The 55,690-nt window shown below is 61.6% G+C and carries 39 protein-coding genes and 1 riboswitch; of the genes, 20 read left to right on the top strand and 19 right to left on the bottom strand.

The genetic code is table 11. From position 1 onward, the window contains the following. Positions 1-152 precede the first annotated feature (152 nt). The 4 genes from metA to aceK all read left to right on the top strand — a co-directional run bounded on the left by metA (position 153) and on the right by aceK (position 6,228). Complete coding sequence (gene metA, locus AC6BYQ_RS18170; RefSeq protein ID WP_025160144.1) at positions 153-1,082, top strand: homoserine O-acetyltransferase MetA; 930 nt, start codon at positions 153-155, stop codon at positions 1,080-1,082. Positions 1,083-1,456: 374 nt separating this feature from the next. After that, positions 1,457-3,055 (top strand): malate synthase A, encoded by a 1,599-nt coding sequence (gene aceB / locus AC6BYQ_RS18165; protein ID WP_498057310.1) that lies wholly within the window; start codon positions 1,457-1,459, stop codon positions 3,053-3,055. A gap of 41 nt (positions 3,056-3,096) precedes the next feature. Then, on the top strand, positions 3,097-4,404 hold the full coding sequence (aceA, locus tag AC6BYQ_RS18160; protein WP_019453253.1) for an isocitrate lyase: 1,308 nt from the start codon (positions 3,097-3,099) through the stop codon (positions 4,402-4,404). 69 nt (positions 4,405-4,473) lie between these two features. Further along, complete coding sequence (gene aceK, locus AC6BYQ_RS18155) at positions 4,474-6,228, top strand: bifunctional isocitrate dehydrogenase kinase/phosphatase (RefSeq protein ID WP_498057309.1); 1,755 nt, start codon at positions 4,474-4,476, stop codon at positions 6,226-6,228. A gap of 1 nt (position 6,229) precedes the next feature. Here aceK and AC6BYQ_RS18150 read toward each other — a convergent pair whose 3' ends face one another. The 5 genes from AC6BYQ_RS18150 to iclR form a co-directional block, all read right to left on the bottom strand. Then, positions 6,230-6,871 (bottom strand): bifunctional 4-hydroxy-2-oxoglutarate aldolase/2-dehydro-3-deoxy-phosphogluconate aldolase, encoded by a 642-nt coding sequence (locus AC6BYQ_RS18150; RefSeq protein ID WP_498057308.1) that lies wholly within the window; start codon positions 6,869-6,871, stop codon positions 6,230-6,232. A gap of 54 nt (positions 6,872-6,925) precedes the next feature. Then, complete coding sequence (edd, locus tag AC6BYQ_RS18145; protein WP_498057307.1) at positions 6,926-8,740, bottom strand: phosphogluconate dehydratase; 1,815 nt, start codon at positions 8,738-8,740, stop codon at positions 6,926-6,928. 98 nt (positions 8,741-8,838) lie between these two features. Continuing rightward, positions 8,839-10,176: a gluconate transporter gene (gene gntU, locus AC6BYQ_RS18140; RefSeq protein ID WP_025160143.1), complete on the bottom strand. Its 1,338-nt coding sequence runs from the start codon at positions 10,174-10,176 to the stop codon at positions 8,839-8,841. Next, entirely contained in the window at positions 10,173-10,712 is a 540-nt protein-coding gene (gntK, locus tag AC6BYQ_RS18135) for a gluconokinase (RefSeq protein ID WP_015379252.1), read from the bottom strand. Before gntK ends, gntU begins: the two co-directional genes overlap by 4 nt. 252 nt (positions 10,713-10,964) lie before the next feature. Then, entirely contained in the window at positions 10,965-11,795 is an 831-nt protein-coding gene (iclR, locus tag AC6BYQ_RS18130) for a glyoxylate bypass operon transcriptional repressor IclR (protein ID WP_004936648.1), read from the bottom strand. A gap of 196 nt (positions 11,796-11,991) precedes the next feature. Between iclR and metH the strand changes: the two genes are divergently transcribed. Then, entirely contained in the window at positions 11,992-15,687 is a 3,696-nt protein-coding gene (metH, locus tag AC6BYQ_RS18125; RefSeq protein WP_498057306.1) for a methionine synthase, read from the top strand. A 38-nt stretch (positions 15,688-15,725) separates the two neighbouring features. On the opposite strand, the gene AC6BYQ_RS18120 is transcribed toward metH, so the two are convergent. After that, on the bottom strand, positions 15,726-16,436 hold the full coding sequence (locus tag AC6BYQ_RS18120) for a UTRA domain-containing protein (RefSeq protein WP_498057305.1): 711 nt from the start codon (positions 16,434-16,436) through the stop codon (positions 15,726-15,728). Positions 16,437-16,626: 190 nt separating this feature from the next. Here AC6BYQ_RS18120 and AC6BYQ_RS18115 point away from each other — a divergent pair, with 190 nt between their 5' ends. The 6 genes from AC6BYQ_RS18115 (at position 16,627) to AC6BYQ_RS18090 (ending at position 23,039) form a co-directional block, all read left to right on the top strand. Continuing rightward, positions 16,627-17,688, top strand: a complete 1,062-nt coding sequence (locus tag AC6BYQ_RS18115; protein WP_498057304.1) for an ABC transporter substrate-binding protein — start codon at positions 16,627-16,629, stop codon at positions 17,686-17,688. An 11-nt stretch (positions 17,689-17,699) separates the two neighbouring features. Beyond that, positions 17,700-18,509 carry an alkaline phosphatase family protein gene (locus AC6BYQ_RS18110; protein ID WP_498057303.1) on the top strand — a complete coding sequence of 270 codons (810 nt, stop codon included), beginning with the start codon at positions 17,700-17,702 and terminating at the stop codon, positions 18,507-18,509. Beyond that, on the top strand, positions 18,506-19,351 hold the full coding sequence (locus AC6BYQ_RS18105; RefSeq protein WP_015379247.1) for an ABC transporter permease: 846 nt from the start codon (positions 18,506-18,508) through the stop codon (positions 19,349-19,351). The genes AC6BYQ_RS18110 and AC6BYQ_RS18105 overlap by 4 nt, the downstream gene beginning before the upstream one ends. 17 nt (positions 19,352-19,368) lie before the next feature. After that, positions 19,369-20,154, top strand: a complete 786-nt coding sequence (locus AC6BYQ_RS18100; RefSeq protein WP_309530690.1) for an ABC transporter permease — start codon at positions 19,369-19,371, stop codon at positions 20,152-20,154. 4 nt (positions 20,155-20,158) lie between these two features. After that, positions 20,159-21,151: an ABC transporter ATP-binding protein gene (locus tag AC6BYQ_RS18095; RefSeq protein WP_033631956.1), complete on the top strand. Its 993-nt coding sequence runs from the start codon at positions 20,159-20,161 to the stop codon at positions 21,149-21,151. Positions 21,152-21,389: 238 nt separating this feature from the next. Next, entirely contained in the window at positions 21,390-23,039 is a 1,650-nt protein-coding gene (locus AC6BYQ_RS18090) for a Na/Pi cotransporter family protein (protein ID WP_004936675.1), read from the top strand. A gap of 45 nt (positions 23,040-23,084) precedes the next feature. On the opposite strand, the gene AC6BYQ_RS18085 is transcribed toward AC6BYQ_RS18090, so the two are convergent. From AC6BYQ_RS18085 to AC6BYQ_RS18065, 5 genes are all read right to left on the bottom strand, one after another. Beyond that, on the bottom strand, positions 23,085-27,926 hold the full coding sequence (locus tag AC6BYQ_RS18085; protein WP_498057302.1) for a hemagglutinin repeat-containing protein: 4,842 nt from the start codon (positions 27,924-27,926) through the stop codon (positions 23,085-23,087). 45 nt (positions 27,927-27,971) lie between these two features. After that, complete coding sequence (locus tag AC6BYQ_RS18080) at positions 27,972-29,651, bottom strand: ShlB/FhaC/HecB family hemolysin secretion/activation protein (RefSeq protein WP_498057301.1); 1,680 nt, start codon at positions 29,649-29,651, stop codon at positions 27,972-27,974. A 386-nt stretch (positions 29,652-30,037) separates the two neighbouring features. After that, complete coding sequence (panS, locus tag AC6BYQ_RS18075; protein ID WP_019453239.1) at positions 30,038-30,955, bottom strand: ketopantoate/pantoate/pantothenate transporter PanS; 918 nt, start codon at positions 30,953-30,955, stop codon at positions 30,038-30,040. 146 nt (positions 30,956-31,101) lie between these two features. After that, complete coding sequence (gene lysC, locus AC6BYQ_RS18070; protein WP_025160141.1) at positions 31,102-32,469, bottom strand: lysine-sensitive aspartokinase 3; 1,368 nt, start codon at positions 32,467-32,469, stop codon at positions 31,102-31,104. Positions 32,470-32,577: 108 nt separating this feature from the next. Next, positions 32,578-32,772, bottom strand: a riboswitch (Lysine riboswitch). 52 nt (positions 32,773-32,824) lie between these two features. Next, positions 32,825-34,633 carry a cation:proton antiporter gene (locus tag AC6BYQ_RS18065; protein WP_063918660.1) on the bottom strand — a complete coding sequence of 603 codons (1,809 nt, stop codon included), beginning with the start codon at positions 34,631-34,633 and terminating at the stop codon, positions 32,825-32,827. Positions 34,634-34,862: 229 nt separating this feature from the next. On the opposite strand from AC6BYQ_RS18065, the gene pgi reads away from it, so the two are divergent. After that, positions 34,863-36,509 (top strand): glucose-6-phosphate isomerase, encoded by a 1,647-nt coding sequence (gene pgi, locus AC6BYQ_RS18060; protein ID WP_025160140.1) that lies wholly within the window; start codon positions 34,863-34,865, stop codon positions 36,507-36,509. A gap of 61 nt (positions 36,510-36,570) precedes the next feature. On the opposite strand, the gene AC6BYQ_RS18055 is transcribed toward pgi, so the two are convergent. Next, entirely contained in the window at positions 36,571-38,004 is a 1,434-nt protein-coding gene (locus tag AC6BYQ_RS18055; protein ID WP_498057300.1) for a capsule assembly Wzi family protein, read from the bottom strand. Positions 38,005-38,229: 225 nt separating this feature from the next. Here AC6BYQ_RS18055 and psiE point away from each other — a divergent pair, with 225 nt between their 5' ends. Further along, positions 38,230-38,637: a phosphate-starvation-inducible protein PsiE gene (gene psiE, locus AC6BYQ_RS18050; RefSeq protein WP_015379238.1), complete on the top strand. Its 408-nt coding sequence runs from the start codon at positions 38,230-38,232 to the stop codon at positions 38,635-38,637. Between the two features lie 159 nt (positions 38,638-38,796). Here the strand turns inward: psiE and malG are convergent, their stop codons facing one another. The 3 genes from malG to malE are packed head-to-tail and all read right to left on the bottom strand — an operon-like array spanning position 38,797 to position 42,527. Beyond that, positions 38,797-39,687, bottom strand: coding sequence for a maltose ABC transporter permease MalG (gene malG / locus AC6BYQ_RS18045; protein WP_004936696.1), 891 nt, complete (start codon positions 39,685-39,687; stop codon positions 38,797-38,799). A gap of 11 nt (positions 39,688-39,698) precedes the next feature. Beyond that, positions 39,699-41,276 carry a maltose ABC transporter permease MalF gene (malF, locus tag AC6BYQ_RS18040; protein WP_498057299.1) on the bottom strand — a complete coding sequence of 526 codons (1,578 nt, stop codon included), beginning with the start codon at positions 41,274-41,276 and terminating at the stop codon, positions 39,699-39,701. A 57-nt stretch (positions 41,277-41,333) separates the two neighbouring features. Continuing rightward, complete coding sequence (malE, locus tag AC6BYQ_RS18035) at positions 41,334-42,527, bottom strand: maltose/maltodextrin ABC transporter substrate-binding protein MalE (RefSeq protein ID WP_019453233.1); 1,194 nt, start codon at positions 42,525-42,527, stop codon at positions 41,334-41,336. A 359-nt stretch (positions 42,528-42,886) separates the two neighbouring features. Between malE and AC6BYQ_RS18030 the strand changes: the two genes are divergently transcribed. The 4 genes from AC6BYQ_RS18030 (at position 42,887) to malM (ending at position 47,279) form a co-directional block, all read left to right on the top strand. Next, complete coding sequence (locus AC6BYQ_RS18030; protein WP_197667945.1) at positions 42,887-43,858, top strand: alpha-amylase family glycosyl hydrolase; 972 nt, start codon at positions 42,887-42,889, stop codon at positions 43,856-43,858. After that, positions 43,851-44,960 (top strand): maltose/maltodextrin ABC transporter ATP-binding protein MalK, encoded by a 1,110-nt coding sequence (gene malK / locus AC6BYQ_RS18025; RefSeq protein ID WP_498057298.1) that lies wholly within the window; start codon positions 43,851-43,853, stop codon positions 44,958-44,960. Before AC6BYQ_RS18030 ends, malK begins: the two co-directional genes overlap by 8 nt. Before the next feature lie 29 nt (positions 44,961-44,989). Continuing rightward, positions 44,990-46,282 (top strand): maltoporin, encoded by a 1,293-nt coding sequence (locus AC6BYQ_RS18020; RefSeq protein WP_498057297.1) that lies wholly within the window; start codon positions 44,990-44,992, stop codon positions 46,280-46,282. A 97-nt stretch (positions 46,283-46,379) separates the two neighbouring features. Next, positions 46,380-47,279 carry a maltose operon protein MalM gene (malM, locus tag AC6BYQ_RS18015; protein WP_063918664.1) on the top strand — a complete coding sequence of 300 codons (900 nt, stop codon included), beginning with the start codon at positions 46,380-46,382 and terminating at the stop codon, positions 47,277-47,279. Between the two features lie 55 nt (positions 47,280-47,334). Here malM and AC6BYQ_RS18010 read toward each other — a convergent pair whose 3' ends face one another. From AC6BYQ_RS18010 to AC6BYQ_RS18000, 3 genes are read right to left on the bottom strand one after another with little or no spacing between them, the layout of a single operon-like run. Continuing rightward, entirely contained in the window at positions 47,335-48,318 is a 984-nt protein-coding gene (locus AC6BYQ_RS18010) for a nucleoside hydrolase (protein WP_498057296.1), read from the bottom strand. Between the two features lie 21 nt (positions 48,319-48,339). Then, a complete protein-coding gene (locus AC6BYQ_RS18005; RefSeq protein WP_019453227.1) occupies positions 48,340-49,341 on the bottom strand; it encodes a LacI family DNA-binding transcriptional regulator in 1,002 nt (333 codons plus the stop codon). Positions 49,342-49,365: 24 nt separating this feature from the next. Continuing rightward, on the bottom strand, positions 49,366-50,748 hold the full coding sequence (locus AC6BYQ_RS18000; RefSeq protein WP_019453226.1) for an MFS transporter: 1,383 nt from the start codon (positions 50,746-50,748) through the stop codon (positions 49,366-49,368). 392 nt (positions 50,749-51,140) lie between these two features. Here AC6BYQ_RS18000 and ubiC point away from each other — a divergent pair, with 392 nt between their 5' ends. Next, positions 51,141-51,656 (top strand): chorismate lyase, encoded by a 516-nt coding sequence (gene ubiC / locus AC6BYQ_RS17995; protein ID WP_498057295.1) that lies wholly within the window; start codon positions 51,141-51,143, stop codon positions 51,654-51,656. 17 nt (positions 51,657-51,673) lie between these two features. Beyond that, a complete protein-coding gene (ubiA, locus tag AC6BYQ_RS17990) occupies positions 51,674-52,546 on the top strand; it encodes a 4-hydroxybenzoate octaprenyltransferase (RefSeq protein ID WP_139285558.1) in 873 nt (290 codons plus the stop codon). Between the two features lie 66 nt (positions 52,547-52,612). Here the strand turns inward: ubiA and plsB are convergent, their stop codons facing one another. Next, entirely contained in the window at positions 52,613-55,078 is a 2,466-nt protein-coding gene (gene plsB / locus AC6BYQ_RS17985) for a glycerol-3-phosphate 1-O-acyltransferase PlsB (protein ID WP_025160137.1), read from the bottom strand. Between the two features lie 148 nt (positions 55,079-55,226). On the opposite strand from plsB, the gene AC6BYQ_RS17980 reads away from it, so the two are divergent. Beyond that, the gene (locus AC6BYQ_RS17980) at positions 55,227-55,595 is read left to right on the top strand and encodes a diacylglycerol kinase (RefSeq protein WP_019453222.1); all 369 of its coding nucleotides are present in this window, start codon (positions 55,227-55,229) and stop codon (positions 55,593-55,595) included. The last annotated feature ends 95 nt before the right edge of the window (positions 55,596-55,690 follow it).

The raw sequence follows: 55,690 nt of genomic DNA, 5'->3' as shown, positions 1-55,690 counted from the left end.
ATCCGCTTTACTCCCTCTGCTCATATCCTGGCGCAGGCCGCGCAATGAAACATTTTCACCTTTCCGCTGAATGCTCGACATCGACCGAAAAAAACGCTATCTTCGGGCATCTAGAAGTCTAAACGTATAAATGGATGTGTGAGGATTAAGCAATGCCGATTCGTGTTCCTGATGAGTTACCTGCGGTCAGCTTCTTGCGTGATGAGAATGTCTTCGTAATGACATCCTCACGGGCAAAAACACAGGAAATCAGGCCATTGAAAGTGCTGATCCTCAATCTGATGCCAAAGAAGATCGAAACGGAAAACCAGTTTCTGCGCCTGCTCTCCAACTCGCCGCTGCAGATTGATATCCAGCTGCTGCGTATCGATAGCCGCGAGTCGAAGAACACGCCGGCTGAGCATCTGAACAATTTCTACTGCGACTTTGAGGACATCCAGAATGAGAACTTCGATGGTTTGATCGTCACCGGTGCGCCGCTGGGGCTGGTCGACTTCTGCGATGTCGCCTACTGGCCGCAGATCGAACGGGTGATCGACTGGGCCAAGAACCACGTCACCTCCACGCTGTTCGTGTGCTGGGCGGTACAAGCGGCGTTGAACATCCTGTACGGTATTCCCAAGATGACGCGCGAGGTGAAGCTCTCTGGCGTTTATCCGCACCAAACGCTGCAGCAACATGCATTGCTGACGCGCGGCTTCGACGAAAGCTTCCTGGCGCCGCACTCACGCTATGCCGATTTCCCGACCGAGGTGATTCGCCAGTATACCGATCTGGATATCCTGGCCGAATCCGAGCAGGCCGGCGCCTATCTGTTCGCCAGCAGAGATAAGCGCCTGGCGTTTGTCACCGGCCATCCGGAATATGATGCCCTGACTCTGGCCGGGGAGTATTGTCGCGACAACGATGCCGGCCTCGATCCCACCGTTCCGCTCAACTACTTTCCCGATGACAACCCTGCACTGACACCGAAAGCCACCTGGCGCAGCCATGGCCACCTGCTGTTTTCCAACTGGCTCAACTATTACGTCTACCAGATTACGCCTTACGATCTGCGCCATATGAACCCGACGCTCGACTGAATTTTTCTGCCTGCCGGCGGCTGAATCGAGGCCGCTGCGTTGACGATCCCTCGTTCGATCCTCTTTTTCTCCCCCATCTCTTCCTGAAATACCTTGTTCGACAAGGCGTTATCATGTTCCTGCATGCCTATTGGAACCGATTTCCTTACTTGGTGTTGTTGTTATTTTTCATAACTAATTGATAATAAAGTGTTAATAAAATATTTAATAATAAAATGGAAATGGTTTTTGATTTTTATTTTTTGTTGAGTATTCTTAGAGCTATCGGGATGAGATCTGACCAGTTTAGGATCGTTTCATCCGCCCTGATCCACAGTGATTTCTGATGAAAATGCGCCGGTCGCTCAGGCGCGACGATGGGAAGGAGCAAGGTCATGACGCAACAGATAGCAGGCACGGAGTTAAGGTTTACGCAGGGTTTCGCCGCTGCGGAGCGCCAGGTGTTGACAGATGAAGCGGTTGAGTTCCTGGCGGAACTGGTGGCGAAATTCACACCGCGGCGCAATGAGCTGCTGGCGGCGCGTGTCCGCTGGCAGCAAAATATCGATCGCGGCGAATTGCCTGGCTTTATTTCGGAAACCAATTCCATTCGTGGGGGCGACTGGCAGATCCGCGGCATTCCGCAAGACCTGCGCGATCGCCGGGTTGAGATCACCGGGCCGGTCGAGCGCAAAATGGTGATCAATGCGCTGAACGCCAACGTAAAAGTATTTATGGCGGACTTTGAAGACTCGCTGGCGCCAAGCTGGGACAAAGTCATCGACGGTCAAATCAACCTGCACGATGCGGTTAACGGCACCATTTCCTACACCAATGAAGCCGGCAAGATTTACCAGCTGAAACCGAACCCGGCGGTGTTGATCGCTCGCGTGCGCGGCCTGCATTTGCCGGAGAAGCACGTGCTGTGGCGCGACGAGGCCATCCCAGGCGGCCTGTTCGATTTCGCGCTGTACTTCTACCACAACTATCGCCAGCTGTTGGCCAAGGGCAGCGGCCCGTATTTCTATCTGCCGAAAACCCAGTCCTGGGAAGAAGCAGCCTGGTGGAGCGATGTCTTCAGCTTTACCGAGGATCGTTTCGATCTGCCGCGCGGCACCATCAAGGCGACGGTGCTGATCGAAACCCTGCCGGCGGTGTTCCAGATGGACGAGATCCTCTATCACCTGCGCGATCACATCGTTGGCCTGAACTGCGGCCGCTGGGATTACATCTTCAGCTACATCAAGACGCTGAAAAATCACGGCGATCGCGTGCTGCCGGATCGTCAGTCGGTGACCATGGAGAAACCCTTCCTCAGCGCCTATTCGCGTCTGTTGATCAAAACCTGTCATAAGCGCGGTGCGTTCGCCATGGGCGGCATGGCGGCGTTTATCCCGAGCAAAGACGCCGAGAAAAACGCCTGGGTGCTGAACAAGGTACGGGCGGACAAAGAGCTGGAGGCCAATAACGGCCACGACGGCACCTGGGTGGCACACCCGGGGCTGGCGGACACGGTGATGGAGGTGTTCGACAAGGCATTGGGCGATCGCCAAAACCAGCTGGACGTGCTGCGTGAGCAGGATGCGCCGATCAGCGCCGCGCAGCTGCTGGAACCTTGTGACGGCGAACGCACGGAAGCGGGAATGCGTGCCAACATTCGCGTGGCGGTGCAGTACATCGAAGCCTGGATCTCCGGCAACGGCTGCGTGCCGATCTATGGGTTGATGGAAGATGCCGCGACGGCGGAGATCTCCCGTACCTCTATCTGGCAGTGGATCCACCACGAGAAGAGCCTGAATGATGGGCGTCCGGTGACCAAGGCGCTGTTCCGCCAGATGTTGCAAGAAGAGATGTTGGTGGTGCGTGAAGAAGTGGGGGAGGCACGCTTTAACGCCGGCCGGTTCGAAGAGGCGGCGCGCCTGATGGAGCGCATCACCACGCAAGATGAATTAATCGATTTCCTGACGCTGCCCGGCTATGCGCTGCTGGCCTGAATTTTCCCAATCAACCCTACATGACTGAAAGGATAAAAATTATGTCTACCTCTCGCTCTCAACAGATCCAGCAGCTGGAACAGGAATGGAAATCGGCCCGTTGGGAAGGCATTACCCGCCCTTATAGCGCCGAAGACGTGATCAACCTGCGCGGTTCGGTCAACCCGGAATGCACCCTGGCGCAAAACGGCGCCGCTAAACTGTGGTCCTTGCTGAACGGCAAGGCGCGTAAAGGCTACGTGAACTGCCTGGGCGCGCTGACCGGCGGCCAGGCGCTGCAGCAGGCCAAAGCCGGCGTCGAGGCCATCTACCTGTCCGGTTGGCAGGTGGCGGCGGACGCCAACAGTGCGGCGGCGATGTATCCAGACCAGTCGTTGTATCCGGTGGACTCGGTGCCAAAGGTGGTCGAGCGCATCAACAACACCTTCCGCCGCGCCGATCAGATCCAATGGGCGAACCGGATTGAACCGGGCAGCAAAGGCTACACCGACTATTTCCTGCCGATCGTCGCCGATGCTGAAGCCGGCTTCGGCGGCGTGTTGAACGCCTTTGAGCTGATGAAAGCGATGATCACCGCCGGTGCTGCCGGGGTACACTTTGAAGATCAGCTGGCGGCGGTGAAGAAATGCGGCCATATGGGCGGCAAAGTGCTGGTGCCGACGCAAGAAGCGATCCAGAAGCTGGTTGCCGCACGCCTGGCGGCTGACGTGCTCGGCGTGCCGACGCTGGTGATCGCCCGCACCGACGCCGACGCGGCCGACCTGCTGACCTCTGACTGCGATCCGTATGACAGCGCCTTCGTCACCGGCGAGCGCACGGCGGAAGGTTTCTTCCGCACCCATGCCGGCGTCGAGCAGGCGATCAGCCGCGGCCTGGCTTATGCCCCTTACGCCGATATGGTGTGGTGCGAAACCTCGACGCCGGATCTGGATGCTGCCCAGCGCTTCGCCGACGCCATCCACGCCAAATACCCGGGCAAGTTGCTGGCCTACAACTGCTCGCCGTCGTTCAACTGGAAGAAGAACCTCGACGACCAGACCATCGCCCGCTTCCAGCAGGCGCTGTCGGACATGGGCTACAAGTATCAGTTCATCACGCTGGCGGGCATCCACAGCATGTGGTTCAACATGTTCGATCTGGCGCACGCCTATGCGCAGGGCGAAGGGATGAAACACTACGTCGAGAAGGTGCAGCAGGCGGAGTTCGCCGCAGTGGATCGCGGCTACACCTTTGCCTCGCACCAGCAAGAGGTGGGCACCGGCTACTTCGACAAGGTCACCACCATCATTCAGGGCGGCGCCTCTTCGGTGACCGCACTGACCGGTTCGACGGAAGAACAGCAGTTCTGACGCGGCAAGCTTGAAGACGTTTCACCCGGAGCCTGCATGCGCAGGCTCCTTTTTCTGGCGGGGGTAAGGATGGCGGCAAAACTGGAGTTGTTGATCGCACAGACGATCCTGCAAGGCTTCGATGCGCAGTATGGCCGCTTTCTGGAGGTGACCGCCGGCGCGCAGCAGCGCTTCGAGCAGGCGGACTGGCCGGCGGTACAGCAGGCGATGAAAAAGCGCATCCATCTGTACGACCATCATGTCGGCCTGGTGGTGGAGCAGCTCAAATGCATCACCGGGCAGAAATACTTCGACGCCGACTTCCCCAGCCGGGTCAAAGCGGTCTATATCGATCTGCTGCCGGACTATCCGCGTTTCGAGATAGCCGAAAGCTTTTTTAACTCGGTCTACTGCCGGCTGTTCAAGCATCGCGATCTGACGCCGGACAAGCTGTTCGTGTTCAGTTCGCAGCCGGAACGGCGCTTTCGCGACATTCCGCGTCCGCTGGCGCGCGATTTCACTCCCCATGGCGATCTGCTGGCGATGCTGCGCAGCCTGCTGAGCGATCTGCCGCTGCGGCTGCCGTGGGAGGATTTGACGCGCGATATCCGCTATATCACGCAAGCGCTGCAACGCACCTTCAGCGCACAGCAGCTGGCGGGCGCGACCTTTCAGATCGCCAACGAACTGTTTTACCGCAACAAGGCCGCCTGGCTGGTTGGCAAGCTGCGCCTGGTCGACGGCGTTTACCCGTTCCTGTTGCCGATCCACCACAGCGAATCGGGCGCGCTGTTTATCGACGCCTGCCTGACCGGCAAGGCGGAGGCCAGCATCGTTTTCGGCTTCGCCCGCTCTTATTTTATGGTCTACGCGCCGCTGCCGGCGGCGATGTTGGAATGGCTGCGCGAGATCCTGCCGGGCAAGACCACCGCCGAGCTGTACATGGCGATCGGCTGCCAGAAGCACGGCAAAACCGAATGCTATCGCGAATACCTGACCTTTATGGCGCAGTCGCAGGAGCAGTTCATCATCGCGCCGGGGGTGAAGGGCATGGTGATGCTGGTGTTCACTCTGCCGTCCTTCGATCGGGTGTTCAAAGTGATCAAAGACGAATTCGCCCCGCAAAAAGAGGTGACGCAGGCGCAGGTGATGGCTTGCTATCAGCTGGTGAAAGAGCACGATCGCGTCGGGCGCATGGCGGATACCCAGGAGTACGAGAATTTTGTCGTCGACAAGGCGCGCCTCAGCCCGGAACTGCTGGAAGAGCTGCGGCGCGAAGTGCCGGGCAAGCTGGAAGATCTCGGCGATCGCATCGTGATCAAACATCTGTATATGGAACGCCGCATGACGCCGCTGAACCTGTATCTGGAGCAGGCCAACGATCAGCAGATGCGCGATGCGATCGAAGAGTACGGCAACGCCATCAAGCAGCTGGCCGCCGCCAATATCTTCCCCGGCGACATGCTGTTCAAGAATTTCGGCGTGACGCGCCACGGGCGAGTGGTGTTCTACGACTACGACGAGATTTGCTACATGACCGAGGTCAACTTCCGCGACATTCCGCCGCCGCGCTATCCGGAGGATGAGCTGGCCAGCGAGCCGTGGTACAGCATCGCGCCCAACGACGTATTTCCGGAGGAGTTCCGCCATTTCCTGTGCGGCGATCGGCGCATCCGGCAGGTGTTTGAAGAGCTGCACAGCGATCTGTTTACCGCGGAGTATTGGCGCGGGTTGCAGCAGCGTATCCGCGAGGGGCACGTGGAGGATGTGTTCGCTTACCGCAAGAAACAGCGGTTCAGCCAGCGCAGCGGGGCGGCGCTGCCGGCCGCCACCGCTGCGATGTAAATCAGGCCTGGGCGCCCGCCACGGCGGCGCGCGCCAGTTCGGTGATGCGCGCGTAGTCGCCGCTTTCCAGCGCGTCCGCCGGCACCAGCCAGGAGCCGCCGATGCACAGCACGCTTTTCAGCGCCAGGTAACTGCGGTAGTTGTCCGGCGAGATACCGCCGGTCGGGCAGAAGCGCACCTGCGGGAACGGGCCGCCGATCGCCTGCAGCGCTTTTACACCGCCGTTGGCTTCCGCCGGGAAGAATTTAAACTCGCGCAGGCCGTAATCCATGCCCTGCATCAGTTCGGAAACGGAGCTGATGCCTGGAATCAACGGGATTGAACCGGCGGTGGCCGCTTTCAGCAACTCGTCGGTCAGTCCCGGGCTGATGGCGAACTGGGCGCCGGCCTCGGTCACTTCACGCAGCTGCTGCGGATTAATCACCGTACCGGCACCGATGATCGCTTCCGGCACCTCTTGGGCGATGGCGCGAATGGCGTCCATGGCGCAGGCGGTGCGCAGCGTCACCTCCAGCACCCGCACGCCGCCGGCGACCAGCGCTTTCGCCAACGGTACCGCATGTTCCAGCTTGTTGATAACGATGACCGGCACCACCGGCCCCGCCGTCAGGATCTGTTCGGCGCTTGTTTTCCACTTGTTCATGATGACGCTCTCCTCTGTGGCCGCCGCCAGGCGGCGATGCGGCCAGGCTATCGATTAAAATTTGATGCAGCAGGCACCCTGTTCGGCGCCGGACAGCTGGCTGCGCAGCGCGGCGAACAGCTCGCGGCCGCAGCCGATGTGTTCCGCGCTCAGATCGGGTTGGCAAGGCGTGCGCCGGGCCAGCTCCTCGGCGTCGACCAGCACCTGCAGCTCGCCGCTGCGGCCGTTGACGCGGATCGGATCGCCGTCGCGCACTTTCGCCAGCAGGCCGCCGGTATAGGCTTCCGGAGTGACGTGGATGGCGGAAGGTACCTTGCCGGAGGCGCCGGACAGGCGACCGTCGGTCACCAGCGCCACTTTGAAGCCGCGATCCATCAGCACGCCCAGCGGCGGCATCAGTTTGTGCAGTTCGGGCATGCCGTTGGCCTGCGGCCCCTGGAAGCGCACCACCACCACGCAATCGCGATCCAGCTTGCCGGCTTCGAACGCCGGCACGATGTCGTGCTGGCTGTCGAACACCACCGCCGGCGCTTCGATGATCTGGTTGTCGGCGGGCACCGCCGAGGTTTTCATCACCGCACGGCCCAGATTGCCGGCCATCACCTTGGTGCCGCCGTGATGTTCGAATGGCTGAGCGACGCTGGCGATTACCTTGGCGTCGAGCGAGCCGGCCACGCCTTCGCGCCACGCCAGCTGGCCATTATCCAGCCAGGGTTCCTGGGTGTAGCGGCGCAGGCCGAAACCGGCCACGGTGTGCACCTCTTCGTGCAGCAGGCCGTGTTGCAGCAGCTCGCGCACCACCAGCGGCACGCCGCCGGCGGCCTGGAACTGGTTGATGTCGGCCGGGCCGTTCGGGTAGATGCGGCACAGCAGCGGCACCGCTTCCGACAGCTCGGAGAAATCGTCCCAGGTGATGATGATGCCCGCCGCCCGCGCCATCGCCACCAGATGCATGGTCAGGTTGGTGGAGCCGCCGGTGGCCAGCAGCGAGACGATGCCGTTCACCACCACTTTCTCGTCCACCAGGCGGCCGATCGGCAGGTAGTTGCCGGCGGTGTTGGTCAGCCGGGTCACCTGGCGCGCGGCGGCGTCGTTCAGCGCGTCGCGCAGCGGCGTGTCCGGATGCACGAAGGAAGCGCCTGGCAGATGCAGACCCATCACTTCCATCACCATCTGATTGGTGTTGGCGGTGCCGTAGAAGGTGCAGGTGCCGATACCGTGATAAGAGGCGGCCTCGGCTTCCAGCAACGCCAGGCGGTCGGCCTTGCCCTCGGCGTACAGCTGGCGCACGCGCACCTTTTCCTTGTTCGGCAAACCGCTGCTCATCGGGCCGGCCGGCACGAACAGCGCGGGCAGGTGGCCGAAGGAGAGGGCGGCCATCACCAACCCCGGCACGATCTTGTCGCAAATACCGAGGAACAGCGCGCCGTCGAACATGTTGTGCGACAGGCCGACGGCGGCCGACATGGCGATCACGTCACGGCTCATCAGCGACAGCTCCATACCGTCCTGCCCCTGGGTCACGCCGTCGCACATCGCCGGCACGCCGCCGGCCACCTGGCCCACGGCACCCACCGTCTTCAGCGCCTGCTTCAGCCGCTCTGGGTAGTGTTCGTAGGGCTGGTGGGCCGACAGCATGTCGTTGTAGGCGGTGATGATGGCGATATCGCTGCGCACCATGTTTTTCAGCGCCGTCTTGTCATCGGGCTGACAGGCGGCGAAGCCGTGGGCCAGGTTGCCGCAGGCCAGCTGCGCGCGGTGGACGGTTTGGGAGCGGGCCGCCTCGATGCGCGCCAGATAGGCGGCGCGGCTGGCCTCGGAACGGTGGATGATGCGCTGTGTGACACGGGACAAGGTTGGGTTAATCATGCCTTCCTCACATTGCTGTTGTTATAGTCGCCGCCTGTGGCGGTGCCCCCGGTGGTGATTTGCAGCCCTGGTGTGCAAGGCCGGGGGCGATTTGGGCGTTAAAACATCGTGAATGCAATCATGCCGATGGCGCCGCCGACGCTGCCCAGAATCGTTTCCATTACCGTCCAGGTTTTCAGCGTTTGCAGTTCGTTGGCGCCGGTGAATTTGCCGAACAGCCAGAAACCGGCGTCGTTGACGTGGCTCAGCACGATGGAGCCGCCGGCGATGCAGATAGCCAGCGCGGCCAGTTGCCCGCCGTTCAGCCCGAGCTGGCTGGTGACCGGCAGCACCAGGCCTACGGTGGTCAGGCAGGCGACGGTGGCCGAGCCCTGGATCACCCGAACCATGGCGGAGAGCGCAAAGGCGGCCACGGCGATCGGCAGGCCGGCGCCGATCATGGCGTCACCCAACGCCGGCCCGACGCCGGAATCCACCAGGATCTGTTTGAACACCCCGCCGGCGCCGGTCATCAGCAAGATGATCCCGGCCGGTTGCACCGCGGCGGAGCAGATGGCCAGCGTCTGTTCGTTGCTCATGCCGCGTGGCTTCGCCAGGCCGTAAATCACGATCAGGCAGGCCAGCAGGATGGCGGTGAACGGGTGGCCGATAAACTCCAGCCACTGCTGCAGCTGTGAACCCGGAGTGACCAGCCGCGCGCCAATGGTTTTCATGCCGACCAGCACCAGCGGGCACAGCACCAGCGCCAGGCTGAAGCCGAACGACGGCAGATTGCCCTTGGTCAGCGTCGGCTCATTCTCTTCCGGCGGCATTGGCCAGTTGACGAAGCGGCTGATAAAGCTGCCGTACAGCGGGCCGGCGATCAGCATGCCGATCACCGCCGCCACCAGGCCGATGGCGATCATCCAGCCGAAGTCGGCCTTCATCTGCGAAGCCAGCAGCATCGGCACCGGTCCCGGCAGCAGGAAGGAGGCGGCGGCGGCCACGCCGGCGAACAGCGGGATCGCCAGCTTGACGATATTGCCGTCGGTGCGGCGCGCCACGGCGAACACGATGCCGATCAACAGCACCACCGCCACGTCGAAGAACAGCGGCAGCGCGCAGATCAGGCCGGCGATACCGAGCGCATAGTGCGCCTTGCTTTGTCCGAATCGTTTCAGCAATTGCGCCGCAATTTGATCGAGCGCGCCGACCTCATGCAGGATCTTGCCGAACATCGCCCCCAGCGCCACCACGATCGCCAGGAAGCCCAGCGTGTCGCCCATGCCTTTTTGCATGGTGTCGGCGATATGGTCCAGCGGCATGCCGGAGAAAATGCCGGCGGCGATGGACACCAGCATCAGCGCGACGAAGGCGTGCATGCGCGCCTTCATCACCAGGAATAACAGCAGTAAAACCGAGCCGACTGCGGTACCGACCAGCGTCAGGGTACTCACGCGCACACGTCCTGTGGCAGGAAGCTCTGGATATGGCGCACGGTATCGGCGATCACCGCGTCCAGCGGCTGATTGATGTCGATCGCCATCACGTCGTTTTCGTCGGCGCCCGGCTGCTCGAGTGCGGCGAACTGGGTGACCAGCATCTGCGGCTTGAAGAAGTGGCCGTTACGTGCCGCCAGACGGGATTCGATCACCGGGAACTCGCCGTGCAGATAGATGAACGACAGGTTGCCGTTGCCGGCGCGCAGGCGGTCGCGATACTGCTTTTTCAGCGCCGAGCAGACGATGATCGACACGCTGTTGGTGCGCTGCATGGCGAAGGCGGCGTCGTTGAGCGCGGCCAGCCACGGGGCGCGATCGTCGTCGTTCAACGCTTCGCCGGCGGCCATCTTCAGGATATTGCTGCGCGGATGCAGGAAGTCGCCGTCGAGGAAGCCGGCGGAGAGTTGGCGGGCCGCGGCGGCGGCGACGGCGGACTTGCCGCTGCCGGAAACGCCCATAACGACGTAAATGCGATTTTGATTGTTGGTCATGGCTTGGCTCCAAAACACCGGGTGACGTTACCTTCGTTCAGTTTGATTGTTACCGGTAACATGTTATCGGTAACATTGTCGAAGGAAGTTTGAGCGGTTGCAATGGGCTTTCGCCGTGAGGATCGTTAACTGTGATCGGCTTCAAGCTTTTTTCCTGTGGGCTAAACAGGATACCAACAGCCATTTACATGCTGACAACAGAGCAAGGAAGGGGAGCGGAGGCGCACTGCGGCGCCCCGCGGATGGGCTGGATTAGCGTACGCCGCCGTAGGCCAGGCTGATCTCTTTCGCTGCGTGGATCACCAGCGCGCCCAGCTCGATCACGCGATCGTCGGTGATGCGCGATACCGGGCCGGAGATAGAAATGGCGGCGAAGGCTTCGCGGTGCTCGTCAAAGATGCAGGCCGCCACGCAACGCAGGCCGAGCGCGTGCTCTTCGTCGTCAAAGGAAAAGCCCTGCTTGCGGATCTGCGCCAGTCCCTCTTTCAGGTTGTGCGGCGTCAGGGTGTGCGGCGTGTAGGTGTGCATGCCTTTCTTGTGCAGCAGCTTGGTCACCTGATCGTCCGGCAGGGTGGCGAGGAAGGCTTTGCCGGCGCCGGAGGCGTGCATCGGCAGTTTGCCGCCGATCGGCGCCGACATGCGCATCAGCGCCGTACACTGTACCTGATCGATGATGATCGCCTGGTACTCGCTGGTATCCAGCACCGCCAGGTTGACCGTTTCACCCGACTCTTCCATCAGTCGGCGCAGCGTCGGATGCACCATCGCCAGCAGGTTGCGGCTTTGCAGAAAGCTGCTGCCGACCACAAAAGCGTGCGAGCCGATGGTCCACAGACCGAGATCGCCGACCTGGCGCACGAATCCCTGCTGCTGCATGGTGGTGAGCAGACGGTGAGTGGTGGAGTTCGGCAGGCCGGCCTGCTGGGCCAGATCGGTCAGCGCCACGTTGCCCTGGGCTTCCGAAATGTATTCCAACAGCTTCAGGCCACGGGTCAACGATTGTACCTGGCCGGTCGCCGCACTGGCGGCCGGGGCTGCTGCGCGGGGCTTCTTGCCGCGTTTGGCGGGAGCAGGGGTGGCCATGGGTGATATTCCTTTTTCCGTATGATGGAATTCATTTTCGTTTTTTGTCGATGAATTGCAAGCCGCCGCCAGCTCATCGGAGGTGTTGGCGCACAACCTGAAAAACTCTCAATTGTCGTCTCCCCCTTTGTCCCTACAAGCTGTGCTAGGATGACCCGTTGGTTTTTGCGGCAGTTGAGCGATGGGCTGGATGGCAATGGAAGGGGTTACAGTGACGAATCGAGTAGAACAACTGCGCCGCCAGTTAGCGCAGCGCATTTTAGTGTTGGACGGCGGCATGGGCACCATGATCCAGAGCTACCGTCTGGATGAGCGCGATTTCCGCGGTGAGCGTTTCGCCGACTGGGGCAGCGATCTGAAAGGCAATAACGATCTGCTGGTGCTGACCAAGCCGGAAGTGATCACCGCCATTCATTACGCCTACCTCGAGGCGGGCGCCGATATCCTTGAAACCAATACCTTCAACTCCACCCCCATCGCCATGGCCGACTACCACATGGAGTCGCTGTCCGCCGAGATTAACTACCAGGCCGCCTGCCTGGCGCGCGCCTGTGCCGACGAATGGACGGCGCGCACGCCGGAAAAACCGCGCTATGTCGCCGGCGTGTTGGGGCCGACCAACCGCACCGCATCCATCTCGCCGAACGTCAACGATCCGGCGTTCCGCAACATCTCGTTCGACGAGCTGGTGGCGGCTTATCGCGAATCGACCCGCGCGCTGGTGGAGGGCGGCGTCGATCTGATCATGATCGAAACCATCTTCGATACCCTGAATGCCAAGGCCGCCGCCTTTGCGGTGGAAACCGAATTCGAAGCGCTGGGGGTGGAACTGCCAATCATGATCTCCGGCACCATCACCGACGCTTCCGGCCGCACCCTGTCCGGCCAAACCACCGAGGCGTTTTACAACTCGCTGCGTCACGTCAAGCCGCTGACCTTCGGCCTGAACTGTGCCCTGGGGCCGGATGAACTGCGTCAGTACGTCGCCGAGCTGGCGCGCATCTCGGAGACCTACGTCACCGCGCACCCGAACGCCGGTTTGCCGAACGCCTTCGGCGAGTACGATCTGGATGCGGCCGAGATGGCGCGCCAGGTCGGGGAGTGGGCGCAGGCCGGCTTCCTCAATATCATCGGCGGCTGCTGCGGCACCACGCCGGAACACATCGCCGCGATGGCCAAGGTGGTTGAGGGCGTGCCGCCGCGCCGGCTGCCGGAGATCCCGGTCGCCTGCCGTCTGGCCGGTCTTGAGCCGTTGACCATCGACGCCAACACCCTGTTCGTCAACGTCGGCGAGCGCACCAACGTCACCGGCTCGGCGCGTTTCAAACGCCTGATCAAAGAAGAGAAATACAACGAAGCGCTCGACGTGGCGCGCCAGCAGGTGGAGAGCGGCGCGCAGATCATCGACATCAACATGGACGAGGGGATGCTCGACGCCGAGGCGGCGATGGTGCGCTTCCTCAATCTGATCGCCGGCGAGCCGGATATCGCTCGGGTGCCGATCATGATCGACTCCTCCAAATGGTCCGTTATCGAGAAAGGTCTGAAGTGCATTCAGGGCAAGGGCATCGTCAACTCGATCTCGATGAAGGAGGGCGAGGAGGCCTTTATCCACCACGCCAGGCTGGTGCGCCGCTACGGCGCCGCGGTGGTGGTGATGGCGTTCGACGAAGTGGGCCAGGCGGATACCCGCGAGCGCAAGTTCGAGATTTGCCGCCGCGCCTATAAAATTTTGACCGAACGCGTCGGCTTCCCGCCGGAAGACATCATTTTCGACCCGAACATCTTCGCCGTCGCCACCGGCATCGAAGAGCACAACAACTACGCCGTCGACTTTATCGAAGCCTGCGCCGACATCAAAACCCACCTGCCGCACGCGATGATCTCCGGCGGGGTGTCCAACGTGTCGTTCTCGTTCCGCGGCAACGATCCGGTGCGCGAGGCGATCCACGCGGTGTTCCTGTATCACGCCATTCGCAACGGCATGGACATGGGCATCGTCAACGCCGGGCAGCTGGCGATTTATGACGATCTGCCCGGCGAGCTGCGCGAGGCGGTAGAAGACGTGATCCTCAACCGCCGCGAGGACGGCACCGAACGCCTGCTGGAGCTGGCGGAAAAGTACCGCGGCAGCAAAGACGGCGAAGCGGCGGTGCAGCAGGCGGAGTGGCGCGGCTGGCCGGTGGAAAAGCGGCTGGAGTATTCGCTGGTGAAGGGCATCACCGAGTTTATCGAACTGGACACCGAAGAAGCGCGGCAGCAGGCCGAACGCCCGATCGAAGTGATCGAAGGGCCGCTGATGGCGGGGATGAACGTGGTCGGCGATCTGTTCGGCGAGGGCAAGATGTTCCTGCCGCAGGTGGTGAAATCCGCCCGCGTGATGAAGCAGGCGGTGGCTTACCTGGAACCGTACATCGAAGCCAGCAAGCAGCAGGGCACCTCCGCAGGGAAAATCCTGCTGGCGACGGTGAAGGGCGACGTGCACGACATCGGCAAGAACATCGTCGGGGTGGTGTTGCAGTGCAATAACTATGAAATCGTCGATTTGGGCGTGATGGTGCCGACGGAGAAAATCCTGCGCACCGCGCGCGAAGAGAAGGTGGATATCATCGGCCTGTCGGGGCTGATCACGCCGTCGCTGGACGAGATGGTCAACGTGGCCAAAGAGATGGAGCGCCAGGGTTTTACCCTGCCGCTGCTGATCGGTGGCGCCACCACCTCCAAGGCGCACACCGCGGTGAAAATTGAACAGAACTACAGCGGCCCGACCACCTACGTGCAGAACGCCTCGCGCACCGTGGGCGTGGTGTCGGCACTGCTGTCCGCCACCCAGCGCGACGAGTTTGTGGCGCGCACTCGCAAAGAGTACGAAACGGTGCGCATTCAGCACGCGCGCAAAAAACCGCGCACGCCGCCGGTCGATCTGCAGAAGGCGCGCGCCAACGCCATGGCGCTGGATTGGGCCGATTATCAGCCGCCGGCGCCACGGCAATTGGGCGTGTTCCCGGTGGCGGCCGGCATCGAGACGCTGCGCCACTATATCGACTGGACGCCGTTCTTCATGACCTGGTCGCTGGCGGGCAAATATCCGCGCATCCTGGAGGATGAGGTGGTGGGGGAAGAGGCTAAACGCCTGTTCCATGACGCCAATCAGATGTTGGATCGGCTGGCCGCCGAGCGCAGCCTCAACCCGCGCGGCGTTTACGGCCTGTTCCCGGCCAACCGCGTCGGCGACGATGTGGAAGTGTACCGCGACGAACAGCGCGGCGAGGTGCTGGCGGTAAGCCGCCATCTGCGCCAGCAGACGGAAAAAACCGACTTCCCGAACTACTGCCTGGCGGACTTCGTGGCACCGAAAAGCAGCGGCAAGGCCGACTACTTCGGCGCCTTCGCGGTAACCGGCGGGCTGGAGGAGGACGCGCTGGCGGCGGCGTACGACGCACAGCACGACGATTACAACAAAATCATGGTCAAGGCGCTGGCGGATCGTTTGGCGGAGGCCTTCGCCGAATACCTGCACGAACAGGTGCGCAAGCTGCACTGGGGCTATGCCGCTGACGAGAATCTGAGCAACGAGGAGCTGATCCGCGAAAACTATCAGGGCATCCGGCCGGCGCCGGGCTACCCGGCCTGCCCGGAGCACACCGAGAAAGCGACCATCTGGCAGCTGCTCGACGTCAACCGCCACACCGGTATGGCGCTGACGGAGTCCTTCGCCATGTGGCCGGGAGCGGCGGTGTCCGGCTGGTACTTCAGCCATCCTGAGAGCAAGTATTTCGCGGTGGCGCAGATCCAGCGCGATCAGGTGGAAGACTACGCGGCGCGTAAAGGGATGAGCGTGAGCGAGGTAGAACGCTGGCTGGCGCCAAACCTCGGCTACGACGCCGACTGATTTTCCTCTTCAAGGGCGCAGCGATGCGCCCTTGTCATTTACAGCGCTTCCACGTCGATGTGCAGCGCGTCGTAACGCCAATACTCCAGGTCGCAATCGATCACTCTGTCGTGCTGATCGCGGTTCACCCGCGTAATGAACAGCGCCGGGCTGCCGTAGGTCACTTTCAGCATGGCGGCGGCCTGTTGCGGCAGCAGGGTGGGCAGCATGTCGAAACGTACCCGGCCGTAGTGAATGCCGTAGCGTGCGGCGTACAGCGCGGTCAGCGACTGGGTCAGATCTTCGTCCAGAATACCGGGGAAATAGGCCGGATTGAGGTAGTGCTCGCAGTACAGCACCGCACGCCCGTCGATGTAGCGCAGCCGGCGAATGCGATAGGCCTCGGCGCCGGAGGGCAGCGCCAGGCGGCCGGCCAACGGCGCCTCGAGCGTGACGAGCGCACTGTCTATCGCTTGGGTATGGGCGGCGCGCCCCTGTTGCTGCGCCATGGCGTGAAAATGGCTGCGCTGCAACGGGTTATAGATCAGACGTGGAGGCGAGATGAACCAGCCGCGCCGCACCTGGCGGTAAATGACGCCCTGCGCCTCCAATTGGCCGAGCGCCTCCTGCAGGGTAATGCGGGTGGTGGCGAACTGTTCGCTCAGGGCTCGCTCGGAGGGCAGCTTGCCGCCTACGGCGAACTCGCCGGCGGTGATGCGGGCGTGCAGCGTTTGGCAGATGGTGGCGACGGTCGTCGGTGCTTCACTCATACAGCGGGTGTCCCGTTTCAGTGCGTTTGGCCTTTAAGGTAGACCAGCGTCGCGTTTTCGCCGTTGCAATGGGTGATAAAACTGTCGCTTTTTTAAGCTGACATATAATTATCACATTCGTCCGTTAGATTGGTTTGGTCCTTGCTGGACTAGTCCAGCCATCCCCACACTACCACCTGGAGCATCAGTTATGAAACGTTTGTGCGCTTCTGTGTTAACCAGTGCCATCGTGTTATCCAGCCAGATGAGCTGGGCCGCGGATACCGATCTGGCGGCGCTGGAGCAGGCCGCTAAAAAAGAAGGCGAAGTCAACAGCGTCGGCATGCCGGACAGCTGGGCCAACTGGAAAGGCACCTGGCAAGATCTGTTGAGCAAATACGGCCTGAAGCATGTCGATACCGACATGAGCTCTGCGCAGGAGATCGCCAAATTCGATGCGGAAAAGAACAACGCCACGGCGGACATCGCTGACGTCGGTGCGGCCTTCGGCCCGGTGGCGGTGCAGAAGGGCGTGACGCAGCCGTACAAACCCTCCACCTGGGATCAGGTGCCGGATTGGGCGAAAGACAAAGATGGCCACTGGGCGCTGGCTTACACCGGCACCATCGCCTTCATCATTAACAAGCAACAGGTGAAAGACATCCCGCACAGCTGGGCCGATCTGCTGAAGGGCAGCTATCAGGTCACCATCGGCGACGTCGGCACCGCTTCGCAGGCAGCCAGCGGCGTGCTGGCGGCCACTTACGCCATGGGCGGCAACGAGAAAAACCTCAAGCCGGGCCTGGAGTTCTTCGGCAAGCTGGCCAAGGCCGGCCGCCTGAGCCTGAGTAACCCGGTGATCGCGTCGCTGGAGAAGGGGGAAGTGCAGGTCGGCGTGGTATGGGACTTCAACGGTCTGAACTACCGCGATCAGATCGACAAAACCCGCTTTGAAGTGCTGATCCCGTCGGACGGTTCGATCACTTCTGGCTACACCACCATCATCAACAAATACGCCAAGCACCCGAATGCCGCCAAGCTGGCGCGCGAATACATCTTCTCCGATGCCGGTCAGATCAACCTGGCGCGCGGCTATGCCCGCCCGATCCGCGCCGAGCATCTGACGCTGCCGGACGACGTCAAAGCCAAGCTGCTGCCGGCCGAGCAGTACAAGAACGCGCACCCGATCGCCGATCCGGCGGCCTGGGAACAGAGCGCCAAAGCGCTGCCGCGCCTGTGGCAGGAAAACGTCATTATGTTTATGCAGCAGTGAGTTAACGCACCATGAAAACGATCCTCGTGCTGCTGGACGGCCTCAACTACCGGGTGGCGCACGACGCCATGGGTTATCTGCAGGCCGAATGCGCGGCGGGACGCGGGCGGTTGTACCTGCTGGAGAGCGAGTTGCCCTCGCTCTCCCGGCCGCTGTATGAATGCATCCTCACCGGCGTCACGCCGGTGGAGAGCGGCGTGGTGCACAATCACGTCTCGCGCCTTTCTCATCAACAAAGTGTGTTTCATTACGCGCGCGCCGCCGGGCTGACCACCGCCGCCGCCGCTTACCACTGGTTCAGCGAATTGTATAACCGCACGCCGTTCGACGCCGCGCGCGACCGCCATACCGATGCCCCCGAGCTGCCGATTCAACACGGGCATTTCTATTACGACGACGGTTATCCCGACAGCCATCTGTTTGACGACGCCGAAAACCTGCGTCTGCGTTATCAGCCAGACTTTCTGTTGATCCATCCGATGAACATCGATGACGCCGGCCACCGCTTTGGCCTCTCTTCGCCGCAGTACCGCAACGCGGCGCGGCGCGCCGACGGCTCGCTGTCGCGCTATCTGCCCGATTGGCTGGCGGCCGGTTATCAGGTGCTGGTTACCGCCGACCACGGCATGAACGACGATCGCAGCCACGGCGGCGTATTGCCGGAAGAGCGCCAGGTACCGCTGTTCGTATTCGGCGCGGGCTTCAGCCTGGATGACGCCGATCCGCAGCAAACCGAGCTGTGTGGCACGATCTGCGATCTGCTGCAGGCGCCGCACGACAAGCCGCGCTGCCGGGCGCTGCTGGCGCAGGATGCGCGATGAACAGCAAAACCAAATGGATCGCCGCGCTGTGCCTGCTGCCGTTTATCGTGCTGTTCGGCGCGTTTCAGATCGCCCCGCTGGTGTGGATCGCCGTTCACAGCTTTTTCAGCGAGACCAGCGGCTGGGGGTGGGGCAACTATGTCGATATCCTCACCTCGCCGTTCTACCTGCAGGCGTTTCAGTTCTCGCTGGAGATCTCGCTATGGTCGAGCGTCTACGGCTTGCTGATCGCATTAGTTGGCAGTTACTCACTGCGTCAGCTAGGCCAGACGCGGTTTCATGACTTCGTAATGTCGTTCACCAACATGACCAGCAACTTCGCCGGGGTGCCGCTGGCGTTCGCCTTCGTCATACTGCTGGGGCTGAACGGTTGCCTGACGTTGCTGCTGCGCAAATACGGTCTGATGGAGAGCTTCAACCTCTATTCGAAGAGCGGCCTGATCGTGCTGTATACCTACTTCCAGATCCCGCTCGGGGTGCTGTTGCTGTATCCGGCATTCGACGCGCTGCGTGCCGACTGGCGCGAATCGGCGGCGCTGCTCGGCGCCGGCCCCTGGCGCTACTGGCGGCATATCGGCCTGCCGGTACTGGCGCCGGCGCTGATGGGCACCTTCGTCATCCTGCTGGCCAACGCGCTGGGCGCCTACGCCACGGTGTATGCGCTGACCACCGGCAACTTCAACGTGATCCCGATCCGCATCTCGGCGTTGGTGGCGGGGGACATCTCCCTCGATCCGAACCTGGCCAGCGCGCTGGCGATGCTGCTGGTGGTGATGATGGCGTTTATCACGGTGATCCACCAATGGATGCTGCGCAGGAGCTACCTCAATGCACGCTCATAACCGGCTGGAGAATGCTCATGTCGCGTGTTGAACGCTTGTACCACCGCACGGTGACCGGCCTGCTGCTGTTGATCCTGCTGCTGCCGCTGGCGGCGACGCTGATTTACGCGCTGGCTACCCAGTGGGGCGCCACCATTTTGCCGGACGGTTTTACTCTGAAGTGGCTGACGGCGCTGTGGAGCGACCCGCGTTTTTTGCAGGCGCTGTGGCACTCGCTGCTGATCTGCTTCGGCACGCTGTTGCTGTCGGTGGTGGTGATCCTGCCGGCGATGTTTGTGATCGCTTACTACTTTCCCAAGCTGGACGCGGTGATGAACGTGCTGATTTTGCTGCCGTTCGCCGTGCCGCCGGTGGTGTCGGCGGTGGGGCTGATGCAACTGTTCGCCGCCGATCCGCTGCCGCTGCTCGGCACCCCCTGGATTTTGGTGGGCTGCTATTTCACCATCGCGCTGCCGTTTATCTACCGCGCCATCAGCAACAACATGCAGGCGATCAACCTGCGCGATCTGATGGACGCCGCGCACCTGCTCGGCGCCAGTACCTGGCGGGCGGCGCTGTGGGTGGTGCTGCCAAATTTGCGCAAGGGCGGAATGATCGCCGTGTTGCTGTCGTTCTCGTTCCTGATCGGCGAGTTTGTGTTCGCCAACCTGCTGGTGGGCAGCCAGTATGAAACGCTGCAGGTCTATCTGTTCAATATGCGCAACGGCAGCGGGCATTTCACCAGCGCGCTGGTCATCTCTTATTTCGCCGTGGTGCTGCTCGTCACCTGGCTGGCGAACCTGCTGAATAAAAACAAGGGTTAACCCGATGGCTTATCTCAACGTCACCCGCCTGAACAAACACTATGGCCAGACCCAGGTGTTTCAGGATATCGATTTCACCGCCGAAGAGGGGGAGTTCGTCACCCTGCTCGGGCCAAGCGGCTGCGGCAAGTCGACGCTGTTGCGCTGTCTGGCCGGCCTGACTCCGGTCGACAGCGGGCAAATTTTACTGCAGGGCCAGGATCTGGTGCCGCTAGCGCCGCAAAAGCGCGGCATCGGCATGGTGTTCCAAAGCTATGCACTGTTTCCCAATATGACGGTGGAAGGCAACGTGGCCTTCGGCCTGAAAATGCAGAAGCTGGCGGCCGGGCAGATCGGCCAGCGGGTGCAGGAGGTGCTGGCGCTGGTGGAGCTGAGCGATCTGGCGAAGCGCTATCCGCACCAGCTGTCGGGCGGCCAGTGTCAGCGCGTGGCGCTGGCGCGATCGCTGGTCACGCGCCCGCGTCTGCTGCTGCTCGACGAACCGCTGTCGGCGCTGGATGCACGCATCCGCAAACATCTGCGTGAGCAGATCCGGCGCATTCAGCGCGAGCTGAACCTGACGGCGATCTTCGTCACCCACGATCAGGAAGAGGCGCTGACCCTGTCGGATCGCATCGTCCTGATGAACAAGGGGCAGATCGTACAGAGCGGCGATGCGGAAACCTTGTATACCCAGCCGGCGGACGCCTTCGCCGCCGGTTTTATCGGCAACTATAACCTGCTGAGCGCCGAACAGGCCGGCCGGCTGACCGGGCGCAGCTATGCCGGCAAGGTGGCGATCCGCCCAGAGTCTATCGGCCTGTTGCCGGCCGGACAGGGGATCGGCGGGGTGATCCTTGGTCACAGTTTGCTCGGGAATGTGGTACGCTATCGGATTCAGGTTCGCGAGGTAGAGTTGCTGGTTGACGTGCTCAACCGTTCGGTGGCCGATCTGCGGCCCGACGGCGCGGAAATTGGGCTACACTTGGAACCTGTTGTATTGCGGGAAGTTGCATGACTTCGCAGCGCGGCACCGGGGCTCTCCCACCGCCGCCTTAACCCTTCTCTTCTGCGGTCTGCCCCCGCCCGCTGTCCTGCCAGACCCACGCCCGGCAGGCGGGACCGCGCGCTGTACCCGTCATCTTTAGCCTACCGGCTGCGGCTGGGGCGAACAGCACCGTTCCGCCCATCCACAGCGCCTGACAGGCATCGGGTACCAGCCTCCTTTGGCCGGGCGTTAATGGAGCGTATCTTCCGTGCTGACCCTTCTTCACCTGCTTTCGTCCGTGGCGCTATTGGTGTGGGGAACCCACATCGTGCGCACCGGGATCATGCGGGTTTATGGCGCCAATCTGCGGCGCGTTTTGAGCGACAGCGTTGAGAAAAAACCGTTGGCGTTCGTTTCCGGCATCGGCGTGACCGCGCTGGTGCAAAGCAGCAACGCCACGGCGCTGCTGGTGACCTCTTTCGTCGCGCAAGGGCTGGTGGGGCTGGCGCCTGCGCTGGTGATCATGCTCGGCGCCGACGTCGGCACCGCGCTGATGGCGCGCGTGTTGACCTTCGATCTGTCCTGGCTGTCGCCGCTGCTGATCCTGGTTGGGGTATTCCTGTTCCTCAGCCGCAAGCAGATGAGGATCGGCCAGATCGGGCGCGTCTTGATCGGTCTGGGGCTGATCGTGCTGGCGCTCGAGCTGATCGTGGCCGCCGCCACGCCGATCACCCAGGCGGCCGGGGTGAAAGTGTTGTTCTCGTCGCTGACCGGCGACGTGATGCTCGACGCCCTGACCGGCGCGCTGTTCGCCATCGTCAGCTATTCCAGCCTGGCGGCGGTGTTGCTGACCGCCACCCTGACCGCCACCGGCGTGATTTCGCTGAAGGTGGCGCTCTGTCTGGTGATCGGCGCCAACCTCGGCAGCGGCCTGCTGGCGATGATCAACGCCAGCGGCCAGAACGCCGCCGGGCGGCGCGTGGCGCTCGGCAGCCTGCTGTTCAAGCTGGTGGGCTGCATACTGGTGTTGCCGTTCGTCTCCTATCTGGCGGATGTGATGGCTCAGCTGCCAGGTGGCAGCGAAGAGCTGGTGATCTATTTCCACGTGTTCTACAACCTGATCCGTTGTTTGGTGATGATCCCGTTGGCCGGGCCGATGGCGACGCTGTGCGAACGGCTGATCGTCGACGTGGCGGCCGACGACCCGCGCATGCGGCCGCGTCATCTGGACGCCAGCGCACTGGATACGCCGACGCTGGCGCTGGCCAACGCGGCGCGCGAAACGCTGCGCATGGGCGACGTGGTGGAACACATGATGATCCTGCAGCGCGAAGTGCTGCACGGTAAGCAAGGCGTGGATAAAGAGGTGCGGCGACTCGACGATGACGTCGACGTGCTGTACACCGCCATCAAGCTGTATCTGGCGCAGATCCAGAAGGAAGATCTGGGCGAGGAAGATTCGCGTCGTTGGGCGGAGATCATCGAAATGGCGCTCAACCTGGAACAGGCGGGCGACATCATCGAGCGCATGGCCGGCGACGTGGGCGCCAAATCGCACGCCGCGCGCCGCGCCTTCTCGGCGGAAGGGTTGGCGGAACTGGACGGGCTGCACGAACGGCTGATCGGCAACCTGCGTCTGGGGCTGTCGGTGTTCCTGTCCGGCGACGTCACCAGTGCCAAACGCCTGCGTCGTTCCAAGCACCGCTTCCGCATTCTGGATCGCCGCTACGCGCATGCGCACGTCGATCGCCTGCATCAGCAAAACGTGCAGAGCATCGAGACCAGTTCGCTGCATTTGGGATTGTTGGGAGACATGAAGCGCCTGAACTCGCTGTTTTGCGCCGTGGCCTACAACGTGTTGGATCAGGATGCGAAAGACGACGATCGCGACTGGGAAGACACCCCAAGCACGCTGTAAAAAAAACGCCCCCGGTTTTCCGGGGGCGTTGCGTAGGGGAGTGCGTTATTTGCCGCTGAATACGCCGGCTTTGGCGTCCGCCTGCTGAGTTGAGGCATGGCCGCTGGCGAACGGCACGTTGCCGTCGACGCTTTGCTTCGCCGCGCCGCCTAACAGTCCACCTACCGTGGCCGCCGCATCGACGCGGCCGCCGCCCTGATAACGCTGGCCGCTGACGTCCTGCTGGCTGACCTGGCTACCGCCCAGTTCCACCTTGCCCTGCTGGCTGCGGATTTCGCCGCCGGTCAGTTGGGTTTGGCCGCCGACCTGCAGCGCCACGCCGTGCTTACCGGCAATCGCCGATTGCTCACCGACCGCATTGTTGTTCACCACGTCGGCATTGACCTTGAGCTGCCCCTGGCGACCCGCCGGCCCGGTGATGCTGTCTTTCACCGCGCCGCCGACGGTGCGTGCGCCGCGATCCCACAGTGGGCCCTGCGGTTTTTCGCCGGCCAGCGTTTCCGGCAGCGTGACTTTGCCGTCAGCCTTGCTGAAGCTGACTGCACCGGTGGTATCCTGCTGCGGATCGAGGCGACGCGCTACGCTGTTGTACTTGTCGGTGGTGGCGTCGGCCACTTTGTTCACCCCGGCTTCCAGTTTCTCTTTCACTTTACCGGCGTAGCGCGGCGTGCCGACCTTCGACAGCTTGGAGGTGATGCTGCTGCCCGGATCGTTGCTGTGGCTCAGACCGGCATCCACATCCACCTTCACGCCTGTCTCGACGTCTTTGCGGCTTTCAACGCGCAGATCGCCGCCCACCTTGCCCTGTACGCTGTCGGCGTCGACGCGTGCGCCGGCAAGGCGGGTGTCTTTGCCGCTGTTGAGCGCCACGTCGCCTGCGGTGATGCCGGTGTTGGCGTGGGTGGTTTTATCCTGCTGCTCCACGCCGACTTTCAGACCGGCGCCCAGCGTGTGGGTATCTTTGCCGGTGTTCGGATCGACCTTGCCGCCGGCGTCCTTGTTGAAGGTTTGGCCGCCTCTGGCGTTGGCTTTGATGCCCAGATTCCAGTTGTCCTTATGCTGCTCGTTCTTGGCGGATTCCAGCAGGATGCCGCCGTTTTTCGCTTCGAGCGCGGCGCTGCCGCCGCTGACTTTGGCCCCCTGCAGATGCAGCGCGTCATCGCCTTTGCCGTTGGCGGACAGGGTGACCTTGCCGTCTGAGGCGATAGTGGCACCCTGGCGCTCGGTCGCGGACTCATTGACCTTGGCGATGTCGAAGGCGCCGCCGGCGGAGAGGCTGCCGCCGGTTTTTTCCTTGCTGTCGCTGCTGCCGGCGCCCAGATCGATATTGCCGGACAGTTTGCTTTCCTTACGCGTTTGGGTCGATTCCGCCGTCTGCAGCGCGACCTTGTTGCCCGCGTTCAGGCTGACGTCGCCCTGGCTCTTGACGTTGGTGCCCTGCAGCGTCAGATCGCGGCCCGCTTTCAGCTCCACGCCCTGGCCGCTGACGTTGCCGACCTGCGCCGTGCTGCTGCTGCTTTCACCGTTGTTGGTGCCGCCGCCGAAACCGGCGCCGAAGTTTTTGCTGTCGGCGGTGAAGCCGCCTTTGGCGGACGCTTTGACGTTAAAGCCGCTGTGGTTCTCGCTCTGTTTGTCGCTGGCCTGATCGAAGCGGATATCGCCGCCGGCGTTGACGGCGGTTTTACCGCTGCCGCCGTTCAGCGCGGTACCCTGATAGACCGCGTCTTTTTTCACGTTGACGTTGATGCCGTTGGCCGCGTCGATCGAGCCGGTCACCGCCTGGCTGGCGCTGCTGTTGCTGCGCTGGGTGCCGCCTTCGCCCTTGGCGTCCACGGTCAGATCGCTGCCGGTGGTGGTGTAGACGCGCACGCCGGCGCTGCCGCGGGTGTCGCGGCTCTGCTCGTCCTGACGGTTTGCCGCGGCTTCGCTGCGGTGGCTATCCGCCGTCAGGTTGACCGCGCCTTTGCTCGCCTGGTACTGCGTGCCCTGATCGCGCACTTCGCCTTTGGCATTGATGTCGATGCTGCCGGCTTTCACCGAGCTGACCACCGCCTGCGAGCTGCTGCTGTGTTTTTCGCTGCTGCCGCCCTGTGCGCCGATATCGAGGCCGACGTTAGGCGCGCCGATGCCGCCGATATCATTGATGACGCCGGTGGCGTCCAGCTTGGCCGCTTTGCCGACCGCACGCTCGACCGGACGCGTGACGGCGCTGTAATCGACGTTGGCGCCGATATTCACGCCGACGTCGGTCTTGTGGGTGGTGCTGCTGTTGCTGTTGGTGGTCGCCAGGTGATCGACACCGGCGGCGTTCTCTTGATAGGTGCCGCCGACGCTGTGCTGCGCGCCTTGCTGGGTCAGCTTGTCGCGGGCGTTGATCGTCAGGTTGCCTTTGACGTCGCTGCCGGACGTGACCGCCTTGCTGCTTTGCGTCTGGGTTTTGCTGTTCTCGTAGCCGGCTTCCACGCCGCTGCCGAGTTTGTCGATGCCGCCGGTGTAATAGAAACCGCCGCCGATCTTGGTTTGCTCGGTGTTTGAGGCCGTTTTGTCGTCGGCCGCCAGGAACGAAACCTTGTTGCCGCTGACGCTGGCGTCGCCTTTGTCGGCCACCAATTGAGAACCGCTGAAGGTCACGTCCTTCTCCGCCTTGAGCTTCACGCTGCCGCCGCTGAGGCCTGAGGCGCTGTTCTCGGTGCGGGTGGTTTTCTCGCTGTCGCTGGTGTGCTCGATGCGCAAACCGGCACGGTACTGCTTGTCACCGGCTTCTTTGGCGTAGCCGTTAACGGTGAGCGCGGTCTTCTGCTCGTCGATTTTCTGCTGCCGCTCGGCGGCCTTGACGTTGATGTTGCCGGCCTTCGACTCGACGCTCAGCTCACCGCCGCTGGCGACCTGGCTGCCGATCACGTCAGCATCCTTGCGGCTGACCAGCGTCAGGTTGGTGTCGGATTTCAGCTCGCTGGCGGTGCTGCTCTGGTAGCTGTTGTCGGCCTTGTGCGAACTGCTGGTGATGTTGAAGGCGGTGCCGGTGCGCGCGTCGATTTTGTCCACGGTGGTGCTCAGCGCGTTGTCGATGCGCAGGCCGCCGTGGGTGGTGGTGACTTCGCCGCCTGTCTGGCCGCGCGCCTTGCTGCCGGTAATGGTGACGCCTTGCTGGCCGTTCAGGCGCAGGGTGCCGCCGCTGGTCAATTCGGAGGCGTGGCTGATCTCGCGGCGATTGCTGTTGTTTTTGTTGTCGCCGCCGCCGATGCCGCCCCAGGAGGTTTTGTCATCGCGCACCGCTTTGGCGTTGGCGGTTTTCTGCACCCCGATCTGAATCTGGTCTTTCGCGTCGATAGTCAGATCGTTGTTGGCATGCAGCCTGGCGCCCTGGGTCGCAACGTTACGGCCAGCTTCCAGCGTCAGTTTACCCTTGTCCTGGCCCTTACCCTCGCTGCGCAGTTCGCTGGCCTTCAGGCTTTCGCTTTCGTCGCTGCTGCTCCATCTGCCGGTGCGCAGGCTGGAGGTGTGGTTGCGCTGGTAGCCGCGCTCGCTGGATTTATCCTTCTCCACCAGCCCGGCAAGGTGTACGTCGCGCGCCGCTTTGACGCTCAGCGCGCGGTCGGCGCTGACATTGGCGCCCAGCAGCTTCACGTCTTCCTGGGTGCTGATGAGTTTGGCGCTGCCGCTGGCGGCGACGGTGCTGCCCGCCTGCTGCAGCTGCTCGCGTTCGCGGGTAACGTCGTATTGCCAGGAGTAGAACCAGCGATCGTCGGTATGGCCTTGCGTCTGCTTCAACTGCTGGCCGTCGAGCGTCAGTTTGCCGCCCTGCAGCGTAATGTCTTCGCCGCGGATATCGGTGGCGGTGAGGTGCGCATGATTATCCGCCACCAGGCTGATGTTCTTGCCTTTCAGCTCGGTGCGGGTCAGCTTCTGGCTGCTGCTGCGATCGTTGACGTAGATGCCGCCACGGTAATTTTGATAGTTATCGCCGCCGTTTTTGTTGCTGCTGGCGTCGTCGACGCGGCTTTCGCTGCGGATATCATAGGCTTTCACCTTGAGTTCATCGCCGGCGTTCAACGAGCCGGCCAACTTCACGCCGCTGCCCTGCGCGGTGTTGATGATGTTGATGCGCCCGGCCTGCATGCTGCCGAGGTAGTAGCTGTCCAACGCGGTCGGCATCTGTTGGCTGGCCTGCACCGTGCCGTCGCGCGCTACCCGGTTAAGACCGCTGATGGCGTTGATCGTCGCCGAGGTCACCTTACCATCCGAATGCTTGAAATCTTGTACGATCACTTCGCCGCGGCTGTCGATCTTCGGTGCGATCAGATCCAGTACGCCGCCGGCGTTCAGGGTGCCATTGAGGCTCAGGGTGTTGCGGTTGCCGAAGGTGCTGTAGCCCTGCAGCACGCCGTTTTCCACCAGCGGGTTGCCGACCACCAGTGAGGAGTGGCTGGTATTGATGAACCCGCAGCCCTGACAGCTGATGCCGTTCGGGTTGGCCAGCACGTAGTCGGCCGCCATGCCGAAGATCTCTTGCTGGCCATGCAGCAGCGACGGGTTACGGCCGATCACCTCGTTGAGGATCACGCTGGCTTCATGCCCGCCCAGATTGGGGTTGGCGCCCAGTTGGCCGGCCAGCTGCGACAGTCCCGCCTCGCGGGAGTTGTTCAGCACCGCGCCGGGCTGGTTGACGTTGAAGTCCTGATATTGGTTGTGCGACAGCCCGTTGCCGTTCGGCGCGACGATATCGACCACCTGCGCGCCGGTGGCAGCGGTGGAGACGCCGGGGCCGTTGGCGCCGTTGGCCGCAACGATCTCTGCGGCGTAGGCGCCGGTGGAAGCGGCGAGAATAATCGCCAGCGCGGCGGCCAGTTTGCCTGCCGCCGAAAGTCTGAAGTTATTATTTTTCATCCATGTATCTCCGTATGTTGCCGTGGGGTCCTGCAAAACTGTTGATTAAAAGGTGTAAGAAAAGCGGGCCAACACCTGAACGGGATCTTCCGGCGTGGCGTGGTTAGACAAAATCCAGCCGCGGCTGACTTCGAGATCGACCAGCACTCGCTGATAACGCAATGTGGCGCCGGTGCTTATACCGGCGCTGCTGCGCCAGCCTGAGTTGTCCTGACGTGGCAGAATGCGGCCGACGTCGGCGCCGAGGCGCGGCGTCAGCGTGGTGGCGCCCAGATTGAAATTGCGAGACAGCGTATTTTGCAGATACCAGCCGTTGTCGCCGGACTGGGTGCTGCGGCTGAAGCCGCGTACGGCGCTGCGATCGGTGAGGCTCAGCCACTCCACGCCGGGCAGCGGGTCACGGCTGTATTGACCGTAGAACAGGTTGTTGAGCTGATAGGTGGCGTCGCCCAGCCTGAGGCGCTGGCTGAGGTTGGCGAACAGCTTGCCCTTGGTGAACTGGCTGTCGAGGTGCACCGAACTCGGGTGGCGGCCGGCCCCCAGCCACGGCATCCCCTGCTCGACGCTGAGGTTGGCGCTGAACACGCCATTGGGCAGAATTTGCAGGTGGCTGGCGCTCAGTTCGGCCAGGGTCAGCGTTGGGCTGCTGACCTCAAGGCGCACGCTTTCGAAGTAGTTGTCGATGCGCTTATAGGTCAGCTGGCCGCTCAGGCTGTCTATCTGATCGTGATCGCGATAAAACACGTAGTCGCTGCGCAGCCCGTACTGTTGGGTCTGGCCGTGCAGTTTGACCACGTTGTGCTGCAGCTGCTGGTGGTTCTCATAGGACGAGAAGCTGGCGAACCCGCTAAAGGTGAAGGCGCCGTACGGCAGCGAGTAGAGCAGGGTATAGGCGCGACTGTAGCGGTGAGCCGGGTTTTCCAGCGTGCTGTTGGCGTTCAGGCTGACGAAGTCCGACAGGCCGAACGGGCTGTCCAGCGTGGCGGTGGCGCGCGCCAGCCACTGGCCGGTACTTTTCTGGCCGTAATTATCCGTACCGGCGGTAATCAACCAGGGTTTGGCGTGTTGATTGCGTAAACGAATTACCGAGCCGCCGACCTGGCGGCCGGGTAATATATCCAGCTTGGTGGTATTCGATTGCAAACGATTGGCCTGATCCAATCCCTGGTCGAGTTCGGTTAATTTCAACGGCTTGCCTTCCAGGCCCGGAAATAATAACCGGCTATTGACCCAGCGATCGCCGCCTTCTATTTTTTCGATAAATCCTTCCGTCACGCTTAGCCCCAATTCCCCCTGTGAATTAGGGCGAACAATTTGCACGCGCGCGGTGATATACCCTTTTTGCACATAAAGACGCGTTAATTCGCGGGTCAGGCGATTGATATCGTTACTGCTGATGCAGTTTTCCGGCAGCGCGCTCAGCGCAGATAAATCGCCCGGCGAGAGCAGGGTAATGCCCTGCAGATAAACGCCGGCGATCGGCAGGCACTGCGCGGACTGCGGCAGTGCGGGCGCGGCCGGTTCCGGCTCCGCCAGCAAGCGCTGCTGCTTCAGCTGCTGGTAGCGGCGCTGCTCGATCAAATGATTGACTTCACGCGTGCTGTCTTGCAACGCGCGCCGTGATTCCCCCATCGACATGTCCATCATCATATGGGAGTCCGGCAAGGTTTCGGCGGAAAGGGCCGTGCTGACCAGCAGTGTCAATGCGGTGATTTTTTTTATCATTGTAATCCATTCTGAGAGGCCGCCGGGGCAGCCAGCCCAATCCATGAGGTTAACCACGGGCGGCCGACGGCCGGCCCGAAATAATGAGCGACATGCACATTGCGAGGTATCTTGATTTGCCGCAGCAAATAAGACGGTGGGTATAGATCTAAATAATAATTAGGCTGCTTCTTTTTTGGCGGGCAACCCTGGTGACTTAATTAATTAAAAAAAGTAGAACGTCTCTTCCTGTTACCAACATTATCGGCATGGATAGGAAGAATCTGAATTTTTATTTTCCACGGATGATAGGGGATGAGGCGAATTATGACAATCCGACCAGTGGCAAATACGAAATTTCGCAGAGCAGAGTGGGGACGCAAATGTTTGCGTCCCCCACAGGCGGTTTATTTTTTCTTGATAGGGCGGCCGGACCAATAGCCCGCCAGCAGCGAACCGGAGAGATTGTGCCATACCGAGAACAGCGCGCCCGGCAGCGCGGCCAGCGGTGAGAAGTAAATTTTACCCAGCGTAGCCGCCAGCCCGGAGTTCTGCATTCCGACTTCGATCGCCAGCGTGCGGCAGGTGGACTCATCGAAACCGAACAGTTTACCGCCCCAGTAGCCGCTCAGCAGACCGATGCCGTTGTGCAGGATCACCGCGATGATAACGACCAGGCCGACCGAGGCGATGTGGCTTTGACTGCCCGCCACCACCGCGCTGATGATCGCCAGGATGCATACCATAGACAGCGCCGGCAGCAGCGGCTCGATGCGCTTCACCACCTTGGTCAGGGTATGGTGGACGATCAGGCCCAGGCCGATCGGGATCACCACGATCTGCAGGATGCTCAGCAGCATGCCCATGATATCGACGCTGATCTCGGCGTCGACGTACAGACGGGTCAACAGCGGCGTGGCGAACACGCCCACCAGCGTTGAGACCGCCGAAATGGTCACCGACAGCGCCACGTCGCCCTTGGCCAAATAGATCATCACGTTGGAGGCGGTGCCGCTGGCCACGCTGCCCACCAGCACCATGCCGGCGGACAGATCCGGCGGCATGCGGAACAGCATCGCCAGGATCCAGGCCGCCAGCGGCATGATCAGATAGTGCAGGAAGATGCCGGCTGCCACCGGACCGGGGCGCGCCAGCACCCGTTTAAAGTCATCCAGCCGCAGCGTGACGCCCATGGCGAACATGATCAGCATCAGCAACGGGCTGACGTAGGGGCCGATGCCGGTAAAGGTGGTCGGCGTGTAATAAGCGGCGACGGACAGCAGTATCGCCCACAGGGGGAATAAGCGCGTGAATAGTGCCAGCATGCAGGTTTTCCTTAGCCAGATTGAGAACGGTGGGTGTGGTTGTGTTTTTTATTGCGGGTTCAACATGCTGAACCCCTGCAGGTTTTGAACGGATTTTTTTAGACGCAGGGGCGCAGCGTGCTGCGCCCGCAATCAGGGGTAATGACTTATTCGAACAGGTTGTGGTGCAGGGCGCGCACCACCTGCTCGGCTTCTTCGCCCGGTACCAGGAAGCACAGGTTATAGCTGCTGGCGCCGTAGCAGATCATGCGGATATTGAACGGATCGAGCACGCCGAACACCTCTTTGCCGACGCCACAGGCCCGCGACAGCTGGTTGCCGATGATCGCCACCAGCGCCAGGTTCTCTTCCACCTCCACCCGACACAGCGACGACAGCTCGGTCAGCAGCGAAGTCGTCAGCAGACTGGCGCCGGCGGAGGTGGAGCCGGTGGTGTCCATGGTCAGCGCGATGCTGACTTCCGAGGTGGTGATCAGATCGACGGAGATATTGTGGCGCGCCAGAATGTTGAACACCTCGGCCAGGAAACCGCGTGCGTGCAGCATGTTCAGGCTGTGCAGCGTCAGCAGCGTTTGCTTGCGGCGCAACGCCAGCGCGCGGAACAGCGGCGGATTCTCGGTGGTGTTGCACACCAGCGTGCCGCCGGCCGCCGGATCCTTGCTGGAGCCGACGAACACCGGAATGTCGCTGCGCACCGCCGGCAGCAGGGTGGCCGGATGCAGCACTTTGGCACCGAAGGTGGCCATTTCCGCCGCCTCTTCGAAACCGATTTTGTCGATGCGCTTGGCCGCCGGCACCACGCGCGGATCGGTGGTGTAGATGCCCGGCACGTCGGTCCAGATATCCACCCGGCTGACGCCGAGGGCTTCGCCGAGCAGCGCGGCGGTATAGTCGCTGCCGCCGCGGCCGAGCGTGGTGGTGCGGCCTTTCGGCTCGCTGCCGATAAAGCCCTGGGTGACCACCAGCGCTTCCTGCAGGCGCGGCAGCAATTGCGCCTGAGCCAGTTCGCTGAGCGCGGCGCTGTCCGGCACGGCGCGGCCGAAGTGATCGTCGGTGCGCATCACTTTACGCACGTCGAACCATTCGGCCTGCACGTTGCGGGCGCGCAGGATTTCAACGAACAGCAGGGTGGACATCAGCTCCCCATGGCTGACCAGCTCATCGGTCAACGCCGTCGAGGTGGCCAGCGACGCGGCCTCCGACAGCATGGCGATGTTTTCCAGCAGGCGGTCGATCTCGTCGCGGATCACCGCCGGCGCCGTGAGGCGATCGAGGATGGCGTACTGGATGCGGCGAATTTCATCAAGCTGGTAGTTGCGCTTGTCGGCCTCGCAACCCTCGGCCAGGGCGACCAACAGGTTGGTGACGCCCGCCGAAGCGGACAACACCACCAGGCGCACCTGTGGGTTGGCCAGCACGACGTCGGCGCTGCGGTTCATGGCTTCAAAGTCGGCGACGCTGGTGCCGCCGAACTTGGCCACCACGGTGGAATTCTGGGGTACTGCTTGGTTCATGTAGAAACCTCGTGTCAGGGATGCCCGTTTGGGGGCACTGTAATTCCATAGCCTTGGCACAAGGGGAGAGCGGTAAACAGGGGGCAGGCGTAGAGGTCAGGCTACGATACACCCAGAAGCGCCCCACCTTGTCGATCGCCCTGCGGGCGATCCCCTGGTGACAACCCAGGGGATTCAGCCCCTGTAGTCGATACGATAATGGCCGGCCATTACCCTACCTCGGCGTCGCTCCCCCTCGGGTGCCGTCAACGGAGAAACGGCTCCTCTGACACTCTACCTGGGCGACGCGCCTCTTCTGGCTTGCGCACCGGGTGCGCAAGTAGGCTGTTAGGAATAGCCGGTTATCGCCATTCTGTCAACGTACAGACGTTGAGGGATTTTCATCTTGTACCAGCGCGATAAGCGTACAGGGCATCGCGGGCGTGGAACCGGCGCCAATCGGTTGCAGAGAACCGTCTTCCTTTTGGCTGAATAACGGAATAACGCCCTGATGTTTCTCCAAATACTCCAGCCAACCGAAATTTTCGTTCAATTTGGTCGCCTTGATGGTGGCGCCTCTGGCGAGCAGGCTGCTCAGGCGGCCGTAGGTGGCTTCTTGATTAAATAAAATTTCATGTCGGCGGAAACGCGAACTTTCCGCGCTGGCGCCGCGTCCTTTCAACGGCGCCCCCGAACGGATGGCGAACACATGATCCTCGCCGAAGAGGTGACCGAAGTGATAAACCGCCAGCGCGTTTTGGTGGCGATTCGGCGACAGCGCCAGCACCTGGGCGATATTGCTCAGATCGAGATAGTTCTCGGCGTGTTCGGAGTAGGCGTGGCCATAGTAGGCCGGAATGCCTTCCATGCGCGCCTGACGGTAATATTCCCAGCTGCTGTCGGTGACGATCACCGGCACGTTCAGCTTGATCAGCGCCTGCGCCAGCATGCGCGCCACGCTGTTGGCGCCGACGATCAGCACGCCGCGCGGTTTCTGCTGTTGCACGCGCAGCCAGCGCGCCATCATGCCGCTGGTCAGGCTTTGCAGCACCACGGTGCCGATGATGATGGCGAACACTACGGTCACCAGCCGGTCGGCGCCTTGATAACCGCTGCGCTGCAGCGTCAGCGCGAACAGCGAGCTGACCGCCGCGGCGACGATGCCGCGCGGGGCTATCCAGCACAGCAGCAGCCTATCTCGCCAGTGCAGGGAAGAGCGCCAGGTCGACACCGCGATGCACAGCGGCCGGGCGATGAACTGCACCGCCAGCAGCAGCAAAAGCAGCGGCCACCCCATGTTCCACAGCGCCTGGATGTCGAGCCGCGCCGCCAGAATGATGAACAGCGCCGAGATCAGGATCGCCGACAGCTCCTCTTTGAACGCCAGAATATCGCTGGTGTCCACGTCGCGCATGTTGGCCAGCCAGATGCCCATCACCGTGACGGTCAACAGGCCGGACTCGTCGGCGATGGCGTTGGACACGCCGAAGGCGGTCAGCATAATAGCCAGCACCGCCAGGTTCTGCAGGTAGCGCGGCAGCCAGACGCGACGCAGCGCCAGGCCTAGCAGGTAGCCGAACAGCGCGCCGGCGATAAGCCCGACGGCGGCGGTCACGCCCAGCGTCCAAAACAGGTGGGTATAGGATTCGGCATTCTGCTTCAGCACGATGAACTCGAACACCAGCAGGGTGAAGATGGCACCGACCGGATCGATGACGATCCCTTCCCAGCGCAGAACCTGGTTAATGTTGGCGTTCGGCCGCACCACGCGCATCAGTGGGGCGATCACCGTCGGCCCGGTTACCACCGTCACCGCGCCGATCAGCGCCGCCAGCTCCGGCGGGAAATCCAGCAGCCACCAGCTGGCGAGGCTGATGACCAGAAAGGTGACCAGCATGCCGACGGTGACCAGGTTGCGCACCACGCCGCCGAGGCCGCGTATCTCCTCGAAACGCAGCGTCAGCGCCCCCTCGAACAGGATGATTGCCACCGACAGCGACACCAGCGGAAACAGCAGATCGCCGAACAGCAGATCCGGCTGCACCAGATGCACCGTTGGGCCGAGCACGATACCGAACAGCAACAGCGGCAAAATGGCCGGCAGGCGCAGCAACCAGGCCAGCCACTGCGCCAGCAGCGACGCCAGACCGATAAGCACCAACATGAGCGGGGCGGATAATTCCATAAGCGAGATCCCTTTCAAATGACCAAATGAGCAACGATGACACAGCCTGATGACAATTCGGCAACCCCGATAACAGGCCGTTAGCCAAAAGTATAGAGTGAAAGCTGAAACGAGGCGGCAATGTGTTGACAGTTAGCGCCTATCGCAAGAAAAGAGATCATAATCACAGTCGAACAGGCTACAATCGGACAAACGCGTCATTTTTATTCTCAAGCCTAAGAGTGTTGCTATGAAAAATATCAATCCTAGTCAAACCGCTGCTTGGCAAGCCCTGCAGCAACATTATGCACAGATGAAAGACGTACGGATCGCCGACCTGTTCGCCCAGGACAGCGATCGTTTCTCCAGGTTCTCCGCGACCTTCAACGACCAAATGTTGGTGGACTATTCCAAGAACCGTATCACGCAGGAAACCCTGGAGAAGCTGCAGGCGCTGGCGAAAGAAACCGATCTGCAAGGCGCCATCAAATCGATGTTTGCCGGTGAGAAAATCAACCGCACCGAAGATCGCGCGGTGCTGCACATTGCCCTGCGCAACCGCAGCAACAGCCCGATCCTGGTCGACGGCAAAGACGTGATGCCGGAAGTGAACGCGGTATTGGCCAAGATCAAACAGTTCTGCGCGCGCGTCATCGGCGGCGAGTGGAAAGGCTACACCGGCAAGCCGATCACCGACGTGGTGAACATCGGCATCGGCGGTTCGGATCTCGGCCCTTACATGGTGACCGAAGCGCTGCGCCCGTATAAAAACCACCTGAACATGCACTTCGTCTCCAACGTTGACGGCACCCACATCGCCGAAACGCTGCAGCCGCTGAACCCGGAAACCACGCTGTTCCTGGTGGCCTCCAAAACCTTCACCACCCAGGAAACCATGACCAACGCCCACAGCGCGCGCGACTGGTTCCTGAGCAGCGCCGTCGATCAACAGCACGTGGCCAAGCACTTCGCCGCGCTGTCTACCAACGGCAAAGCGGTGGCTGAGTTCGGCATCGATACCGATAACATGTTCGAGTTCTGGGACTGGGTCGGTGGCCGTTACTCCCTGTGGTCGGCGATCGGTCTGTCGATCGCGCTGTCCATCGGTTATGACAACTTCGAGCAGCTGCTGAGCGGCGCGCACGCCATGGATAAGCACTTCGCCGAGACGCCGGCGGAGAAAAACCTGCCGGTGCTGCTGGCGCTGATCGGCATCTGGTACAACAACTTCTTCGGTGCCGAAACCGAAGCCATTCTGCCGTACGATCAGTACATGCACCGTTTTGCCGCTTACTTCCAGCAGGGCAACATGGAGTCCAACGGCAAGTACGTCGATCGCAACGGCAACCCGGTGGATTACCAGACCGGCCCTATCATCTGGGGCGAGCCGGGCACCAACGGCCAGCACGCGTTCTACCAGCTGATCCACCAGGGCACCAAGCTGGTGCCGTGCGATTTCATCGCGCCGGCCATCAGCCACAACCCGCTGGGTGATCATCACGCCAAACTGCTGTCCAACTTCTTCGCGCAGACCGAAGCGCTGGCGTTCGGCAAATCGCTGGAGGTGGTGGAAGCCGAGTTCGCGGCGCAGGGTAAAACCCCTGAACAGGTCAAGCATGTGGCGCCGTTCAAAGTGTTTGAAGGCAACCGCCCGACCAACTCGATCCTGCTGCGCGAAATCACGCCGTTCAGCCTGGGCAGCCTGATCGCGCTGTACGAGCACAAGATCTTCACCCAGGGCGCGATCCTGAACATCTTCACCTTCGATCAGTGGGGCGTGGAGTTGGGCAAACAGCTGGCTAACCGTATCCTGCCTGAACTGGCGGGCAGCGAGAAAATCAGCAGCCACGACAGCTCGACCAATGCGCTGATCAACCGCTTCAAGGAATGGCGTTAATCGCCTGAGTTGAAGCCAATAAAAAACCCGCCGCGGCGGGTTTTTTTACGTCTGCAGAAAATTACAGGTTGATCGGCACTTCGAAGCTGACGCCCGCGCCCACGTCATCGGCGGTGCTGTGATCGTTGTCGGTGTACCACAGGCTGGTGTCGAACTTAACCTGCGACGGGAAGGTGTAACCCCAGCCGACCTGAATGCCCTTCAGCGTATCGGATTTCGGGAATGCCTTGTTATAGTTCTGATTGCTTGGGTTCACTTTGGCGTATACCAGACGAGTGCTCCAGCGCTGGCTGTCATCCAGAACCAGTTCGACGCGGCCGGACAGCATCTGGCCGTCGCCGCCCATCGCATGGCCCAACGGATAGCCCTGCTGATAGTAGCCGCCGCGATAGACATAGTGTTGGTAGATCACATCTTTGGTGCTGAATTCCGAACGTGTGTCGGCTCCTTCAATATACCAGTTGATGGTGGTTGGGCCCCACTCCGGGTGGCCTTCCAGCCCCAGCAAATAGGCGTTATGCGAAGGCAACATACCGGCTTCATCTTCACCGATGGCCTGACCGTATAAACTGACCGGTATCCCGAGCAAAGGTTGCAGCTTCAGCTTAAAGTCGAAACCGCCCAGTTGGTTGCTCGGATCGTTTTTAGGATCGCCGGTGTTATCGTTGCCGGTTACACCATCCCAGAAAGAGCGCCACGACTGCGGACGGCCCTCACCACCCCACATCATGATGCGTGAAGCGCCAAGCTCGACGAAGTCGGTCGGCATCATGGTAAAACGGCCGCCGATCAGTTTGGTGTGCGGTACGGAACTGTACTGTGACAGCTGGCCGGCGGTCAGCTGGTATTGCCAGCGGCCGATCCACGACAGCCACGGGGTTTCAAATGGCGATTGATCGGCGCGCTGCAGCATAAAGCCCGCCACCGGGCGTGCGGCATCGGAACGGATCAGGCTGCCGTCGTAGCCAGGGCCCCACCACTGGGAAACTTCGCCGAAGGAGAGCCACTGGTTCCAGATTTTCACCGCGCCGTAGGAGCCGTTCATATTGAATTTGGAGCCGTCGCTGACGCGCTGATCGCCTTCCACCGAGCCCTGCAGACGTACGTCCCAGAACTCGCCGTTGGCGCCGGCGCCGATGGTCAGGCGATCGTCGGCGTACTCATTTTGGCCGAAGCCCTGCGGGGTACCGGGCTTATCCGTCGAAGCGTAACCGCTGACGCGGATGTTGGCTTTCAAGGCATCGACACGGCGCTGCACGCGATCGATGACGTTTTTCTCGGTATTGGTGACCGGCTTGGCCTGCGCGATAACGGAACTGATCTCTTCCTGACTCAGCGGCCAGGTGGACAGGCTGACGTTGATGACGCCACGGTCAGACAGCCAGGCGAGATCGTTACGCAGATCGTTGTCAGGGGTTACCAGGCCGGCGGCGTGGCCGGACAATGCACAGGTAAACAGGCCTGCAGCGACCAGTCCGTTAAGTTTAGCGCGCATAAAGAATTCCCTTGTTAATTCGAGGTTATTGGTTTTATGTAAAGATCTCTGTGACCCATGATAGTTGACATTTCGATTTGCTACAAATCTATAAGCCAGAAACATCTTATTATAACTTTATGAATTAAATGGGGTTTAAAGTGCTTTCGCACGGGGCATGATTTTTAAGACAATGCCTATATTGGCACGGTTGAATCATATTAGCGGTATTCAGAGAGAGGTTTTATGGCAAAAACGTCGCGTTCGATCATGATAGCGAAAGGGCTGCAGCGGGTGCTGAACGTAGGCTTGCTGCTGCTGGCGGCAATTCTGGTGGTGTTTCTGGTCAAGGAGACCATTCACCTGGCGAAGGTACTCTTTATCAATAGCGAAGAGTCTTCTTCATACCTGTTGATTGAAGGCATCGTGATTTATTTCTTGTACTTTGAATTTATCGCCTTGATCGTCAAGTATTTTGAGTCGGGTTATCATTTCCCGCTGCGCTATTTTATTTATATCGGCATTACCGCGATTATTCGTTTGATTATCGTGGATCACAAGAATCCCATCGATACCCTGATCTACGCCGCGGCGATATTGGTGCTGGTGGTGACGCTCTATCTGGCCAACACCGATCGGCTGAAACGGGAATAGCGGAGATAAAAATGGCGGCCAATGGCCGCCAAAGACACAGGATATAATTACCCGTCGTCTTTCAAGCTACAGCGTTGTTGACTGCACTCGCTAGCTGTAACTTGAAATCCATAGGGTAAAAGATAAGGAAAGACATCCAACGCACTGCAGTGGCACACATTACCCCTTCACGCCGCCGGCCGTCAGGCCGCCCACCAGCCAGCGCTGCGCCAGCAGGAACACGGCGGTAATCGGTATCGCCGACAGCACCGCAGCAGCGGCGAAGTCGCCCCACAGGTAGTTCTGCGGGTTGAGATATTGCTGCATCCCCACCGCCAGCGTGTAGCTGTTCACATCGCGCAGCAGCAGCGACGCCACCGGCACCTCGGTGATGGCGGCGATAAACGACAGAATGAACACCACCGCCAGAATCGGCACCGACAGCGGCAACAGCACCAGACGGAACGCCTGCCACGGCGTGGCGCCGTCCAGCGCCGCCGCCTCTTCCAGCGAGTTATCGATGGTTTCGAAATAGCCCTTGATGGTCCAGACGTGCAGCGCGATGCCGCCCATGTAGGCGAAGATCACCCCGCCGTGGGTGTTCAGACCGATAAACGGAATGTACTGTCCCAGGCGATCGAACAGGGCGTACAGCGCCACCAGCGACAGCACCGCCGGGAACATCTGGAAGATCAGCATGCTTTTCAGCAAGGTGCTCTTGCCGCGAAAGCGCATGCGGGCGAAGGCGTAGGCGCAGGTGGTGGACAGCGTCACGATGCCGATCGCGGTGATCGCCGCGATCTTGATGGAGTTCCACAGCCACAGCAGCACCGGGAACGGCGGCGGCGTCACGCTGCCGTCGGCGTGGGTGACGCTGAAGCCGAGCGCCAGCCGCCAGTGATCCCAGGAGAGGGTTTCCGGTATCAGGCTGCCGGTGGCGAAGTTGCCTGAACGCAGCGAGATGGCCACCACCATCAGCAGCGGGAACATGATCAGGGCGATAAAGCACAGCATCAAAATATGGGTGATCCACAGCCGCAGGCGCTGGGATTTGGGTTGAACCATGGCCATCGTTATTCTCCCTAATCGAAGTTCATCTTGCTGGCTTTCAAATTCAGGATCGCCAGCGCGCCTACCAACAGGAAGATCAGCGTGGCGATGGCGGCCGCCAGGCCGAAGTCTTGCCCGCCGCCGCCTTCGAAGGCGATGCGGTAGGTGTAGCTGACCAGCAGATCGGTATAGCCGGCCGGCGTGGTGGTGCCGATCATGTCCGGGCCGCCGTTGGTCAGCAGCTGGATCAGCACGAAGTTGTTAAAGTTGAAGGCGAAGCTGGCGATCATCAGCGGCGTCAGCGGTTTGATCAGCAGCGGGAAGGTGATACGGAAGAAGTTCTGCCACGGGTTGGCGCCGTCCATCGCCGAGGCCTCGTACAGATCGTCCGGGATCGCCTTCAGCAGCCCCATGCACAGGATCATCATGTACGGGTAGCCGAGCCAGGTGTTGACGATCAGGATCATGCTCTTGGCGGTGAGCGGATCGCTGAACCAGGCCGGTTTGATGCCGAACAGATGGCTGAGCATCATGTTGATCTCGCCGAAGCTCTGGTTGAACAAGCCTTTGAAGATCAGGATCGAGATGAACGACGGCACCGCATAGGGCAGGATCAGCAGCACGCGATATATCGCCTTGCCTTTCAGCGCCTCCCACTGCACCACGCAGGCCAACACCATGCCGACCGCTACGGTAAGGATCACCGTCATCACCGAGAACACGATGGTCCAGATGAAGATCGACACGAACGGTTTTTTGATGCCCTCGTCCTGCAGCACCCGCAGGAAGTTTTTCCAGCCGGTGGTGACGGTATAGCCTGGGCTCAGGGTTTCTTGCGCCCAGCCGCCGTCGGCATTGATCGCCTGATAGAAGCCGATGTCGCCGTTCGGCCGATAGCGCACCTGGGTCTGGTTATTGGTCAGCGTGCTGCCGTCTTTGTCCAGCGCATACAGCGGGCGGGTGCCGGAGAATTGGCGAAGAGAGCTCATGCGCAATTCACCGCCGTCGGGCAGTTGCGCCACCAGCTGGCTCAGCGCCTGTCGGTTCTGGGTGATCACCCGCAGCGTGGCGCGCTCGCCCTGCGGCGCGGTGCTCTGGGTGGTCAATGCCAGGGTTTGCGGTGCAGCGGCGTCGAGGCGGAAAGGCTCGGAAATCAACGGCTGTTCACTGTCCGGCGAGGTTAACTGCAGGCGCCATTGCTGATTTTCCGCCGGGTAGAGGCCGAAGGTGAAGGTTTTGCCGCTCTGGAACTGGCGCTGCATCAGCACCGATTGCGCGCGCTCAAAGGTCAGCTGGTTGGTGCTGCTGTAGTTGGTAAAGGCGATGGCGATGGTGCAGATCAGCGGGAACAGGACGAACAGTCCCATGCCGGCGACGCCGGGATACACATAGCGCCAGGCGTAGGCACGGCGGTTGGCGAAGACGTAAAGTCCGGCGCTGACCAGGATCAGCGTCAGGATAGCGAACAGGTATTCACCCTGTGCATACATCAACACAATCAGGTAGCAGGTCACCAGGCTGAACAGGCCGACCACCAGCCATTTCAGCGCGTCGCTTTGCCACCACTTCGATTTTTTACGCGCAGGCGTCCCGGCGTGAGCGAATTGCATAGGGCGTTCCTTTCTGTGAAGCAATGGCGGGGCACCGTGGCGCCCCGCACGACGTCATTACTTGGTGATACGGGTCTGCACGTCGTCCAGCGCGGCTTTCACCGTCTGACGGCCGCTGACGGCGTTGATCACCGCGCTGCGTTCGGCGTACCAGAAGGCGCTCATCTGCGGGATGTTCGGCATGATTTCCCCGTTTTGCGAGTTCTGCATGGTGGCGGCGATCTTCGGATCTTTAGCCAGCGCCTCCTGATAAGACTTCAGCGCCACCGCGCCCAGCGGCTTGTCTTTGTTGACGTCCGCCAGCCCTTCGTTGGTCAGCAGGTAGTTTTCGAGGAACTCGGTCGCCAGCTCCTTATTCGGGCTGGCGGCGTTGATACCGGCGGTCAACACGCCGACGAACGGTTTGGACGGTTTGCCTTTGAAGGTCGGCAGCAGCGTCACGCCGTAGTTGATTTTGCTCTGCTCGATGTTGTTCCAGGCCCACGGACCGTTGATGGTCATCGCCGTCTGGCCTTTGTTGAACGCAGCTTCGGCGATCGAGTAATCGGTATCGGCGTTGATGTGTTTGTTTTTCACCAGATCGACGATGAACTGCAGACCGGCCTGCGAACCGGCGTTGGCGACGCCGACATCCTTGATGTTGTATTTGCCGTTTTCATACTTGAAGGCATAACCGCCGTCGGCGGCGATGATAGGCCAGGTGAAATAGGGCTCCTGCAGGTTCCACATGATGGCGCTTTTGCCGCTGGCGCGCAGCTGTTTGTCCAGCGCCGGGATCTCTTCCCAGGTCTTCGGCGGCTGTTTGACCAGGTCTTTGTTGTAAATCAGCGACAGCGCCTCGACGGCTATCGGATAGCCGATCAGCTTGCCGTCGTAACGCACGGCGTCCCAGGTGAACGGAAACAGCTTGTCCTGGAAGGCTTTGGACGGGTGGATTTCGGCCAGCAGGCCGGACTGCGCATAGCCGCCAAAGCGATCGTGGGCCCAGAAGATGATGTCCGGGCCGTCGCCGGTGGCGGCCACCTGCGGGTATTTTTCTTCCAGCTTGTCCGGATGCTCGACGGTGACCTTGATGCCGGTGTCTTTTTCGAATTTCTTGCCGACTTCGGCCAGGCCGTTATAGCCCTTGTCGCCGTTGATCCAGATAACCAGTTTGCCTTCCTCAATCTTGGCGAAGGCGGAAGAAGAGAGCACCAGGGTGGCCAGTGCCGAGAGCGCCAGCGTGCGGGCGAGGGTAATGCTGCGAGTCATAATCCAGTCCTTCTTTTTGTGGGCACATAAATCAAGGAGAGACGTTTCGCGATCATAGTGGGTCACAACGCGACATATTCTCATCCTCCCCCCCTCTACGCCCCTGAGATGAGGAGTGTGATCCAGTTAACGTTGCGCTCTATTCTGTGGCGTCAGGCACAAAATAGGGGGGCGATTTTTGCCAGCTTGATCACAGATTTGCCCTCGGCGCGGAACTTCTCATCGCTGCGGTCGTTCTCTCATCCTCCCGTCTCCTCCCCCATGAAAAATCCTGTTACGGATGATTACCCTTTCCGGCGACTCCCGCACTATCGGCCCCATTGATTTTCAACGCCACGCGCAGCAGGGATACCGGATTTATGTCACCAATGCCTATCGCCACTCAGCCCACCCTGTACCGGATCCATCCGGCCAGTTTCCGTGACGGAAACGGGGACGGTGTGGGCGACGCGCACGGCATGCTGGCGGCGCTGCCCTACCTGAAAGCGCTGTCTATCGACGGTCTGTTGCTGCCGCAGATGCTGGCACCGGAGGTCGAGGCGGCGGTGACGGGCGAAGGGCTGACGCTGTGGTATGGCGATGAAGCCAACCGCGTTTGCAATGCCGTCGCGCCGCAGCGGTTCGCCCACGGCGCGCTGGCGCTGGACGTGATGCCGTTCAGCGCGGAGAAGCTGGTGGCGGTGCTGCACGCCCGCCGCGCGACGCTGGCGGACAGCCTGTGGAGCACCGGCGACGCCGATCAGCCACGGGTGGTGAGCCGCTGGGGGCAGGGCGACCTGCGTTCCGCTACCGCTTTTCTCACCCTGTTGGCGATGTTGCCGGCGCCGATCTGCCTGTATCAGGGCGAAGAGCTGGGGCTGCCGCACGCCGCCGGCCTGCAGGATCCGCGCGGTGCGCAAACGCCGATGCCGTGGCATGAAGCCCCCGAACAGGTCACCGCCGGCGAAATCAGCTGGTATCAGCAGGTGGCGATCGAACACCGCGAGCTGGCCATCAGCCGCCAACAGCACGATAGCCATTCCACCTTACGTTACTGCCAGGCGCTGCTGGCCCTGCGCCGTTCGCCGCTGTTCCAGCGCGGCGAACTGAACGCGATCAGCCAGCGGGATGGCGTGGTGCGCTTACTTATTACCCATCAGGATCAATGCCTTGAAGCGCTGATAAACCTGCAGCCTTATACTCAGGCGGCCGCGCCGTCTGAGGCGACCTTGCCGTTGGCATGGCAGCACGGCGCGCAGCAAGAGGGTCATCAATGGGTTTTGGCGGGCTTTGCCTCCGCCATTTTCACACGACATGTTAACTGCGAAAGCAGGGGAGTAACGCATGGCTAGCGTCACACTGCGCAGCGTTTATAAGGCCTTCGGTGAGGCCGTGATTTCCAAAAACGTCAATCTGACCATCGACGACGGCGAGTTTGTGGTGTTTGTCGGGCCGTCGGGCTGCGGCAAATCGACGCTGCTGCGCATGATCGCCGGGCTGGAGGACATCACCTCCGGCGATCTGCTGATCGGCGACCAACGCATGAATGAGGTGCCGCCTTCCGAGCGCGGCATCGGCATGGTGTTCCAGTCCTACGCGCTGTATCCGCACCTGTCGGTGGCGGACAACATGTCGTTCGGCCTGAAGTTGGCCGGCGCCAGGAAAGCGGAGATCAATCAACGGGTGAATCAGGTTTCCGAGGTGCTGCAGCTGGCGCACCTGCTCGATCGGCGGCCGAAGGCGCTGTCCGGCGGGCAGCGCCAGCGCGTGGCGATCGGTCGCACCTTGGTGGCCGAGCCGGACGTGTTCCTGCTCGACGAGCCGCTGTCCAACCTCGACGCCGCGCTGCGGGTGCAGATGCGCATCGAGATCTCCCGCCTGCACAAGCGCCTGCAGCGCACCATGATTTACGTCACCCACGATCAGGTCGAAGCGATGACGCTGGCCGACAAGATCGTGGTGCTCGACGCCGGGCGCGTGGCGCAGGTCGGCAAGCCGTTGGAACTGTATCACTATCCGGCCAACCGCTTCGTCGCCGGGTTTATCGGCTCGCCGAAGATGAACTTCCTGCCGGTCAAGGTGACCGCAGCGGAATCACGGCAGGTGCAGGTTGAACTGCCCAACCGCCAGCTGGTGTGGCTGCCGGTGGAGGGCGCGGGCGTTCAGCCCGGCGCCAACCTGTCACTGGGCATTCGCCCCGAACATCTGCTGCCCGGTGAAGCCTCTGAAGTGCGGCTTACCGGCGACGTACAGGTGGTGGAGCAGCTCGGCAACGAGACGCAAATCCACATCCAAATCCCGGCCATCCGTCAAAACCTGGTGTACCGCCAGAACGACGTGGTGCTGGTAGAAGAAGGTGCCACATTCGCCATCGGCCTGCCGCCTCACCGTTGCCACCTGTTCCGTGAAGACGGTACGGCATGTAAACGGCTGCACCAGGAGCCGGGCGTTTAAAGCATCAAAGTCGGTATAACAGGAGAATAATGATGACTACTCTGCGCAAACTTCCTCTGGCACTGGCTGTCGCCGCCGGTGTTCTCTCCACCCAGGCGCTGGCCGTGGATTTCCACGGTTACGCCCGTTCCGGCATCGGCTGGACCGGCAGCGGCGGTGAGCAACAGTGCTTCAAGGCCACCGGCGCCGCGAGCAAGTACCGTCTCGGCAACGAATGCGAAACCTACGCCGAACTGAAACTGGGGCAGGAAGTGTGGAAAGAAGGCGACAAGAGCTTCTATTTCGACACCAACCTGGCCTATTCGGTCTCGCAGCGTTCCGACTGGGAAGACGTGACCCCGGGCTTCCGCGAAGTCAACGTGCAGGGTAAAAACCTGATCGATTGGCTGCCAGGCTCCACGCTGTGGGCCGGTAAGCGCTTCTATCAGCGTCATGACGTTCACATGATCGACTTCTATTACTGGGATATCTCCGGCCCGGGCGCCGGTCTGGAAAATATCGATCTGGGCTTCGGCAAGCTGTCCGCTGCCGTGACCCGCAACTCCGAATCCGGCGGCTCTTACGGCTACCTGGATAACGAATGGAAACAGCGTCCGACCGTCAACGATACCTTCGACCTGCGCCTGGCCGGGCTGGAGCTGAACCCGGGCGGCACCCTGGAGCTGGGCGTGGACTACGGCCGCGCTAATGCGCAGGACCATTACCACCTGGCCGACGGCGCCAGCAAAGACGGCTGGATGTTCACTGCGGAACACACGCAGAGCATTCTGAATGGCTACAACAAATTCGTGCTGCAGTACGCTACTGACTCGATGACCTCGCAGAACAACGGCCGCAACGAAGGCGCCACCATCGATAACAACGGCAAGATGATCCGCGTGCTGGATCACGGCGCCATCGACTTCAACGATCAATGGGCGCTGATGTACGTCGCCATGTTCCAGGATATCGACCGCGACAACAATAACGGCACCACCTGGTACACCGTGGGCGTGCGCCCGATGTACAAATGGACGCCGATCATGAGCACCCTGCTGGAAGCCGGCTACGACAACGTTAAATCCCAGCGCACCGGCGATCGCAACGGGCAGTACAAAGTGACCCTGGCGCAGCAGTGGCAGGCGGGCAACAGCATCTGGTCGCGTCCGGCCATCCGCCTGTTCGCCACCTACGCCAAGTGGGATGAGAAATGGGGTTACGCCACCAGCGACGATACCGGGTATAACGCCGGTACCGCTTACAACGACACCAGCATGCATACCTTCAGCCGCGGCAAGGATGACGAAGTCACCTTCGGCGCCCAGATGGAAATTTGGTGGTAACGACAGGATGGGGAGGGCCGCAGGCTCTCCCCCAACCGCATTCGCCGCAGCCGGATCTCTTGCCTGATCCTTCGCGGCGCTGAAAGAGGCTATAACGATGAAAAAGAATCTGCTGTCACTCTGCCTGTCGCTGGCGCTGACCGTCGGCGCGCCTTTGGCGGCCAACGCCGATACGCCGGCCAATGTCTCCGTCGCGCCGGCCATCAGCGCCGCCACGCTGCAAAGCCTGCCGTGGCAGCCGCTGCAGCCGCCGGTGTCGCAAGAGGTGAAGCTCGACGCCGTCAGCCCGCAACTCAATCAGGGCGAGATTCAGGGGGCGATCGCCGCCTATACGCTGCCGGCCGATCGCGGTTCGCTGGAAGTGACGCTGAGCAGCCTCGCCAAAAACAATTCGCTGTACGCGCCGAGCGTGCTGGTGCTGGACGAGCATCTGCGCCCGGCGGCGTATTACCCGAGCAGCTACTTCCCGTATCAGCCGCCGGGGGCGATGTCCTCCGATCGTCTCGAAGGCACGCTGAAACTGACGCCGGCGCTCGGTCAAAAACAGATTTACCTGCTGGTGTACACCACCCGCCAGGATTTGGCGAAGACCACGCAGCTGACCAACCCGGCCAAGGCCTATGCGCAGGGCGTGGGTAACGCGGTGCCGGATATCCCGGATCCGATCGCCGGCCATGCGACGACCGGCACGTTGAAGCTCAAAGTGACCGCCGAACAGGGCACCGGCAACGTGATGATTGGCATGCTGCAGCCTGCGCCGACCGTGGCGCCGGTGGTGGTGGGGTCGAACGCCCCGGCCGCCGCGCCAGCACCGACCCCGGAGAAACCGGCGGAGCCGATGCTCAACGATACAGAAAGCTACTTCAATAACGGCATCAAACAGGCGGTGAAGGCGGGCGATATCGACAAGGCGCTGAAGCTGATGAATGAGGCCGAAAAGCTGGGCTCGACCACCGCGCGTAAAACCTTTATCAGCAGCGTTAAAGGCAAGGGGTAACACCCGGCGCTGCCGATGCTGGCTCGATGATTGGTGCGCCTTGGCGCACCTTTTTTCATCCGCGCGCCAGCGTTGCGCCGATCAGCGCCAGCAGACGGGCGTTGTCCACCTGCTGCATGATGCGCACCGGCTTGCCCGGAGGCGGCGGCATGCCGACCGTCAGGCGCAGGCTGTCCGGCCGCCAGCGGCGTGAGCTGCCGCGCGTCAACGCTCCTTCCAGCGCCACATCCACATGGAACATTTCGGTCGTGACCAGCTGCGGTTCCAGCAGCCAGGCGATCACCAGCGCATCATGGATCCAGCAGCCCGGCAGGCGCCGCGTATGGCGCGAATAGTCGATCCACGGCTGCGTGGTGGCGCGTAAATAGCGGCACAGCGGCGTATCCGGTTGCGTCAGAGTAGCCAGATCCGCCTGGGTCAGCATGGTCTGGGTGGTGACGTCCAGCGGCGCCAGCGTGATATTGGCACCGCTGTTCAATACCAGCCGCGCGGCTTCCGGATCCAAACCGAAATTGGTGTCCTTGATGTACCCCTCAACGTTGAACACGCCGCCCATGATGACGATCTCTTTCACCGCCTGCGCCATCTGCGGGTAAAGTTGCATGGTGTGCGCAACGTTGGTCAACGGACCGATCGCCGCCAACGTGACCTCGCCGGGATGCCGGCAGATCAACTCACCGATGGCGATGGCGGCGTCCGGTGCGGGCGCATTGGCGAAAGAAGGCGTGGGCAGGCCGCGCCACAGCGACGCCAGCTTCGGATCGGCGATCGGGCGGTCCAGATGAGCGCGCCACGGCTCTGGCGGCTCGCTCAGGGCGCGCGCTGCGCCGAGAGCGACGGGCACCTGATAACCGCTCTGCGCCAGCAGCTGGGTGGCGACGGCGAAACCCACTTCGCGCGGGGTGTTGCCGGCCACGATGCTGATCAGTTCCAGCTGCAGCTGCGGTTTGGCCGCCAGCGCCAGGGCCAGCGCCAGGCCGTCGTCGACGTTGGCACCGGGAACGCCGTTGCCGGGATCGCAATCAATGATCAAACGCATATAAGGTGTCCTGAAAAACCGCTAACAGCCGCACGAGCGGCGGATGCGCAGTTGAAAAGCGAATTCGTGCGGCTCGGCGGGTACGGCGCCGGCGGCCAGCATGGCGATGGCCCGCTTGGCCATGGCGTCGATCGGCTGCTCGACCGCGCTGAGCGGCGGCACGCTGAATTCGGATTGCTGCGTGCCATTAAAACAGATCAGCGCCAGATCGTCCGGTGCGCGCAGCCCATGCTCCGCCAGCGCCGACAGGCAGCCGAGCGCCTGCTGTTCGTTAGAGGTGAAAATGGCGCGTGGGCGCGGGCCCCGCACCAGGCGCTGGGTGGCCTGGTAGCCGCCCTGGCGGGTGTAGGGCACCTCGAAAATCCACTCGTCGCGCGGCGTGATGCCCGCCTCCAGCAGTGCATCGCGCCAGCCGTTCAGGCGATCCTGCGCGTTGAGCATGGTCAGCGGGCCGATAAAAATGCCGATATCACGATAGCCGTGCTGCAGCAGATGGCGGGTTGCCTGGCAGGCGGCATCGCGTTCGTCGACGCGAATGGCGCAGATGTCGGCCTGGTTGTCGATGGTGTCTATCATTACGCAGGGCGTGCCGGAGGCGCGGATCAGATCGAACCACGGGTGGCGATCGACGCTGGTGTACAGCAGGCCGTCGACCTGGCGACGTAACAGGTTGTTGATCAGCTCATACTCGCGCTGCCGGTCGTCGCCGGCGTCGCCCAGCAGCAACACGCGGCCGCGGCTGAAGGCCTCTTGCTGCAGCGCTCGCGCCAGCGTGGCGAAGAACGGGTTGGAAATATCCGGCACCACCAGCCCGTAGGTTTGCGTACTGCCGGAGGCCAACGCCCGCGCGATATCGTTCGGGCGGTAGCCGGTTTGCTCGATCGCCGCCAGCACGCGCAGCCGGGTGGCTTCCGCCACCGGGCGCGGGCCGTTGTTGATCACATAGCTGACCACGGCGACGGAGGTACCCGCTACGCGGGCCACGTCGGCGCGGGTAACGCGTCGCGCGGAGTGATTATCCAAATTGGGATCCTGTTCGCCTTCTTGCTACGCGGCATCCTGCGGCAGGTTGAGATCGCGGCCGCGGGTTTCGGGAGCAAAGAAGGTGGTGATTAAGCCGATGGCCGCCATTACAACAAAATAGCAGGCGACAGGCCACCAGTGACCGAAACCGGACAGCAGCGCGGTGGCGATCAGCGGCGCGGTGCCGCCGGAGAGGATCGAGCCGAGCTCTTTGGCGAACGCCATCTTGGAGTAGCGGTTCTTCACGCCGAACAGTTCGACGCCGTAGGCCGCCTGCACGCCGAAGATCCCCAGCGACGCGATGCACATGCCGACCACGATCACCGAGATGACGATCGCCGGATCACGGCTGTCGAGCAGCCAGAACGCCGGGAAGGCGTACAGCACCAGCAGCAGGCAGAACCAGCGGTAGGTGATGCGGCGGCCGAAGCGGTCAGACAACCAACCGGCCAGCGGGATCACCAGAAAACCGCACAGCGAGGCGATCAACACCGCCAGCGCCGGCACCGATTTATCGACCATCAGCACTTTGGCGACGTAACCGACGATAAAGCCCTGACACAGGTAAGAGGGGCCGTTCTCGCCGATGCGCAGGCCGAGCATCACCCAGAACGCCTTGGTGCGTTGCAGGTAGCTGCGCGTATCTGGTGCGGCATGGGCGGCGTCCAGCATGCGCTGGTGGTTTTGCTGCAGCTCGCGTTCGAAAACCGGCGTTTCCCGTACGTGACGGCGCAAATACAGCGCCACCCCGGCGATCAGAATGCTGGCGAGGAACGGAATGCGCCAACCCCAGCTCATCAGGTCTTCTTTGTCGAGCTGCAGCACCAGCAGCCATACCAGCGATGCCAGCAGGGTACCGCTGTTGGAGCCGATGGCGATGATAGACGCCACCAGCCCGCGCCGTTTGGCCGGTGCGTACTCCGCCAGCATCACCGCGCCGCCGGACAGCTCCGCGCCGGCGCCGAACCCCTGCGCGAAGCGCAGGATCACCAGGCAGGCGGGGGCCCAGACGCCGATTTGCGCATAGGACGGGATCAGGCCGATCAGCGTGGTGGAGAGGCCCATCAGCGCCACGGTGGTGATCAGTACTACGCGGCGGCCTTTGCGATCGCCGATCCAGCCGAACACCAACGCGCCGATAGGCCGTGCGACGAAGCCGACGGAGTAGGTGGCGAAGCTGGCCAACAGCGCGACCAGCGGCGTGGCTTCGGGGAAGAACACGTCGCCGAACACCATGCCGGCCGCCAGGCCGTACAGCGCAAAATCGACGTATTCCATGGCGGTGCCGAGCCAGCAGGAGAAGGTGGCGCGCCAAAATTGGCTGCGCCCCTCTTTGGTTGCCAGGCGTTCATCGGCCGCCAGCGCGGCGTCGGCGGACTGTGGAGTGGCAAGCGTTGTTTCGCTCATGGCAGTGCTATCCTCTTTTGTTCTACGCCTTGAGGGGCGCGGTTAAAGATGGTTTCCCTGGTGTCGGCGACAAAGGTGTGCCGGCAAATCATGTCGGACGCATGGCGATTCAACGCTGCGGCATCAGAGTATCTACGCGCGTAGATAACACAACGCGAGGAAGCTGAAACTTTGCGTGCGATCACAGAATCGCCAGCGCGCCGGGGAATGAAGATAGAGAATGCGGATGGCAAAAAGATGACAGAACTTCGGTTTTTCCGGACGAGGCGAGCGCCGTTCTCGCCACGAATCAGCCTGCCGCTTTCGCATTTCTGCGCTACAATGGGGGCCTGTTAACAGTTTGTATCGTCTGGCGCGCCGTACCGGCTGCGGTCCAGGCGAGGAGTAAAACAATGTCTGGCATCAGGGATTCCATCCTGCCGCCGCTGGAGTGGCTGTCCGAACAGGATCCTCCGGCGCCCGCCGCCGTCAGCGACTGGCTGATGGAGTTAGGCTCCATGACCCGCCGATTTGAACGCCATTGCGCCCAGGTGCGCGTCGAACCGCAGCGCGAATGCTTCGTCACGCGCGAAGCGCTGGGCGACGAGATGAACCACTTACCCGACAGCCCGCGCTACTGGCTGCGCGAAGTGGTGCTGCTGGGCGACGGCCAGCCCTGGCTGTTGGGGCGCACGGTGATCCCGGAAAATACGCTGACCGGCCCCGATCAGGCGTTGGTGGATCTGGGCACGCTGCCGCTCGGGCGCTATCTGTTCAGCAGCGGCGATCTGACCCGCGACTATATTCATATCGGCCGGCAGGACGCGCTGTGGGCGCGCCGTTCGCGGCTGCGGTTGGCGGGGAAGCCGCTGTTGCTGACCGAACTGTTTTTACCGGCTTCACCGCTGTATTCAGCGGTTCCTGCATGAGAGAGGAGAGCAAGATCTTGGAGGGAAGCGTGACTCAAAGTAAATGGCGGGCTTACAGCCATTTGATGCGCATTGATAAACCGATCGGCACGCTGCTGCTGCTGTGGCCGACGCTGTGGGCGCTGTGGCTGGCCGGGAAAGGCGTGCCGTCGCTGTCGATTCTGGTGGTGTTCGTGCTTGGCGTGTTCCTGATGCGCGCCGCCGGCTGCGTGGTGAATGACTACGCCGATCGCGCGGTGGACGGCTACGTGAAGCGCACTGCCGGGCGGCCGATGCCGAGCGGCCGGGTGAGCGCGAAAGAGGCCAAGGTGCTGTTCGTGGTGCTGGTGCTGATCTCGTTCTGCCTGGTGCTGACGCTGAACGCGATGACCATCTGGCTGTCGCTGGCGGCGCTGGCGTTGGCCTGGGTCTACCCGTTCATGAAGCGGGTGACCAACCTGCCGCAGTTTGTGCTGGGCGCCGCGTTCGGCTGGGGCATTCCGATGGGCTATGCGGCGGTCAGCGAATCGCTGCCGCTCAGCTGCTGGCTGCTGCTGCTGGCCAACATCTGCTGGACGGTAGCCTACGACACGCTGTATGCGATGGTCGATCGCGATGACGACCTCAAGATCGGCATCAAGTCCACCGCTATTCTGTTCGGCCGTTATGACAAACTGATCGTCGGGCTGCTGCAGTTTGCGACGCTGTTGCTGCTGGCGTGGGTCGGGTATCTGGCGCAGCTCGGCGGGGCGTTTTACTGGTCGCTGTTGCTGGCGGGCGCGTTGTTTATTCACCAGCAGAAGCAGATCGCCGGTCGTGAGCGCGACGCCTGCTTCAAAGCCTTCCTGCAGAACAACTATGTCGGGCTGGTGGTGTTTATCGGCATCGCGTTGAGTTATCTGCCGGGGTAACGGTTCCCCAAAGCAAGAAAAAAGGCACCCCATGGGGTGCCTTTTGTTTTTCCGCGCCGGGCGAAATCACTCGTCTTGCTCTTCTTCCGCGTCGGCTTGCGGCAGGTCGTTGGTCTCCGCCGGCATATTGACGCTTTCGATGGTCAGCTTGATTTCCGGCGTGATCAGATCGCTCAGCATATTGTACACCTCGAGGGTGTGCTCGCGGATCGCGTCGCCGCTGTCGTTGATATAGCCTTCTTCACGCAGCGTCGCCACCAGGGTAGAGAACACCGCCTTGTCGAAGAACTCCGGCGCATTGATGCCATGCAGTACCGACAGGCGCTGCGCCATGATGCGGCTCTCTTTCTCCAGCGCGCCGCGGTTGATGCTCGGGTTGGCGCTGAGGATCGACATGGTGATGGCGTAGCGCTGCAGGGTTTCGCGCACCCCGGCGGCCAGCAATTGCAGCGGGCGAATGCGCGCCGGGTTCAGCACCAGCTCGTCGCCTTTGTCGCAGATCAGCTGTTGGCGGATCAGCTCGTCGATCATTGGCCGCAGCACCTCCGGCAGCTGTTCCTTATCGTTGTGCAGGAACAGCTCGGCCTTCAGCATCGGGTAGATCATGCCGATCTGGCGCAGCAGCTCGGCGCGCGATACCCGGCGGTGATGCATCACGATGCTGGCAATCAATGACGGCAACACCAACAAGTGGTGGATGTTGTTGCGGTAATAGGTCATCAGCACCGCCTGCTCGCGCGGCAGAATGATGATGTCGCCGATGCTGTCCTTCTCCACCTCGAACTTGTTCATGTTCAGCGCGTGATCCAGCAGCTCGTCCGGCGTTTGCGTCGGCACGGTGACGTCACGCGCGTAAGGCGCGTTGCGCATCAGCTGCAGGTAGCACTCGAGCTGTTCAATCAGCTGTTCGCGGGTCAGCGAACGCTGGCGCGAGGCCAGCAGCGCGGTGGAACACAGGTTCATGGCGTTGGCCGCGGCGGCGTTGTTGATGCGCACCATGATCTGGCCGGCCAGATCGTTGACCGTCGGCGTCAGCCAGCTTGGGCGCTGGGCTTCGATCGGATCGATCGACTCGCGCCACTGCGGCACGTGCTGGTTGAGATAAGCCGTCAGCGGCAATGGCTCGCCGAAGTTGACGTAACCCTGGCCCAGATTGCGCAGCTTGCGCAGGCCGCGCACCATCTGCGGCAGGCTCTCTTTTTCCTTGGTGGCGCCGCGCAGCTCTTTGGCGTAGGTGCCCACTTCCATCACGTGCTCGTAACCGATGTAGATCGGCACCAGCGTGATCGGACGGGCGCCGCCGCGCAGCATCGCCTGGATGGTCATCGACAGGGTGCCGGTCTTCGGCTCCAGCAGACGCCCGGTGCGGGAACGGCCGCCTTCCACGAAGTATTCCACCGAGTAGCCGCGGGTGAACAGCTCGCCGAGGTATTCGCGGAATACCGTCGAGTAGAGCTTGTTGCCCTTGAAGGTGCGGCGGATGAAGAACGCGCCGAGACGGCGGAAGATCGGGCCGGCCGGCCAGAAGTTGAGGTTGATGCCCGCGGCGATGTGCGGCGGCACCAGGCCCTGGTGATACAGCACGTACGACAACAGCAGGTAGTCCATGTGGCTGCGGTGGCAGGGCACATAGACGATCTCGTGCCCGTCCTGCGCCAGCTGGCGCACGCGCTCGGCGTTGGTGACGTTGATACCCTGATACAGCCGGTTCCAGGTCCAGCTCAACACGCGATCGGACAGACGCACGGTTTCGTAAGAGAAGTCGGCGGCGATCTCTTCCATCAGCGCGATGGCGTTCTGCTGGGCTTTCTCGTGCGAGATCTTCTTGCTGCGCGCTTCGTCCTCGACCGCTTTTTCGATCGCCTTTGACGCCAGCAGCTTGTTGAACAGATCCTGACGGGCCGGCAGGCTTGGGCCTACCGCGGCCAGGCGCTGACGCGAGAAGTGCATGCGCGCCACGCGCGCCAGTTTCTGCGCGATGGTTTTATCCGTGCCGTGCTCGGTGGCCATGCGGCGCAGCGAAACGGTGTTGGAGAAACGCACGAAGCTGTCGCGGCCGAGCCACAGCACGGCGAAGAATTTCTGCACGCCGTTCAACAGACGCAGGTGCGGCGTGCCGTGGCCTTCGCGGCCCGGCGAGCGGCCGAACATCACCGAAACCGGCAGCATCTGGATGTCGAGATCCGGATTGCTGCGATGCAGATCCAGATAGTCGTGGAACAGTTTTACCGACTCTTCTTTCGGGGTGTAATAGCGGAACACGCGCGGGCCGTCGTGAATGAACACGTAGCTCGGCAGCACGGTGCCGTCGATCTCCAGCGAGTCGAGCGGATCGGGCAGATCCTGCGCCAGGCACTGGGTGCGCAGCGTCAGCAAATCCGCCTTGGAATTGTAAGGCAAAACATACAAAATCGGCCGTGAGGGATCCAACCCTAGCTCGGTAACCGGATCTGATGGGATGACCTTACTTCTTACCAACAATTTAAGTGGTAAATTCAATAGTTTATAATAAATTTTACGCCAACCTGACATAACAACGTGAAGCCTCTTGTTAGCAATGCGCCGCAAGCATACCAGAAACCGGGTAGCAGATCTGTGGTGTTCGAAAACCGAGAGCCGTCAGCGCGGACTGTTCTAGACTCTTTTTATTATGACCGACCTCTGAGAAAGGCACGAAAACATGGCAAACCAAGCAACCGGATTGACCCGCATCATCAAGGCCGCCGGCTATTCCTATAAAGGGCTTTCCGCCGCCTGGCAACACGAGGCGGCGTTCCGCCAGGAGCTGGTGGCGACCGTCCTGGCTATCATACTGGCTGTGTGGCTGGATGTGGGTGCGATAGCGCGCATTTTATTGATCGGATCGGTCGCGCTGGTGATGATCGTCGAGATCCTGAACAGCGCGATCGAGGCGGTGGTGGATCGCATCGGCAGCGAACATCACGAGCTGTCCGGCCGGGCCAAGGACATGGGATCGGCGGCGGTGTCGCTGGCGATCGTGCTGGCGCTGTTCGTTTGGGGCACGGTCTTATGGCAGCATTTCGGCTGACGAAAGGCGCCTACTGACTGATTTTTATTTATTCTTCGGTTCCCAATCCGCGCTTACCTGTATATACTCACAGCAAGACTGTATAAACAAACAGG

This window comes from Serratia sp. LTN-2, from assembly GCF_059740205.1.
This window is presented reverse-complemented; position numbering and strand designations above follow the sequence as displayed.

What these genes read in the sequence shown, in the direction of transcription:
- metA (WP_025160144.1), top strand. Translation starts at nt 153, where the DNA reads ATGCCGATTCGTGTTCCTGATGAGTTACCTGCGGTCAGCTTCTTGCGT.
- aceB (WP_498057310.1), top strand. Translation starts at nt 1,457, where the DNA reads ATGACGCAACAGATAGCAGGCACGGAGTTAAGGTTTACGCAGGGTTTC.
- aceA (WP_019453253.1), top strand. Translation starts at nt 3,097, where the DNA reads ATGTCTACCTCTCGCTCTCAACAGATCCAGCAGCTGGAACAGGAATGG.
- aceK (WP_498057309.1), top strand. Translation starts at nt 4,474, where the DNA reads ATGGCGGCAAAACTGGAGTTGTTGATCGCACAGACGATCCTGCAAGGC.
- AC6BYQ_RS18150 (WP_498057308.1), bottom strand. Translation starts at nt 6,871, where the DNA reads ATGAACAAGTGGAAAACAAGCGCCGAACAGATCCTGACGGCGGGGCCG.
- edd (WP_498057307.1), bottom strand. Translation starts at nt 8,740, where the DNA reads ATGATTAACCCAACCTTGTCCCGTGTCACACAGCGCATCATCCACCGT.
- gntK (WP_015379252.1), bottom strand. Translation starts at nt 10,712, where the DNA reads ATGACCAACAATCAAAATCGCATTTACGTCGTTATGGGCGTTTCCGGC.
- iclR (WP_004936648.1), bottom strand. Translation starts at nt 11,795, where the DNA reads ATGGCCACCCCTGCTCCCGCCAAACGCGGCAAGAAGCCCCGCGCAGCA.
- metH (WP_498057306.1), top strand. Translation starts at nt 11,992, where the DNA reads ATGGAAGGGGTTACAGTGACGAATCGAGTAGAACAACTGCGCCGCCAG.
- AC6BYQ_RS18120 (WP_498057305.1), bottom strand. Translation starts at nt 16,436, where the DNA reads ATGAGTGAAGCACCGACGACCGTCGCCACCATCTGCCAAACGCTGCAC.
- AC6BYQ_RS18115 (WP_498057304.1), top strand. Translation starts at nt 16,627, where the DNA reads ATGAAACGTTTGTGCGCTTCTGTGTTAACCAGTGCCATCGTGTTATCC.
- AC6BYQ_RS18110 (WP_498057303.1), top strand. Translation starts at nt 17,700, where the DNA reads ATGAAAACGATCCTCGTGCTGCTGGACGGCCTCAACTACCGGGTGGCG.
- AC6BYQ_RS18105 (WP_015379247.1), top strand. Translation starts at nt 18,506, where the DNA reads ATGAACAGCAAAACCAAATGGATCGCCGCGCTGTGCCTGCTGCCGTTT.
- AC6BYQ_RS18100 (WP_309530690.1), top strand. Translation starts at nt 19,369, where the DNA reads ATGTCGCGTGTTGAACGCTTGTACCACCGCACGGTGACCGGCCTGCTG.
- AC6BYQ_RS18095 (WP_033631956.1), top strand. Translation starts at nt 20,159, where the DNA reads ATGGCTTATCTCAACGTCACCCGCCTGAACAAACACTATGGCCAGACC.
- AC6BYQ_RS18085 (WP_498057302.1), bottom strand. Translation starts at nt 27,926, where the DNA reads ATGAAAAATAATAACTTCAGACTTTCGGCGGCAGGCAAACTGGCCGCC.
- AC6BYQ_RS18080 (WP_498057301.1), bottom strand. Translation starts at nt 29,651, where the DNA reads ATGATAAAAAAAATCACCGCATTGACACTGCTGGTCAGCACGGCCCTT.
- panS (WP_019453239.1), bottom strand. Translation starts at nt 30,955, where the DNA reads ATGCTGGCACTATTCACGCGCTTATTCCCCCTGTGGGCGATACTGCTG.
- lysC (WP_025160141.1), bottom strand. Translation starts at nt 32,469, where the DNA reads ATGAACCAAGCAGTACCCCAGAATTCCACCGTGGTGGCCAAGTTCGGC.
- AC6BYQ_RS18065 (WP_063918660.1), bottom strand. Translation starts at nt 34,633, where the DNA reads ATGGAATTATCCGCCCCGCTCATGTTGGTGCTTATCGGTCTGGCGTCG.
- pgi (WP_025160140.1), top strand. Translation starts at nt 34,863, where the DNA reads ATGAAAAATATCAATCCTAGTCAAACCGCTGCTTGGCAAGCCCTGCAG.
- AC6BYQ_RS18055 (WP_498057300.1), bottom strand. Translation starts at nt 38,004, where the DNA reads ATGCGCGCTAAACTTAACGGACTGGTCGCTGCAGGCCTGTTTACCTGT.
- psiE (WP_015379238.1), top strand. Translation starts at nt 38,230, where the DNA reads ATGGCAAAAACGTCGCGTTCGATCATGATAGCGAAAGGGCTGCAGCGG.
- malG (WP_004936696.1), bottom strand. Translation starts at nt 39,687, where the DNA reads ATGGCCATGGTTCAACCCAAATCCCAGCGCCTGCGGCTGTGGATCACC.
- malF (WP_498057299.1), bottom strand. Translation starts at nt 41,276, where the DNA reads ATGCAATTCGCTCACGCCGGGACGCCTGCGCGTAAAAAATCGAAGTGG.
- malE (WP_019453233.1), bottom strand. Translation starts at nt 42,527, where the DNA reads ATGACTCGCAGCATTACCCTCGCCCGCACGCTGGCGCTCTCGGCACTG.
- AC6BYQ_RS18030 (WP_197667945.1), top strand. Translation starts at nt 42,887, where the DNA reads ATGTCACCAATGCCTATCGCCACTCAGCCCACCCTGTACCGGATCCAT.
- malK (WP_498057298.1), top strand. Translation starts at nt 43,851, where the DNA reads ATGGCTAGCGTCACACTGCGCAGCGTTTATAAGGCCTTCGGTGAGGCC.
- AC6BYQ_RS18020 (WP_498057297.1), top strand. Translation starts at nt 44,990, where the DNA reads ATGATGACTACTCTGCGCAAACTTCCTCTGGCACTGGCTGTCGCCGCC.
- malM (WP_063918664.1), top strand. Translation starts at nt 46,380, where the DNA reads ATGAAAAAGAATCTGCTGTCACTCTGCCTGTCGCTGGCGCTGACCGTC.
- AC6BYQ_RS18010 (WP_498057296.1), bottom strand. Translation starts at nt 48,318, where the DNA reads ATGCGTTTGATCATTGATTGCGATCCCGGCAACGGCGTTCCCGGTGCC.
- AC6BYQ_RS18000 (WP_019453226.1), bottom strand. Translation starts at nt 50,748, where the DNA reads ATGAGCGAAACAACGCTTGCCACTCCACAGTCCGCCGACGCCGCGCTG.
- ubiC (WP_498057295.1), top strand. Translation starts at nt 51,141, where the DNA reads ATGTCTGGCATCAGGGATTCCATCCTGCCGCCGCTGGAGTGGCTGTCC.
- plsB (WP_025160137.1), bottom strand. Translation starts at nt 55,078, where the DNA reads ATGTCAGGTTGGCGTAAAATTTATTATAAACTATTGAATTTACCACTT.
- AC6BYQ_RS17980 (WP_019453222.1), top strand. Translation starts at nt 55,227, where the DNA reads ATGGCAAACCAAGCAACCGGATTGACCCGCATCATCAAGGCCGCCGGC.